Raw genomic sequence first — 53,098 nt, forward strand, 5'->3', positions numbered from 1 at the left:
TTCAAGCCGGGGAAGGCGTAGTCGGGGCGCGGCGTGGAAAGGTCGTTGCCCTGCGCCTTGGAGAAGGCCAGGAAATCCTCGGTCATCACCGCGCAGACAGTGTGCAGGCCCAGGTCGTGCGGCCCGGTCTCGCAGCAGCCGTTGCGGTAGAAACCGGTGACCGGATCCAGCGAACAGGGCGCCAATTCGCCGCCCAGCACGTTCCGGGCGTTCTTGTCGTACCGTGTGGTGCTCATGCGGCGATCCTAGACCCTGGGTTTGCGCATGGGGAAGGCTTTTGCGGCGTCGCGGCGCTGCTAAGGTGAGCGCCATGACCGACGCCTTCGCAGATCGCCCGCGCCGCAGCGCCCTCTACATGCCGGCCTCCAACGCCAAGGCGGTGGAGAAGGCTCGCACCCTGGACGCCGACGTCATCATCCTGGACCTGGAGGACGCCGTTGCGCCGGAGATGAAGCCGGCCGCGCGCGAAGCGGCCGTGGCGGCGGTCAAGGCCGGCGGCTTCGGGGCGCGCGAGGTGGCGATCCGGGTCAACGGCATCGACACCCCCTGGGGCCTGGAGGATCTGGCCGCCGTGTCCGAAGCCGGTCCCGACGCGGTGCTGGTCCCCAAGGTCAATGACGCCGACGACGTGCGCCTCTACGACCAGCATCTGAAGTCGGCGCCCCCGGCCACGCGCCTGTGGACCATGATCGAGACCGCCAAGGCCGCCTTCCACCTGTGGGAGATCGCGCAGGCCCGCCACGGCACGCGGCTGTCGACCTGGGTGATGGGCGTCAATGACTTCGCCAAGGAAATGCGCGCCCGCCAGACTCCGGATCGCGCGCCGTTCCTGCCGCTGCTGACCCTGTCGGTCGCCGCCGCCCGCGCCCACGGCCTGACGATCCTGGACGGGGTCCACAACGACATCGAAGACCTCGAGGCGCTGGAGGCCGTCTGCGTCCAGGGCGTCGACTTCGGCTTCGATGGCAAGACCCTGATCCATCCCAAGCATCTCCCGATCTGCAACCGGGTCTTCTCGCCCTCGCCCGAGGACGTTGCCTGGAGCCAGGCGGTGATCGCCGCCTTCAACGCGCCCGAAAATGCGGGCAAAGGCGCCCTACGGGTCGACGGCAAGATGGCCGAACGCTTGCATCTGTCGCAGGCAGAGCGTCTTGTCGCCGTGGCGGCCGCGATCTCGGCGAGGGATGCGGCGACCTAAGGGGGCGCTGAGCAGGTTTCGTATGCGGGCTATCGTTGTTTCCGTCGTTTCGGCCATGCTGGCCGCGGGTCCGGTCTGGGCTCAGCAGTCTGCCGACGCGCCGGTCGTGACGGCTGCGCCGCAGGTCCAGGCGCCGCCCGCCGATACGGTCCCTCAAGCGCTCGATCCGCTGGCCGACCTGATCGCCCAGCAAACCGGTCTCGACGAAGAGCAGGCCGAGGCCGCTAGCGCGCCCGCGCCGCGCCACAGAGCCACCATCCTGCCCATACCCCCGCCCGAACCGACCGGCCCGGCCATCCCGCAGGGCGGCTACGTCCCGGCCGAGAAGGTCTATGAGATGCGGGTGAAGGGCTCGATCGCCGCCGCCCAGAACCTGCAAGGCCCGCTTGATGGCGGCTGGAAGATCGCCGGCGCCGACGGCGGCCAACTCTACGCCCTGCAGCTGGTCGACAAGGCCGGCGGCTATGGCGAGCTGGAAGGCGCCTGGCGCGATGTCCGGCGGCCCGGCAGCGTCGGCTCGACCGGCCTGATCGAGGATCTGCGCCGCGACGGCTCTGACGTCGTCGTCCGTTTCAGCCCCCGGGGCGGCCAGTCCAGCGTCCTGACCCTGCGGCCTGTCGGCCAGGAGCGTTGGGCCGGCCAGCTGTCGGAGAACGGCGAGGTCCTGGCGGTGGTCGCCGAGCAGCTGCGTCCTGAGGCTCCTCCCGGCTACGAGACCGAGCGTCGTGGTCCCTATGTCTGGCCTGGCCCCCAGCGCGTGGCGGCCAGCCGTCCCGCCCCGGCGGCGTCGGCTCCGGCCTGCTCGACCAAGGGCAAGACGGGCAAGGCCCTGAAGGCGGCCAAGGCCAAGTGCGCAGCCGCCGCCAAGCGCGGCAAGGGCGCGGCGGTCAAGAAGGGCGGCAAGGCGAAGGCCAAGGCGACGACCGCACGCAAGGGCAAGGCGACGGCCAAGAAGCCGGCCGCCAAGAAGAAGCGCTAGGCTTTCAGCGCTTCCCGCGCCGCTGCGATCGGTGCGGCGAGGTCCTCAGCCGCATAGGCGCTCGCCGGGCTGTGACCCCACACGGGGCCCGGCCAGGCCGGATCATCTGCGCGTCGCCCAACCACGTGCACATGCAGCTGCGCGGTGACATTGCCCAGGGCGCCGACGTTCAGCTTGTCGACCGCCAGGCCCAGCGCCGCGCCGACCGCACGGACGGCGGTTCCGGCCAGGACGATCTCTTCCATCAGCTCGATGCGGTGGGCGGTGTCGAGTTCCTCGATCTCGCGCAGACCGGGCTGGCGGGGGATCAGAACCAGCCACGGATAGCGGGCGTCGTCCTGCAGGCGCACCTCGCATAGCGGCAGGTCGGCGACCTTGTGCGAGGTAGCGACGAACGCCGGGTCGAGAATGAAATCAGCCACGTTTCGGCACCGCCGCCCAATAGTCGAAGTCGAGAATGACGGCCGGGTCATAGACCCCTTCGCCATCCTTGTCCGGGAACTCCGCGCAGGGCTGGTCCTTCGTCGCCACCAGCCGCAGGCGCAGGGCGCCGACCGAACCGAGATCCGCCTTGTCCAGCACCTGGCTCCAGGCGAACACCGTGCCGCCGGCGAAGAGCGGGGCCACGTGCCGGCCGCCGTTGATGGCCAGGATCAGGCCGGCGTTCTGCAGCCCGTTGAACGACAGCGCCTTGGCGGTCGAGATCACCACCCCGCCATAGACCAACCGCCGGCCCGACGGGTCCTTGCTCCGCTCGAACTGGTTGAAGTGGACCTTGGCGGTGTTCTGCCACAGCCGGGTGGCCATCTGGTGTTCGGCCTCTTCCACCGCCATGCCGTCCACGTGGTCGATGGTCTCGCCGATCTCGTAGTCCTCGAAGGCGTGCGGCGCGCCGGCCAGAGCCCAGTCATAGGCGGCGAAGTCCAGTCCCGCCGGTAAGACTAGATCGGCCGGCGCCACGGCGCCCGACAGGGTCGGCGCCGTCTGCTCGGCGATCTCCGCGTCCGGATCGCGCTTTCGCACCATCACCCAGCGCACGTAGCTCAGCACCGCCTCGCCGCGCTGGTTCACGCCGGTGGTGCGCACATAGACGACGCCGGTCTTGCGGTTGGAGTTCTCCTTCAGCCCGATCACGTCGGACACCGCGCTCAGGGTGTCGCCCGGAAATACTGGGGCCAGGAACCGGCCCTCGGCATAGCCCAGATTGGCCACCGCATTCAGGCTGATGTCGGGCACCGTCTTGCCGAACACCACATGGAAGGCGATCAGCGGGTCGACCGGCGCAGAGGCCAGGCCGCAGGCGCGGGCGAACTCGTCCGACGAAAAGAGCGAGAAGCGCGGCCCGTAAAGCGCCGTGTACAGCGCGACATCGCCGCTTGTGACGGTCCGGGGCGTGGCGTGGACCAGTCGCTGGCCCAGCTTGAAGTCCTCGAAGAAATGACCCGGATCGGTCTTGCTCATCCCCGCGGCTCCTTATCGTTGTTTAGGCATCTTTGCCGCAGCGCAGCGAAACGGGAAAGAGGACTTGAGGCCGGGACGCTACAGGTCTAGACCGCGCCCGACATTTCACTGTCCACAGCCTTGATGGAGACCCCATGGCTCGCGCGAAGATCGCCCTTATCGGCGCCGGCATGATCGGCGGCACCCTGGCCCACATCGCCGCTCGCGAAGAGCTGGGCGACGTGATCCTGTTCGACATCGCCGAAGGCACCCCGCAGGGTAAGGCCCTCGACATCGCCGAAGCCTCGGCCGTGTTCGGCAAGGACGTGGCCCTGAAGGGCGCCAACGACTACGCCGACATCGCCGGCGCCGACGTCTGCATCGTCACCGCCGGCGTGCCGCGCAAGCCGGGCATGAGCCGCGACGACCTGCTGGGCATCAACCTGAAGGTCATGAAGGCCGTCGGCGAAGGCATCAAGGCCCACGCCCCGAACGCTTTCGTCATCTGCATCACCAACCCGCTCGACGCGATGGTCTGGGCCCTGCAGCAGTTCTCGGGTCTGCCCAAGGAAAAGGTCATCGGCATGGCCGGCGTCCTGGACTCGGCCCGCTTCGCCTACTTCCTGGCTGAAGCCACCGGCGTGTCGGTCGAAGACATCCACGCCTGGACCCTGGGCGGTCACGGCGACGACATGGTTCCGATGGTCCGTCACTCGACGGTCGGCGGCCTGCCGCTGCCGGAACTGGTCAAGCAAGGCTGGCTGACGCAAGAGAAGCTGGACGCCATCGTCGAGCGCACCCGCAAGGGCGGCGGCGAGATCGTCGCCCTGCTGAAGACCGGCTCGGCCTTCTACGCCCCGGCGGAATCGGCGATCGCCATGGCGACGTCGTACCTGAAGGACAAGAAGCGCGTCCTGCCGTGCGCCACCTACCTGACCGGCCAGTACGGCCTGAACGGGCTGTACGTCGGCGTGCCGGTCGTCATCGGCGCCGGCGGCGCCGAGAAGATCGTCGAGTTCGAAACCAACGACGCCGAGAAGGCCATGTTCGCTGCCTCGGTTGCGTCGGTCCAGGGCCTGATGGAAGCCTGCAAGGCCATCGACAGCTCGCTGGTCTAAGCGAACTTCGATCCATAACGACGAAGGGCGGCCCTCGCGGGGCCGCCCTTTTTCTTGGTCACTACAGGCCCCCTCCGCGCTTCGCGCTCCTCCCCCGGAGGGGGAAGGCGGCTTAACGTCTGCCCCCTCCGGGGGCGGACGACCGCGAAGCGGTCAGGTGGGGGCAAGTGGCAGGCCTAGTGCGCCGCGTCGCCCGGCTCCTGGGAAATCTCTTCCAGGGTCTTGCCGACCTGCTTGGCGCCGTAGTCCTTGGCCACATCGCCCAGCGAAAGAATGCCGGTCAGGTTGCCGGACTCGTTGAGGACGATCAGACGGCGGACCTGGTTGTTGGCCATCTTGGCGGTGGCGTCGGCCAGGACGTCGTCTTCCTTCACGCTCAGCACTTCACCGTCGGACATGGCTTCCGAGATGGGGGCGTCGAAGCTGCGGCCTTCGGCGACCACGCGCAGGACGATGTCGCGGTCGGTGACCACGCCGACCACCTTGCCGTCCTCGACCACGGGCACGACCCCGCTTTCGACCTTGGCCATGGTCTCGGCGACCTTGCGGATACTGTCGGTGGGGCGTGCGATCGAGACCTGGCTGGTCATGGCGTCGCTGACTTTCATGGCGAACCTCTCAAGGTTGGGAATTCCGAGGCTCTAAAACCCGCGCACACCCCCTCCTGTTCCGCTTGCGTGTGCCCTATCTAGGCGCAGCCCCCATTGGAGGGGGTCTCCGCGGAGCTTCCCATGTCGATCTCGATCCACCAGGCCAGCGTGCCCGTCTTCATCCAGGGCCTGAAGGGTCTGAAGGGCGTCCTGACCAAGGCCGCCGCCCTCGTCGAGGCCAAGACATGGGACCCCGAGGCCCTGCTGAAGGCCCGCCTGTATCCCGACATGTTCCCGCTGATCCGCCAGGTGCAGATCGCCACCGACTTCGCCAAGGGCGGCGCCGCGCGCCTGGCCGCGCAGGAGGTTCCGGCCTGGGACGACACCGAAGCCAGCTTCGAAGACCTAGTCGCCCGCGTCGACCGCGCCATCGCCTATCTGGAAGGTCTGGACGTGGCGGCGTTCGAAGGCGGTCACGACCGTGACGTCCAGCTGGTTCGTCGCGGCGAGACCAAAACCTTTAAGGGCCTGGACTATCTGCAGGGCCAGGCGATGCCGAACTTCTTCTTCCACATCACCACCGCCTACGCGATCCTGCGCCACAACGGCGTCGAGGTCGGCAAGCGCGACTTCCTGGGCACGGCCTGATCTTCGGTTTCTTGGGGGGCGGGCCGAAAAGCCCGGTAGTGACGCAGTTTGAATCCGGGAGTTAGTAAGTCTGGATCAAATGGTGATCTTGATGCTCCGAATGGCCTCTCGGAACTTCCCTCGGACGTCCGGCGGGACTTGGTCTAGTAGGAACTGATGGACGGCCTGATTGTCGGCATCGCTCCGCAGTGGGTCCAGCTCAAAGCTCCAAGTTGACCATTTCTCGACTGATGTCGCCGTTATGACGCCGATCCCATGCCGCCCCGCCACTGACAGCACGTTATCGAAGTCTCCCTTTTCATCTTCTGACAACTCCGTTGGGAAGTTGACTATGAGAAGGTAGGCGTAGTGCGCTCGCAGGCGGTGCGATACCGCTTCGTAAACTCCCATGACATTCAGAGCTTCATACCGCTTGACTTCGATTGTCCTCACGTCTCCTTCCGGACGAGAAGAAAATAGCCAATCTGACACGGTGCAAAGAGTGATGTCTGGTCGTGTCCAAGTGCCGCCGGTCTGTCGTCGCCCTTGACCGGCCGTCACCGCCCCGAAAACATGCGTGAAGCCCGGCTGCTCAGTCCAATTCCGAAGGATTACGTTCAGGGCAGGGTCGTAAAAATGTCGCTCTGTCTGAGGGTCTAGCTCTGCCGCAGATGCGCTCGATGGAATCGTCTCGATCTCGACAAGGGCGGGCTCGTCATTCGTCTCCGGAACAAGGTAGATTCCGCCGTTGCGACCTCTGCGCCTCTCGATCTTGCGAGCATCGACCAGAGTTTGCTCAGCCTTCCAATAGTCATCTGTCGGCTTTTGACCAACATCAGGCAGTTTCTCCCACAACTTTTGCCTTATTAGTCGGCCTCCCGCTAACTTTAGTGCCTCGACAATCTTATCTTCCATCACGGATTCTCGATCTATGTGGGTGATTGGGGCGTACCCTCAGCGAACTCGTTGGGGCTTCGCGGGGCAGATAGCGTTGTCGGTCTGCCTACTGGAATTTCCGTCGCTTGAACGCAGCGATATCTTCTCGCGATAGCTTGAACCATTCGCCATTGGCGCGCCGGTCGGCAAAGCGCCGGTGCCAATACGCTTCGATGCCAGGCGGATCGTCGGTGGAGATGGAGTGGATGAGCATCACCTTCTCGGGCAGCGCGATCGTGATCTCCTTGACCCGACGCTCCACATCGTCGCTCCTCCCGACTTTGAAAAACGCGCCTGACTGAAGCAAGTACACGGAACCATCAACGCGGCTGCGGGGTGGCGACACAGGCTGGGCGCCGAGGATTGGCACCACGTCAGCGAACTCGGGCTTGTCTGCTGTCCAGGCGCCAATAAGGACACCAAGCTGGCTGAAGCCGCCGAACCGGCGCTCGATCGTTTTGAAGTTGGGGAAGTCAGGCCGCGACCGTCCAAACAGCTTCAGTTCGGCGACGGTCGGAACGCGACCATAGTGCCGGCACGCCATCGCCAGTTGCCGGAGTAGCTCATCGTCGGCGATGCGGCGCTCTTCGGGCAGAAGGTTAGGCGTTAGGCCGGCTTCCGCGATGGCTTCGCTCCAGCGAGCCCAATACACGCCCCGCCAAGCCGACTCACCAATGCCAGAGTGCGTTTGGAAATGCTTTGCACCGGGCGGTTTCCCGTCGGCCTCTTTCGCCAGCCGGCGAATTTCGTTGAGGATTCTGACCTTCATCGGTCAAGCTAAACGTATCGCCCTGCCTTCCTCAACTATACCTGAACTGGGAAGAGCTTTTTTCCTTCCAGGCACACCCGCTGAAATGTCTGCTCAAAGATGCCGTCCTGCGGCGTCAGCACCGTTGAGCCAACCGCCACGAAGGGCATGTACCCGACGTAGCCGCCGAACCCGTTTTTGGCGTTGACCGTGCCGCAAGTGAAGACGCCCTCGGGCGCGCCATCGATCTGGCCGCGCACGGCCCAGACATCCTTGAATAGTGCGCTGTCGGGATCGGCGAGGCTGTAGCGCACGGCTTGAACGGCCTCATTCGCTGACGCGAAAGCCTGGGCCTCTTCACGCTCAGCGGCGTCTTTCTCGGCCTGGGCCTTTTCTTCCTCGGCCTTGAGGGCATTTTCGACTGCCGCATCTCGATCCCGTTGCGCCTTTATCTGGGCCTGCGCAGCGGCGTGCTCCTTCGGGAAAGCGGCGGCCTTGATGCGATCAACGGCGAACGCACCTGCGCAGATCAGCAGCGCGACGAGAAGGAAGCTCCCGACCGTCACCGAGACCCAATCCGTTTTGCCGTTGCTCGCCATGATCGCCCCGCTCAAGTTGAATGGGGTCTATTCTGCCTATCATAGGTAAACGAAATAGGCAGAATGGCTCCTGGAGCCAAAGTGCCTCTGGCCGCCACATCCCCTCATGGATTGGGCTGCGATCGTTGGCGGGAACATACGCCGACTGCGGAAGGCGAAAGGCCTGACGCAAGAGCAGCTTGCTCACGAGTCTGAGGTCGCCATGCGCTACGTCGCCGGCGTCGAGCGTGGTGAGGAAAATCCGTCGCTCAAGTTCTTGGTGAAGATGGCTGATGCGTTGGGCGTCGAGCCGTCGGCCCTGCTGGCGCGGAACTAAGCTCTAAGAATAGCGACGAATTGCACGCAAATCTTGACGTCAGCCCCGTTTTCGGTTAACGCTGATTGCGTCGCGTTCAGCGGCTTGAATTTCGGCCCGAGGCCGATCGGCGCGAGTTGCGCGCCCCCTCACTCCGAGAGCATTTCAATGAACTTCAAATGGACGCCTCGCCGGCGCTTTTTCCACATGCTCGGTAAATTGCTGGGCGTTCAAATTTCGCCTGAGCGCGGAGTTTTCGTGGGAGTCAGCTTTCCCGATCTCAACGTCTATGCCGCCGACGGCATGACGGTTATCGGTCGGATTTCCCGGTAGGAGGTCCAAACCACTTTCGCAATAGGTCGTCAGTGCGCAGGCGAAGGCCTGCCCAAGGGCCTTCAATGCTCAATACAAGAAAGCGGTCGTTATTCTCAGCATCAGCGCCGCTCAGCATGGCGACGATTTGGTCTGGCGAGTAGGCCGTCTCAACCAACCAGGTCGACTCTAGAATACGAGCGGCACCTGCATCGATCGTCCGCATTTGGCGATCTACCGCGCTATAGTCGCGCTCGATTTTGGTGAGGTCGTAGCCGACGAGATATCGCTTCATATCGGTTGTGTACGGAATCTTTGCTACTCAAAGATTACCTTCTCTCTCCAAGCTTCCGGTATTCTCCGAGGCACATCGAACAGATCGAAGAGCCATCCGGCTCCAGTTCCTCGGCCTTCGCGGTAGCATCCTCCAGCCGGTAAAACGGCAACCACTCCCCGGCTTTTGTCCCACCGGTCCCGCCTTTTCCGGCACCGTCGCGACAGTTTGAACAGCCCGCCGAGTGGACCTTGGTCGTGTGGTGGACGAAGCTCCGATAGACCCAATGGCTCGGGGCAAGCTCGACGTCATCAGGGTCAACCTGAACGATCTCACCATTGTCGTTGTCGGCCTGATCCTCATTGGCCTCAGCACTACGCTCGGCGATGAAGGCGTCAGTCATCGCCAGCACGTCCTCGATCTCCCAGAGCCCGTCGGCGAGGCCTGCTTGCATTGCCGCCGTCGGGAGTTTGATCCAGTCGCCGGAGCCGCCTCGCGGCCTCCTCGGACGGGGAATCCAGCAGTAATTATGGTACATGATCCAGAGCGCCAGATGGCGCTCGTGGTTGAGGAAGCGCTTCGAGAAGGCGTTGGTCTTGCGACCGTAGCGCCGATTTCCCATCCGCACGTTGAGATTCTGGCGCTCGATGTAGCTGGTGTGGATGTCGTGCTCAGCGACATCGCCGATCACCGCCGTCCGCGTCGCCCCTTCGTATCGGCTACCGGTTAGGCGGCTACCTTTCGCATCGACCTTCGAGTAATTCTTGTTCAGAACCCCAAAGTTTAAATCGCTCCCGAAGGCTCGATCCATCGCCTGGGGGTAGGCTCCGAGGCCGTCTGTGATGATGGTCGGGCGTTTCACGAACTCACCACTCTCTCGGCGCTTCAGTTTGCTGGCGAGGCGACGGGCGAACTTCGTGGCGTCGTCGATGCCCTGGTTCCCGAGGTGGTAGGTGAGAATGAACTTGGTCTCGGCGCAAACCGCCAGGTAGGTCCACACCGTGCCGGCGCCGGGCGTCGGCGCGGCCATGTCCTTCACGTTGAAACTGCGCGCGCCGACGAAGGCGTAGAGTTCGTCAGCCTGAATTTTCTCAATGGTCAGGTCGCGTAGCGAGTCGAGATAGGCGATCGCCATATCGCCAGCCTCTTCGAACAGCTTGGCGACCGTGTTTTGACTGACGCGAAAGATGCGCTCGCATGAGCGCTGCGACATGCCCTCGCAGAGGGAGTGGAGAATGTAGGCGCGTAGTCGCGCGTTAAGTCTATTCGCCAAACGCCATTGCTGGCCGGCGCCGGTCAGTCCCGAAATAGTTGAAAGTAACCATGGGCGTTCTCCAAGTTCGCAAAACCCAGTTTGGGTGCGCGAGCGAGGTCGCTCATGGGTAGTTGAGTTTCAACCTATTTCGTCGCTTTCGGCCTAAACTCATGCACGAGATGAGGTTAACGTTGCGAATTCGCAACGAAACGCCCCTTATATTCCTGTAATAATGAACATTAATAGATATTCTCGGGGCTATCTTTTCTTTGATAGTCGCTTTGCTGCCTCGATCAATTCTGACCTGTCTGCGCGAGGTAGAGCATCTCGGACCTCCTCAATGACACGAGCTTCCTCGGCGCTTGCCGGCTCATCATCACCCACCAGCGCTTTGGCGGCTTTCAGCATCGCCAGACGTTCAGTTTCGGGATCAGTGTGGGAGGGTTTCGTCATGCGAGGGTCCGGCCTGCAAGCAGCAGGCCGGAGAGGGTACCACAGGCTTAAAGAATATCGCCGGTGTGAACGGCGCAGGACACCACATGACGGAGGAGTGCCGAGACGGCCCCCTCCCGCGTCATAGAGGTCACGCAAGCGGCGCCATCGACGCTCCCGACGTAGCGCTTGCAAGTCTGGGTGAACTCGCAGCCGATCGAGAGTTGGTGGGCTCCGCGACGCAGGTTGATGGTTTCGGTGCGGTAGAACATGGGCGATCTCCTTGGTTTCGCCACCCGACCGAGCCGCCACCGCTGAGGCTTAGCAACCGGCTATCTCAAACTGCGTCACCGCCAAAAGCCCGCCCCTATAGACTCTTCCGCCTTTTCTGTGCATAAGCCCCGGCTTCCGGCGCTTTATCAGCAGCGCCTCCACCGTCACGACCCCGGCCTGTTAGCGCAGGATCCATCCGGACGAGGACGGCGAGGACCCCCGTCGACGTGATCGTCCACGGGGGCTGATCGCGTTTGGTCTGTAGTTTTAACCAGGGTTCGACATGTTCGACGGCCTTACAGAGCGACTTTCAGGCGTCTTCGACCGCCTCGGCGGCCGCGGCGTGTTGTCCGAGAAGGACATCGACGAGGCGCTGCGCGAGGTCCGAGTCGCCCTGCTCGAGGCCGACGTCGCCCTGCCGGTCGTCAAGGATTTCATCAGCAAGGCCAAGGAGCTGGCGTCTGGCGAGTCCGTCATCCGTTCGGTCAAGCCGGCCGACCAGGTGGTCAAGATCGTCTATGACGGCCTGGTCGAGATGCTGGGCGGCGAAGCGCCGACCGGCCTGAACCTGGCCTTGAACCCGCCGTCGGTCATCCTGATGGCCGGCCTGCAGGGCTCGGGCAAGACGACGACCACCGGCAAGCTGGCCCTGCGTCTGTCCAAGACCGAGCGCAAGAAGGTGCTGGTCGCCTCGCTCGACACCCGCCGTCCCGCCGCCATGGAGCAGCTGGCAACCCTGGCCAAGCAGGTCGAGGTCGAGAGCCTGCCGATCGTTCCGGGCCAGAGCGCTCCGGACATCGCCAAGCGCGCCATGACCGTGGCCAAGCTGGGCGGCTACGACGTTCTGATCCTCGACACCGCCGGCCGCACCACGCTGGACGAGGCGATGATGAGCGAAGCGGCGGAAATCGCCCGCATCGCCACGCCGTCCGAGACCATCCTGGTCGCCGACAGCCTGACCGGTCAGGACGCCGTGCGCACGGCCAAGGCGTTCCACGAGCGCCTGCCGTTGACCGGTCTGATCCTGACTCGCGCCGACGGCGACGGCCGTGGCGGCGCGGCGCTGTCGATGCGTCACGTCACCGGCCTGCCGATCAAGTTCCTCGGCGCCGGCGAAAAGATCGACCAGCTGGACGTGTTCGACGCCCGCCGCGTCGCCGGCCGCATCCTGGGCCAGGGCGACGTCGTGGCGCTGGTCGAGAAGGCCGCGGCCGATCTCGACCATGCCGAAGCCGAGCGCATGGCCAAGAAGCTGGCCAAGGGCAAGTTCGACCTGGACGACTTGGCCGCCCAGCTGCGCCAGATGCAGAAGATGGGCGGCATGGAAGGCATCATGGGCCTCCTGCCGGGCGTCCAGAAGGTCAAGAAGCAGATCGCCGAGAGCGGCGTCGACGACAGCATTTTCCGTCGCCAGCAGGCGATCATCAGCTCGATGACCAAGGAAGAGCGCAAGAAGCCCGACATCCTGGCCGCCTCGCGCAAGCGTCGCATCGCGGCGGGCTCGGGCGTCGACGTCGCCGAGATCAATCGCCTGCTGAAACAGCACCGCCAGATGGCCGACATGTTCAAGGCCATGTCCAAGGACGGCGGCAGGGGCATGGCCCGCATGGCCCAGATGATGGGCGGCGGCGACATGGCCCGTCTCAAGACCATGGGTGGGGGGAAAATGCCCCAGCCCGATCCCAATGCAGCGGGAGGCCAAGGCCTCTCGGGGCTGCCCGGTCTGCCGGGCCTCGGGGGCGGCGGCGACGCCAAGCCCAACCCTCTCTCCGGCCTGGGCCTGCCCGGCTTCAACCCGTTCAAGAAATAGAACTTTAGACCCTAAGGACTACCTCAAATGCTGAAGATCCGTCTCGCCCGTGGCGGCGCCAAGAAGCGTCCGTACTACTCGATCGTCATCGCCGACAGCCACTCGCCGCGCGATGGCCGCTTCATCGAGAAGGTCGGCACCTACAACCCGCTCCTCAAGAAGGACGACCCGGCTCGCGTGACCCTGAAGGTCGAGTCGATCCAGGAGTGGCTGAAGAAGGGCGCTCAGCCGAGCGACCGCGTCGCCCGCTTCCTGGCCGCTCAAGGCCTGGTCGCCTGGACCCACGGCAACAACCCGCAAAAGGGCGCCCCGGGCAAGAAGGCTCAAGAGCGCACCGCCGAGCGCGCTCAGCGTGAAGAAGAGCGCAAGCAAGCCGAGATCGACGCCAAGGCCGCCGCCGAAGCCGAGAAGGCCGCTGCTGCTGAAGCCGCCGCCGCTGCTGCTGCTGAAGCCGCTGCTGCCCCGGCCGCCGAAGAAGCCCCCGCTGAAGAGGCCCCGGCCGCTGAAGCGCCGGCTGAAGAAGCCTCGGAAGGCTAATCAGGGTATCCGCGCCGCCGATCCTTTCCGGGTCGGCGGCGCGACTCTGTCTGCACGATGGCCGCTGCTTCTCCCGATGACCCGATGATCCTGGTCGGCCGCGTGGCCGGCGGCTTCGGCGTGCGCGGCGAGGTGCGGATCTCGACCTATACCGAAGACCCGATGAGTATCGCGGGCTTCAAGACGCTGAAGCGCCAGGACGGCTCGGTCGCCCTGACCATCGCTTCCGCCCGCAAGACCAAGGACGGCGTCGTCTGCCGCTGCCCCGGCGTCGAGAGCAAGGAAGCCGCCGACGCCCTGCGCGGCCTGCGCCTGTACGTTCCCCGCTCGGCCCTGCCCGAGCCGGACGAAGACGAGTTCTACCTGACCGATCTGGTCGGCCTGACCGTCCGCCACATCACCACCGACGTCCTGCTGGGTCGCGTGAAGAGCGTCCAGAATTTCGGCGCCGGCGATATTCTCGAGATCACTCCGGACCTGGGCGGCCCGACCTGGTTCCTGCCGTTCACGCGGGCGGCTGTGCCCGAGGTCAAGATCGGCGAAGGTCTGATCCTGGCCGACCCGCCCGAACTGGTCGGCGAGCACGAAGGCCCCCAGGAAGACGAAGAGCTGGGCGACCGCGACTGAGTTTCCGCGCAGGAGCGTACGATTGACCTCGCCAAAATCGACCTCGCCAAAATCGACATTGGGCGGAAAGTGGCGGGTCACCGCCTCGCGCATTGTTCACCAGGATCCCTGGATCCGCCTGCGGGCCGACGACTGCGTCACCGACGAGGGCGCGGTGGTCGCGCCCTACTACGTCCTGGAATATCGCGACTGGGTCGAGGTGGTGGCGCTGGACGCGCAGAACAACGTCCTGCTGATCCGGCAGTATCGCCACGGTCTTGGCGATGTCTCCACCGAGCTGCCGGCCGGCGGCATGGACGAGGGCGAGACCGATCCGGTGGCCGCCGCCATCCGCGAGCTGCTGGAAGAGGCGGGCTGCGCCGGGACCTTGTCCCTGATCGGTGAGACCCGGCCCAACGCCGGCACCCACACCAACCGCGTCCATATCGTGCTGGCCCGCGACGTCGTCCGGGTGGCCGAGCCCAAGGACGATCCGGGCGAGCGCATCGAGAGCTTCTGGGTCAGCCCCGCCGAGGCCCTGCGCATGGCGCTGGCCGGCGAGCTCACCGTCGGCATGCAGGCCGCCTCGCTGCTGCGGGGTCTGGTCGAGGCCGGCGTGGCGGCGTTCTCGGTCGATGACAAGAAGGTCATGACAGAGGCTTAACTGGCCTTCGAGACGGCGCGATGCGACCCCTCGCCCCGCTGTTCAACCGGGGCTTTCGCCATGCGCCTTCTCGTCCTTTCGGCTCTGGCCGCGCTCGCGGTCGCCTCGCCCGTCCTGGCGGCCGAGGAACTGACGACCCAGCAGGCCGGCCAAGTTGTCGATAAGCTCGTCTCGAACCTCAACGGCTATTTCGACCCGGCCAAGGCGCGTCAGGTCCAGGCGGTGCTGAAGACCGAGCGCAAACGCCTCGTCGCGATCCACGACCGCGAACAGCTGGCGCAGGCGCTCAGCGCCATCACCTTGAAGACCTCCGGCGACCAGCATCTGAAGGTGTCGGTGACCACCGCCAGCGCCCAGGCTCCGACGATGAGCGACGCCGACCAGGCTCTGCTGGATCAGCGCCTGGCCTATGGCCTTATGGCCGTCCGCCGCCTGCCAGGCAATATCGGCTATCTGAAGCTGCGCTACTTCGAGCAAACCGCGGCTGGGGCTCAGGTCATCGAAGACGCCATGGCTCTGTTGCAGCACACCGACGCCCTGATCATCGATCTGCGCGAGAACACCGGCGGCGGCGGGGCGTCCGACGAGCGTCTGCTGGGCCATCTGTCGCGCGCGCCGCTGACCATGGCGGCCCTGCACTGGCGAGAGCCGGACGGCCGCGAGACGGTGGAGCAGCGCAAGGCCGACGTGCCGGCCTCGGGCCCGCTCTATGCTGACAAGCCGGTCTATGTGCTGGTCGCCAACCGGACCTTCTCGGCGGCCGAGGAGTTCGCCTACGACATCCAGGCCAACAAGCGCGGCCTGCTGGTGGGGACGCGCACGCGCGGCGGCGGCAATCCGGCCAATCGCGATGCGCCCGCCCTGGGCTTTGGCCTGTCGGTGTTCGTGCCCAACGGCCAGGCGATCCATCCGCTGACTGGCAAGGGCTGGGAGGGCGTCGGCGTCCAGCCGGATGTCGAGACACGGCCCGAAAGCGCCCTGACCGAGGCCTATCGCCGGGCCCTTGGCGTCGCCAAGCCGCTTGTCGTGACCCCGCGCTCGGAAAAGGAACGCGCCGACGCCATCGCCGACCCGGCGGCGGCGCTGGCCGGCGATCAGCGGCTCTAGGCTATTTGCGCACGCGCATCAGGCATTCCTGGGCCACCGATGCCAGGAGCTTGCCGTCGCGGCTGAACATCTGGCCGCGCACCAAGCCCCGGCCCTGCGAGGCGCTGGGGCTGTCCTGGGCGAACAGGGTCCAGTCGTTGAAGTCGAACGGGTGGTGGAACCACATGGCATGATCCAGGCTGGCGCCCTGCAGGCCCGGCGTCGTCCAGATCAGGCCGTGCGGACGCAGGGCGCTTTCCATGAACGCCATGTCCGACGCATAGGCCAGGGCGGCCTGCTGCATCTTCACGTCATGGCCCAGCGGGGCCTTGGCCCGCATCCAGACTTCCTTGGTGCCCGACTTCTTCACCGGAGCGACCGGGTTCTGCATGTCGACCCAGCGGATATCGACCGGGCGCGGCTTTTCCAGGTGGGCCAGCATCCGCGGATGGATCTGGTCGCCCAGGCTGCGCAGGAACTCGGCCTCGGTCGGCAGGGTCTCCGGATCAGGCGCCGAGGGCATGTCTGACTGGTGCTCGAAGCCGGCTTCCGGCGTCTGGAACGAGCAGGCCAGGTTGAAGATCTGCTCGCCATGCTGGATCGCAGCCACGCGGCGCGTGGTGAAGGTGCCGCCGTCGCGAGCCCGCTCGACCTCGTACAGGACTGGGGCGTTCACATCGCCGGGGCGGATGAAATACGCATGCAGCGAGTGACAGACCCGGTCCGGCACGGTCTTGTAGGCCGCCAGCAGGGCCTGGGCGATCACGAGGCCGCCGAAGATGCGCGGGAAGCCGTCGTTAGGGCTGACCCCCCGGAACAGGTTCACCTCGATGGGTTCGAGGTCCAGGATGTCGGCGAGGTTCTCGGTCGTCTGCATGGAGCAGTGCGATAAGCGCGCTTGTGCGGCGCCGCAAGCCGTGACCTTGCGTCAGTCGGTCGCGGTCCCCATCGTGGGTCGATGTCTTCTGCTCCCCCGATCATCCATCACCCCGCCTTCCGCGCCGAAATGCCGGCCGGACATCGCTTCCCGATGGACAAGTTCTCGCGCCTGGCCACGATGCTGGAGGCCGAAGGCGTGGCGGGGCCGGTAGGCTTCGTGCGGCCCGAGTTCATCGACGTCGAGACCCTGCTTCTGGCCCATACCGAGGACTACGTGCGGGGCGTGATCGAGCTCATCCTGCCGCCCGACGTCGTCCGGCGGATCGGCATGCCCAATACTGACAGCGTCGCGACCCGCGCCCGGGCGGCGACCGGCGGCACCCTGCTGGCCGCGCGCCTGGCCCTGGAGCACGGCATAGCCTGCAACACCGCCGGCGGCAGCCATCACGCTTCGGCGGAAAGCGGCGCGGGCTTCTGCGTGTTCAATGATGTGGCGGTGGCGGCAAGGCGTCTTTTGGCCGAGGGCAAGATCGGCAAGGCCCTGGTCGTCGACCTGGACGTTCACCAGGGCGACGGCACGGCGCGGATCTTCGAGGACGATCCCAGCGTCTTCACCTTTTCGATGCACGCCGAGAAGAACTTCCCGCACCGCAAGGCGGTCAGCGATCTCGACATCGAGCTGGCCGACGGCACGGACGACGCAGTCTATCTGGAAAAGGTGGGAGAGATCCTGCCGGCGCTGCTTTCCAGCGTCCGGCCGGACATCGTCTTCTTCAATGCAGGGGTGGATCCCCACGCGGACGACAAGCTGGGCCGACTGTCGCTGACCGACGAAGGTCTGGGGCGACGGGAGGCCTATGTCCTGGGCGCTTGTCTGGAGAGCGAGATCCCCGTGGTCGGGGTCATCGGCGGCGGCTACGACGCGGATATCGACCGCCTGGCTGCCCGCCACGCCATCCTGCATCGGACGGCCAAGTCTCTGTATTCCTGAGGCCTTGGGCCTCTTATCCCTAATCAGTCTTGGGCGACCTGAGGTCGCCATCTCCGTCGGGGCGAAGGTTCGCCCGACGGAGGTTACGCGGCGATCACTTAGAAGCTCGAAGCGAGCGAGCCGGCGATGATGACGAGCGGCAGAACCGCCAGAACGAGCGAGGCGAGGCCGGCGACGGCGTTGGTCTTGATGGTCATGGTCTTGATCCCTGTTTTCATTGGCGAACGCCATGTCGGCGTCCGATGAGCAAGGATGTAGGCGCTGACTCGGGTTAATGCACGTTACTCATGCTTCATGACGGCGATTTAAGGGAATATGTCGCACCTGATCGCGCATTAACTGGGATTAATGTTTCTTCGAAATTTCGTTTCGTGGGAAACTTTATCCTCTGAGACGATCGTCCGAACCCGTCCTAAACTCAGTCCTCGCTGGGCGCGACGAGGAACAGGCCTCGCATCGTAGCGATCGGCGCCGAGCGGGTTTCCTGCCAGGCCTCGACATGGACGTTGGCGATGCGGCGCCCCAATTTCTTGATCGTGGCGCGGGCGTAGGTGGTCAGCGGACGGCCCGAGCGCAGATATTCGATCGAGACATCGATGGTCCGGGGCTGACGCTTCATCGGCGCGGCGACCGACAGCTGGGCCAGAGCGGTCATTTCCATGAAGGCCCCCAGCACGCCGCCATGGATGGCCGGCAGCATCGGATTGCCGACGATGTGATGGGCGAATGGCAGGACGGCGGTCATCTCGTCGCCGGCCAGTTCGGCCCGCACACCCAGGAAGCGGGCGTAGGGGATGGCGTCCAGCATCGAGACCAGGCGGGTGTCGGCGTCGCTCATCAGTCCACGCTTCCGGTCTTGGCGCGCGGCTCGCGCGAGGGCTTCAGGTTGGCGCCCGGCTTCTTGCCGGCGCTGCTATCGAGCATGAAGGTCGCCTGGGCGGTGGCGACGGGATCCTCGGGATCGCGGTCGTAGGCCACGGCGCGGACAAAGGCGACCGAGCGGGTCAGCTTGTAGCAATGGGCCCGGGCCATGACGTCCAGCCCCGGCTCCGCCGCGCGCATGTAGTCGATGCGCAGATCGAGCGTGGCGATCGAGGTGAAGTTTTCCATGGCCGCGTGCACGGCCTGGCCGCTGGCATGGTCCAGCAGGGTGGTGACCACACCGCCGGCGATGACGCCCGTTTCCGGATCGCCGACGATCTCAGGGCGGTAGGGCACCTTCAGGATCGCCACCGCGTCGCCGATTTCCAGGGTAGAGAAGCCCAGGGCCTTGGCCTGCGGACTGCCCTCGTTCATCGCTGCGGCGATGAGTTTCGTCTGCTCGTTGTCGCTCATGGGATAGGCTTAGCGTCTTCCGCGTTGTCATTGCCAGCCGTGATCAGACCCGAAGACCTTCTCTGTCCCCGGCCGGATGGCCTCTACTGCCCGCCGGGAGACTTTTACATCGACCCCGTCCGCCCCGTGGACCGGGCGGTGATCACCCATGGCCATGCCGACCACGCCCGCGCCGGGCATGGGGCGGTGGCGGCGACGCCCGAGACCCTGGCGATCATGGCGACGCGCTACGGCGAGGACTTCACCGAGCGCCGCCAGGCCGTGCCTTATGGCCAGACGATCAGCCACAACGGCGTCGAGGTCACTTTGGTCCCGGCCGGCCACGTGCTGGGCTCGGCCCAGGCGGTGGTGCGCTGGAAGGGCCTGACCATGGTGGTGTCCGGCGATTACAAGCGTCGCCGCGATCCGACCTGCGCCCGCTTCGAGCCCGTGCCGTGCGACGTCTTCATCACCGAGGCGACGTTCGGCCTGCCGGTCTTTCGACATCCCGACGACGCCGACGAGATCCGCAGTCTGCTGGCCTCGGTCGAGCAGTTCCCCGAGCGCTGCCATCTGGTCGGGGCCTATGCGCTTGGTAAGGCCCAGCGGGTGATCCGGCTGCTGCGCGAGGGCGGCTGGGACAAGACGATCTTCGTGCATGGGGCGCTGGAGAAGCTGAACGCGCTCTACGAGGCGCACGGCGTCGAGCTCGGCCCGCTGGCCCCGGCGACCGCATCCGGACCCAAGGACGCCTTCGCCGGCCAGATCGTCATCGCGCCGCCCAGCGCCACGGCCGACCGCTGGTCGCGCCGCTTCCCCGATCCGGTCGACTGCTTCGCTTCGGGCTGGATGCGGGTGCGGGCCAGAGCCCGCCAGCGTGGCGTGGAAGTGCCGCTGATCCTGTCCGACCACGCCGACTGGGACGAGCTGACCGCCACGTTGTCTGAGCTGCGTCCCGGCGAGGTGTGGATCACCCACGGTCGCGAAGAGGCGCTGGAGCGCTGGTGCGAACTGGAAGGCCTGCCAGCCCGGGCGCTGCGGCTGGTCGGCTATGACGAGGAAGAGGGCGAGTAGCCCGCCGGGGCCTCGCCGACATATCGCGCGCGCGGCCGGATCAAGCGGCCCGTCTGCAGCTGTTCGATGGCGTGAGCGGTCCAGCCGGCGCTGCGGGCCGTGGCGAACAGGATGAACGGCGCGTCCGGCGGCAGTTTCAGGGTGCGGGCTAGGCTCACCAGGGCGAAGTCGATATTGGGCGCGAGGCCCGTGGCGTCTTCTGTCGTCGTCCGTAGCGCGGCCAGGAGGTGAGGGGCCTCGAACGCTGCCAGCAGCGCCGCGGCGCGGGGATCGCCGTCGGGATAGAGCGGATGGTCGAAGCCGGGCATCGACGCGCCGCGCGCCAGGCGGGCGGACACCGCGTGGCCGGGATCGCGGCGCTCAGCCTCCTCGACGAAGGCCTCGACCCTTGCGGCCATACCGCCGTGCAGAGGCCCGGAAAGCGCCGACAATCCCGCCAGGCAAGCCGCCGACAACGACGCCCCGGTCGAAGCCGCCACCCGGGTGGCGAAGGTCGAGGCGTTCAGTTCGTGGTCGGCTAGCAGGACCAGCGTACGGCGGACAAGATCGGCGCCGGCGGCGTTCAGGCCCCAGGCGGCGGCGAAGCGGGCGTGGGCTGGGCCTTCGCCGGTCTGGCCGGTGGCGGCGTCGACCACGGCCTCCAGCAGGTCGGCGGCCTCCATGGCCAGGGCCAGCGGTGCGCGGCCTCGGGCCGGGGGCTCGCGACCGGCCCGGGCAGCCAGGGTCAGGAACAGTCGCGCGCGGGCGTCGGGAGCCAGGGGGGGGATCGGGCGCTGAACCGCTAGCAACGCCGCGCCGTGGCCGCCCCGCAGCAGCCTGGCGGCCTCCTCGAAACTTAGCCTTTCGGCGAGGTGTACGGCGTCCTGGCCGCGATACCACAGGCGGCCGCCGGCGATGGTGGTGATGGCCGAGGGCAGGACCGGTTCGCCCCAGGCGATGGCCTGGGCGGCGACGTCGGCGGCGCGGCGGCCGCGCGCCTTCTTCTGGGCCAGGGCCGCGACGTCCGAGGCGCGGTAGAGGCTGCGGCGCGGATCGTGCGGATGGGCGGCCGCTTCGATCCGGCCCCGGCTGACATAGGCGTAGAGCGTCTGCGGCCGGATCCCCAACCGCTCCAAAACCTGATCCGCGTCGAGCCAATCTGCCATATAGATTGATTATATTGATCAAGATTGACGATCAAGCGGGTAGGGCGCGTTCTGGCGGACGAAAGGAGACCACACATGTCCGATGGTCTTGAGGGCGCCATCGCCGCCCACACCGTTCTGTCCGATGTCGACGGCGCCAAGGGCCGCTTGGTGATCCGTGGCTATGCCGTCGAGGATCTGTCGGGCCGCACCCGCTATGAGGAGGCCGCGCACCTGCTGTTCGACGGCTTCTTCGAGGATATGCCCAGCGACCTGGCGCCGGCCCTGGGCGAGGCCCGGGTCCGCGCCTTCGCCGAGGTCGCCGCCCTGGACGAGGGCCTGGCCCGCCGCGATCCGGTCGAGGCCATGCGCGCCCTCTTGGCCCGCCTGCCCGACGGCGACGACCTGCCGACCGCCCTGCTGCTAATCGCCGCTCCGGCCGTGTTCACCCCCGCCGTCCTGCGCGTCGCTCAGGGCCAGAGCCCGGTCGCGCCCGATCCGGCCCTGTCGCACGCCGCCGACATCCTGCGGATGACGCGCGGAACGCCGGCGACCGACGCCGAGGCCGCGGCGCTGGACGCCTACCTGGTCACGGTCTGCGATCACGGCCTGAACGCCTCGACCTTCGCCGCCCGGGTGGTGGCCTCGACCCGCGCGGGCCTGACCTCGGCGGTGCTAGCCGGGCTGTCGGCCCTGAAGGGCCCGCTGCACGGCGGCGCGCCCGGCCCTGTGATCGAGATGCTGGACGCGATCGGGGCACCCGAGAACGCCCGCCCCTGGCTGGAAAAGGCCCTGGCGCGCGGCGATCGGCTGATGGGTTTCGGCCACCGCATCTATCGCGTCCGCGACCCGCGCGCCGACGCCCTGAAGGCGGCTGTGCGCAAGCTGGCGGCGGCCTCCGAATGCTTTCCTGGACGGCTTACCTTTGCCGAGGCCGTCGAGCAGGCGGCGCTGGAGATCCTGCGCGAGCACAAGCCCGACCGGCCGCTGGACACCAATGTCGAGTTCTACACGGCGCTGCTGCTGGAGGCCCTGGGCCTGCCGCCGTCCAGCTTCACCTGCGTCTTTGCCATGGGGCGTGTCGCCGGCTGGCTGGCCCACGCCCGCGAGCAGCTGTCCGGCGGACGGCTGATCCGGCCGCAGTCGGTCTATGTGGGTCCTCAAGTGCGCGTGGCGGCTTAGCCTTCGGCGCGGGGTGCGGTAGATAGGGACCATGTCCCTGTCCGCCGCCGACCCCAAGGCCACCCGCAACGTCGCTCTGCTGTCCGTCGCCACCGCGACGGTGCTGATCATCGTCAAGGCGATCGCCTGGTGGGCCAGCGGCTCGGTGGCGATCCTGGCCTCGCTGTCGGACTCGGCGCTGGACCTAGTCGCCTCGCTGATCACGCTCTACGCCGTCCGCTACGCCGCCGTGCCGCCGGACGCCGAGCACCGGTTCGGTCACGGCAAGGCCGAGGCGTTCTCGAGCCTGCTGCAGGGCGGGCTGGTGTTCGCCTCGGGCGCGCTGATCGGACGCGAGGCCTTCCACGCCTTCTTCAACCCCAGTCCGGTCGAGCACGGCCTGGCCGGAGTGGTCGTGATGGCGATCTCGATCGTCCTGACCCTCGCCTTGATCACCGCCCAGGGCCGGGTGCTGAAGGCCAGCGGCTCGATCGCCATCGCCGGCGACCGCGCCCACTACGCCGCCGACCTCGGCTCGAACGCCGTGGCCCTGGTCGGGGTCGCGGCGGCCAGCTGGCTGGGCCTGACCTGGGTCGACGCGGCGGCGGGCCTGATCGTGGCGCTGTGGCTGATCTGGGGCGCGATCGGCGTCTTCCGCGAGGCCTCGGACCAGCTGCTGGACCGCGAATTGCCCGAGGCGGAGCGCGAGCGGATCGTGGCCCTGGCCACCGCCGACCCGCGCGTCCTGGGCGTCCACCAGCTGCGCACGCGGGCCTCGGGCCCCTATATCCACATGCAGATGCACGCCGACCTGCCCGCCGAGATCTCGCTGGCCGAGGCCCACAGCGTCATCGTCGCCGCCGAGAACCGCCTGCTGGAGGCCTTTCCCTCGGCCGACATCATCATCCACCCCGACCCGAGGGGCCTGGCCGAGAAGCACGGCGGCGTCTTCGCCGAGGGCGTCGAGGGTTGAGTTTTCGGGGCGGCTAGGTACGAAAACTCCGCATGAACGACACGCTCGCCCACCTGCCCCGCGCCTTCGCCGACAAGACCGTTATGGTCCTCGGCGACGTGATGCTGGACCGCTTCATCTACGGCGCGGTCGACCGCATCTCGCCCGAGGCGCCGGTGCCGGTGATCGCGGTCGAGAAGGAAACGGCCATGCTGGGCGGAGCGGGCAACGTCGCCCGCAACGTCGCCGCCCTGGGCGCCAAGGCGGTGCTGATTGGCCTAGTGGGCCAGGACGAGGCCGGCGCGGCCCTGCGCGGCATGATCGACGTCGAGCACGGCCTGGACGCCGAGCTCGTCGCCGATCCCAAGCGCCGCACGACCGAGAAGGTCCGCTACATCTCGGGCGCGCACCAGATGCTGCGCGTCGACCGCGAGGATCGCGGCCCCGGCGACGGCGCGGCCCTGCTGGCGGCGTTCAAGGCGCGCCTCGCCTCGGCCGACGTCGTGGTGCTGTCCGACTACGCCAAGGGCGTGCTGACCGCCGAGGTCGTGCGCGGAGCGATCGACGCCGCCCGCGCTTTGGGCAAGCCGGTGATCGTCGACCCCAAGAGCCGCGACTTCGCGCGCTACGACGGCGCGACCCTGATCAAGCCGAACCGCAAGGAGGCCGCCGAGGCCACCGGCGTCGTCGACAATTCCGACGAGGCCTCGGAGGAAGCCGGCGCGGCGATCCTGGCCATGGCCCCGGGGCTGGAGGCGGCCCTGATCACCCGCGGCGGCGCGGGCATGACCCTGTCGGTGCGTGGCCAGCCGCACGTCCACCTGCCGGCGACGGCGGTCGAGGTGTTCGATGTCTCGGGGGCCGGCGACACCGTGGCCGCGACCCTGGCCCTGGCCGTGGCGGCCGGCGCCAGCCTGGCCGACGCCGCGCATCTGGCCAACCTGGCCGGCGGCCTGGTGGTCGCCAAGCTGGGCACCGACGTCGTCACCGCCGCCGAGCTGACCGCCCGCGCCGGCTCGGCCGAGGGTGAGCCCGGCGAGATCAAGATCGCCGACCGCGACCACGCCGTGGAGATCGTCGAGGGCTGGCGCGCGCGCGGCCTGAAGGTCGGCTTCACCAACGGCTGCTTTGATTTGCTGCATCCCGGCCACGTCTCGCTGCTCAGCCAGGCCAAGGCGGCCTGCGACCGGCTGATCGTCGGCCTCAACACCGACGCCTCGGTGTCGAAGCTGAAGGGCCCGACCCGCCCGGTGCAGAAGGAGCAGGGCCGCGCCACGGTGCTGGCCTCGCTGTCGTCGGTGGACCTGGTGGTGCTGTTCGACGAGGACACGCCGCTGAACCTGATCGAGGCCTTCCGTCCCGACGTGCTGGTCAAGGGCGCCGACTACACGGTCGAAACCGTGGTCGGTTCGGACATCGTGCTGGGCTATGGCGGCAAGGTGGTGCTGGCCGAGCTGAAGCAGGGCCAGAGCACCACGAACCTCATTGCTCGGATGAACAGCTGACCTTGAGTAAAAGCGCCGCGCAAAAGCCTGGATTTCCAGGCTAAACGCCGTTCGGCAATCTCTTGTTAAGCAAAGCGGCGCATCGCTCTTTCGATGCAGCCTGAGCGCACCTGGGCATGAGCGTCGAACGCACCCTCCACCATTTCCCGCTGGACCCCGCCTCGCGACAGGTGCGTCTGGCGCTGGGCGAGAAGCGGCTGCCGTTCGTCGAGATCCAGGTCCGCTATTGGGAGATGCCGCCCGAGTTCACGGCCCTGAACCCGTCGGGCCTGCCGCCGGTGCTGGTCGAGACCCGCAACCAGCGCAACCTGGTGGTCTGCGAGACGCGCGCCATCCTCGAGCACATCGAGGAGACCGAGAGCGAGCCGGCCCTGCTGGGCCGCGACGCCGGCGAACGCGCCGAGGCCCGCCGCCTGCTGCAGTGGTTCGACCGCAAGTTCGACAACGAGGTCAACGGCTTCCTGCTGCACGAGAAGATGGAGAAGCGGCTGCTGCGCATGGGCGCGCCGGACCTGGCCGCCCTGCGCCAGGGTCGCGAGGCGCTGCGCCACCACCTGGGCTATGTCGACGGCCTGCTGCAGACCCGCGACTGGCTGGCCGGACGCCGCATGAGCCTGGCCGATTTCGCCGCCGCCGCCCACCTGTCGGTGATCGACTATTTCGGCGACGTGCCTTGGAAGGACTTCCCGACGGCCAAGACCTGGTACATGAAGCTGAAGTCGAGGCCGGCCTTCCGCCCGATCCTGGCCGACCGCTGGCCCGGCCTCGCGCCGGCCGCGCACTATGACGACCTCGATTTCTGAGCTTTCTTCTCCTGACGCGATCAAGGACGAGATCCGCGCCGAGGCCCTCAAGCTAGGGTTCTCGACCTGCGGCTTCGCCGACGCCGCCGCTGCTTGGCCCAATGGCGAATGGCTGCGCGAATTCGTGGTGGCCGAGCGTCACGGCGACATGGGCTGGATGGAGGAGACGCTGGAGCGGCGTTCGCATCCGACCGCCATGTGGACGGAGGCGCGCTCGGCGGTGGTGCTGGGTGTCAACTACGGCCCCGACATCGATCCGCTGGAACAGCTGAAGGTGACCAGCGACGCGGCCATCTCGGTCTACGCCCAAGGCGACGACTACCACGACGTCATAAAGAAGCGCCTGAAGGTGCTGGCCGGCTGGATGCACCGCCGGTTCGGCAACGACGTGAAGGTGTTCGTCGACACCGCGCCCCTGATGGAAAAGCCCCTGGCCCAGCGCGCGGGCCTGGGCTGGCAAGGCAAGCACACCAACCTCGTGTCGCGCCAGTTCGGCTCGTGGCTGTTCCTGGGCAGCGTGCTGACCACCCTGGACCTGCCGCCGGACGCGCCCGAGGTCGACCACTGCGGCCGCTGCAGCGCCTGCCTCGACATCTGCCCGACCAACGCCTTCCCGGCCCCGCGCCAGCTGGATGCGCGGCGCTGCATCTCGTACCTGACCATCGAGCTGTCGGGGCCGATCCCGGCCGAATTCCGGCCGGCCCTGGGCAATCGGATCTATGGCTGCGACGACTGCCTGGCGATCTGTCCGTGGAACAAGTTCGCCAGCCTCTCCAGCGAGGCCAAGCTGCAGGCCCGCGCGGCGCTGAAGCAGCCGTCGCTGGCCGAGCTGGCGGGGCTGGACGACGCGGAATTCCGGGCGCTGTTCTCGAAGAACCCGATCAAGCGGATCGGGCGGGACCGCTTCGTGCGCAACGTGCTCTACGCGATCGGCAACAGTGGCGATACGAGGCTGATGGCGGTGGTCGAGCCGCTGCTGGCGGACCCCGCGCCCGTGGTGCGCGGCGCGGCGATATGGGCCGCGCGACGGCTCATCGGGGAGGCGGCGCTGGCGTTGAAGGGCGCGGAGCACGATCCCGAGGTCTTGGCGGAGTGGGTCTGACTTGCCCCCTCCGGGCCTAACGGCCCTCCTCCCCCAAAGGGGGAAGAAGGCCGTTTTTTCCTTCCGCCCGCCTTTGGGGGCGGACGACCTGCGAAGCAGGTCAGGTGGGGGGAGTTACGCCTTCAGCGCCGCTTCCACCGCCGCGCGGGCGGCGACGCCCAGGTCGGGGCGCTTCAGGGCCAGGGCGACATTGGCCTTCAGCAGGCCGATCTTGTCGCCGCAGTCGTGGGTGGCGCCTTCGTAAACATAGGCGTGGAACTTCTGCTGGGTCATCAGCTTGGCCATCGAGTCCGTCAGCTGGATCTCGTTGCCCGCGCCCTTCTCCTGGCTGGCCAGCAGCTCGAAGATCTCGGGCTGCAGGATGTAGCGGCCGGCGATCGACCAGTTCGAGGGGGCCGTGCCCTTGGCCGGCTTCTCGACCATGCCGGTCATGGTGGCCAGGCGGCCGTTCACCTCGCCCGGGGCGACGATGCCGTACTTGTGGGTCTCGCTTTCCGGCACTTCCTCGACGCCGATGACGTTGCCGCCGCCGACCTTGTCATAGACCTCGATCAGCTGGCCCAGGGCCGAGGGATCAGCATCGACGATGACGTCGGGCAGCATGACCGCGAACGGCTCGTCGCCGATGATGTCGCGGGCGCACCAGACGGCGTGGCCCAGGCCCAGCGGGGCCATCTGGCGCACGAAGCTCATCTCGCCCGGCTTGGGCAGCTCGTCGCGCAGTTGCTTCAAGATATCGGTCTTGCCCTTGGCCTCCAGCTGGGCCTCCAGCTCGACCTGGTGGTCGAAATAGTCCTCGATCGCGCCCTTGCTGCGGCCGGTGACGAAGACGAAGTGCTCGATGCCCGCCTTGCGGCCTTCCTCGACGATGTAGGACAGGATCGGTCGGTCGACGACGTTCAGCAGTTCCTTCGGCGTGGTCTTGGTGCCCGGCAGGACACGGGTGCCGAGACCGGCGACGGGAAGGACGGCTTTACGAACGGGTTTCATGGGCGTCTCGTCAGAGTATTGGGTGGTCGTTTCTAGAAAACGTTTCCAAACAAAGCCACCACTGTTCCGTGAAAATTGTTCGACCGCGCCGGCGTGTTCGTCCGGAGATGGAATCCCGGGCGGTCCGTGCTAGCTGAGCGGTCTGATTGTTCGAGGTTCTTTTCATGCATCGCCGCGCCCTGCTCTTAACCCTCGCCGCCGTCGGCCTGACCCTGGCCGCCTGCGGTCCCAGCAAGAAGGCGCAGGAGAACCTGACCATCGCCGACGCCTTCATGGCCAAGAACGCCAAGGAGCCCGGCGTCGTCACCCTGCCCGAGGGCCTGCAGTACAAGGTGGTGCGCGACGGGCCGAACGGCGGCATGCACCCGAGCAAGGCCGACGAGGTCAAGGTCCACTACGAGGGCAAGCTGCTGGACGGCACGGTGTTCGATAGCAGCTACGAGCGCGGCGTGCCGGCCGTGTTCCCGCTGGACGGCCTGGTGCCGGCCTGGGTCATCGCCCTGCAGCGCATGAAGGCCGGCGATGAATGGATCCTCTATGTGCCGCCGGCCCTGGGCTATGGCGCCCAGGACAAGGGCCCGATCCCGGCCAACAGCGTGATGATCTTCCGCATCGAGCTGCTGGACGTGAACCGGATCGGACCGGGCCAGCCGAAGGAATAGCGGTGTAGCGCCCCCTCCGTCTCGCCGCTGCGCGCCGATCCACCTCCCCCGTTGCACGGGGGAGGACGGGATCTCTCCTCCCCTGCGAAGCGGGGGAGGTGGCCCGAAGGGCCGGAGGGGGCGCTAAGGCCTCAGACCACCCGCGGCGGGTAGCCGCTCTCGCGCAGGGCGTCCATGACCTCCTGGGTGTGCTGGGCGTCGCGGGTTTCGATGGTGATGTCGAACTCCGCGCCCTTGGCCGGGACGTCCAGGGCCAGGCGGTTGTGGTTCACCTCGATGATGTTGGCGCCCATGGTCCCGATCACCGAGGCCACGGTCGACAGCAGGCCCGGACGATCGTCGCCGATGATCCGCAAGCTGGCCAGGCGCTGGGCGCGGACCAGTTCGCGGGTCAGGACCGAGGCCAGCAGGCGGGTGTCGATGTTGCCGCCGCACAGGATCAGACCGCACTTCTTGCCGCGGAAACGTTCCGGATAGGCCAGCAGCGCCGCCAGCGAGGCCGCGCCGGCGCCCTCGGCGATGGTCTTCTCGACATTGCAGTACAGCGAGACGGCCTGCTCCAGGTGGGGCTCTTCCAGCAGCAGCACGTCGTCGATCAGCGGGCGCACGACGCCGTAGGTCAGGTCGCCGACCTGCTTGACCGCGACCCCCTCGGCGATGGTCTGGCCGCCGCAGTGGGCCGCGACGCCGCGCATGCGGGCGGTGAAGGACGGGTACATGGCCGGCTCGCAGCCGACGATGCGGATGTCGGGGTTCAGGGCCTTGGCCGCCGTGGCCACGCCGCTGATCAGGCCGCCGCCGCCGATCGGCACGGGCAGGATCTCCAGGTCCGGCGCGTCCTCCAGCATCTCCAGGGCGATCGTGCCCTGGCCGGCCATGATGTCGTAGTCGTCGAACGGGTGGACGAAGGTCAGGCCCTGGTCGTCGCGCAGCTTGCGGGCGTGGGCGGCGGCGTCGTCATAGGTCTCGCCCTCGATGACCACGGTCGCGCCGAAGTCGCGGGTGTGCTGCACCTTCACGAACGGCGTGGTCTTAGGCATGACGATGGTGACCGGCACGCCCAGGCGGGCGCCGTGATAGGCCAGGCCCTGGGCGTGGTTGCCGGCGCTGGCGGCGATCACGCCCTGCTTCTTCTCGGCTTCCGAGAGCAGCATCAGCTTGTTCAGCGCGCCGCGCTCCTTGTAGGCGGCGGTGAACTGCAGGTTCTCGAACTTCACCCAGACCTCGGCCCCGGTAATCTTCGACAGGGTCTTGGAATAGCGGCACGGCGTGCGCTCGACTTGACCCTTCAGGCGGCCGGCGGCGGCTTGGATGGCGGCGAGGTCGAGGGTCATAGGCGCTCCGGACACGAGAACTTGCGGGGCCTCTACCACGGCCAAGCCATCCGGGCACACCCCTTTAGGGCGCGGTCTCCAGCAGGTTTTCTATGGCCGCCCACGCTTGCGGCTCGGTCAGCATCGGCGCGTGGCCGACGTTCGCGACCTCAGCATAGATCATGGAGGGGGCAGCGGCGTGCATGCGCTCGGCGATGGCGGGGTCGATAAGGTCCGAGATCCCGCCGCGCACCAGCAGCAGCGGACGTTCCTTCGCCAGCGCCCGGAACAGCGGATACATGTCCGGCGGGGCGAGAGCGGCGCCGCCTTCGGCCTGCGTCTTGGCGGCGGCTTCGGCGGCGGCCTTGATCGGGGCGGCGATGTCGGGGTCGTAGGCCAGGGCGAAGGCGCCGTCCTGCTCGTTGAACAGCCGGCGGGCGAAGGCGTCCCAGTCCTGCGCGCCATAGGCTGGGAAGGCGGCTTCATTGATCCTGCGGGCGTAGGCGACGGCCTCGTCCCAGGTCTCGAACCGGCTGGCCATACCGGTATAGCCGGCGATCCGGGCCAGACCGACGGGCGACAGCTCGGGGCCGACATCGTTCAGCACGACGGCGGCGATCGCCTCGGGGCGGATCGAGGTCAGTACCATGGTGATCAGCCCGCCCATGCTGGTGCCGACGAACACCGCCTTCTCGATCCCCGCCGCGTCCAGCAGCGCGACGATGTCGGCGGCGTAGGTCCCCGGATGGTAGTTCATCGGGTTCGGGTCGTGCGCCGACAGCCCCCGCCCGCGCACGTCGACCGCCAGCACCCGGCGGCCCGTGGCGGCGATCTTCGGCGCGAGGTCCTCGAAATCGCGGGCGTTGCGCGTCAGGCCGTGGATGCAAATCACCGGCAGCTTTTGGCTCTCACCGACAGGCGCATAGTCCCGCGCATGCAGCGGCAGGCCTTCGTACGAGGTCCAGAAGAAGTCGGTGAAGCTCACGGTCAGGCCTCGTAGACGAAGGGCGAGTCGATCTCGGCCAGCAGCGGCGCTGCGTTATCGCGGTCGTTGGCGGTGATCTCGGCGACCGGGATCGGCCAGTCGATGGCGATGGCCGGGTCGCTCCAGCGCACCGCGCCCTCGGCCTGCGGGGCGTAGTAGTCGGTGACCTTGTAGAGCACCTCGCAGGCGTCGGTCAGGGTGACGTAGCCGTGCGCGAAGCCCTTGGGGACCAGCAGTTGCTGGCGGTTCTCGGCCGACAGTTCGGCCCCGACCCATTGGCCGTAGGTCGGCGAGCCTTTGCGAATATCGACCGCCACGTCGAAGATCGATCCGACCACGCAGCGCAACAGCTTGTCCTGGGCATGCGGCGGCTTCTGGTAGTGCAGGCCCCGCTGGATGCCGCGCGTCGTGGAGCGGACATGGTTGTCCTGAACGAACGCGGCCTTAAATCCAGCCTCTTCCAGCGCCGATTGGCGGAAGGTCTCGGAAAACCAGCCGCGCTCATCGCCATGGCGCGCGGGCGTGATAAGCAGCACTTCGGGGATCGCCAGCGGCGTGATCTTCATGACGCGTACCTTGAGAAACGAACCCGCCACCGATGCCGGCTGAGACGATCGAACACAAGAGCCCGGCGGTGAGCGTGATCATCGTCTCTTACCAGAGCGGCCCGACCCTGGCGCCGTGCCTGGAGCGGCTGGCGGCCCAGACCTTCCGCGACTTCGAGACCATCCTGATCGACAACGCCTCGACCGACGGCGCGCCGCAGGCCGCCGCGAAGGCCCATCCGTGGGTCGATTTCGTCGAGGCCGGGGCCAATCTGGGGTTCGCGGCCGGCAACAACTTCGCCATCCGGCGCGCCAAGGGCCGATGGCTGGTGCTGCTGAACCCCGACGCCTATGCCGAGCCCGACTGGCTGGCGGAGCTGATGGCCGGCGTTGCGCGCCACCCCGAGGTCAAGAGCTTCGCCTCGCTGCAGCTGTCGGCCGACCAGCCGGGCCGACTGGACGGGGCCGGCGACAACGTCACCAGCGCGGGCATACCGTTCCGCGGTGGGTATGGCCGCAAGATCCCGGCCGATCTGCCCGAGGGCGAGGTGTTCTCGGCCTGCGGCGCGGCCATGCTGATCGACCGCGCGCTTTTCCTGGAAGCCGGTGGCTTCGACGAGCGCTACTTCTGCTACTGCGAGGACGTCGACCTGGGCTACCGCCTGCGCCTGTACGGCCAGCCGACCCTGCTGCTGCCGAAGGCGAAGGTCGCCCATGTCGGTTCGGCCAGCACCGGGGTGCGCTCGGACTTCTCGATCTTCCACGGCTCGCGCAACCGCGTCTGGACGTTCCTGAAGAACACGCCCGGTTGGCTGCTGCCCGTCACCCTGCCGCTGCACGTGGCGGTGACGGCGGGTCTGTTGCTGTTGCACTGGAGGCGCGGCGACGTCGCCCCGGCCATACGCGGCATCAGAGCGGCGCTGAAGCGCGAGGACCTCGACCATGTCATGGCCGACCGCCGCGCGATCCAGGCCAAGCGAAAGGTCTCGCCCGGCGCGATTCTGCGGGTGATGTCGATCGACCCGGCGGCCTTCGTCGGCCGTCGCTTCGTGATCAGGAAGTGGCGAGGTCCTCGATCAGCCGGCGCATAAACGCCGCGCCGCGCTGCATCTGGCTGATCTGGACATATTCGTCGGGCTGGTGGGCCTGGTCGATCGAGCCGGGGCCGCAGATCACGGTCGAGAAACCCGCGCCCTGGAATTGCCCGGCCTCGGCGGCATAGGGCACGACGCGGGCCGGACCGTTGTCGCCGGCCAGCTTGCGGGCGAAAGCCTCGGCGACGCCGTCCTCCTCGGGTGCGAGGGCCGGGGTCAGCGAGCGGCGCTCGACCCTGACCCCACCTTCGGGCGCCCTGGCCTTGATCTCCGCGTCCAGGGCGTCGGCCGCTGCAAAGAACTCGGCCAGGATCGCCATCGGATCCAGGCCGGCCGGGGTGCGCAGGTCGAACAGGAACTTGCACTCACGCGCCAGGATGTTGCCGGCCGTACCGCCATGGACCATGCCGACGGTCAGGGTTGCGCCCTTGGGCGTGAACGGCGAGCTGGGATCGGCCTGGCGCTCGAGCTTTTCCGCCAGCGCGACCAGCATAGCCATCAGCTTGATCGCCATGGTGTTGGCCGAGACGCCCAGGTGGGTGAGGCTGGAATGAGCTTCGCGGCCGGTGACGGTGACCGTGAAGGTGGCGATGCCCTTGTGGCCGCGCACGGCGACCATGTCGGTGGGCTCGCCAACCACCACGAGGGCCGGGCGCGGGACCTCGCTGGCGATCACCGCGATCATGTCCGGCGCGCCTAGGCAGCCGACCTCCTCGTCATAAGAGAAGGCCAGATGGACGGGCTTCTTCAGCGTCGCCTTCGCCAGGTCCGGCGCGGCGGCCAGGGCCAAGGCGAGAAAGCCCTTCATGTCGCAGGTCCCGCGGCCATACAGCCGGCCGTCGCGCTGCGTCAGCGTCCACGGATCGCTGGACCACGGCTGGCCGTCGACTGGTACGACGTCGGTATGGCCGGACAGCACGACCCCGCCCTCGACCGCCGGACCGATGGTGGCCATCAGGTTGCTCTTGGTCCCGTCGGCGTTCGGCACGCGGCGCGAGGGAATGTCGAGATGGGCGAGGTAGGCCTCGATCCACTGGATCAGCTCCAGGTTCGACCGGCGCGAGGTGGTGTCGAACGCCACCAGCTTGGCCAGGATGTCGATGGCGCGTTCGGACAGGACTTCGGAGGAGGAAATCATCCGTCGAGCCTAGACCCGTTCTTCGCGCCTCGCCCACCCCGCTTTAGGAAAACTCCCCGCCGGCGGTCAAAAACGGCGGCCGGCGGGACGTTCGAGCGCTTTTCTTCGGCGACGCTGTTCTCTAGAGGGAGCAGGCCATGATCCTGACCCTCTCCTGCCCCGACCAGCGCGGCATCGTCGCCAAGGTGTCCGCCTTCCTCTTCGAGCGCGGCTGCAACATCCTCGACGCCCAGCAGTTCGACGACCAGGAGACCGGTCACTTCTTCATGCGCGTGGTGTTCGACGCCGATGGCGCCGACCGCGCGGCCTTGCGCGAGCAGTTCACCGCCGTGGCGACCGAGCTGAAGATGAAGTGGACCCTGCGGGACCGCGCCGAGCGCTATCGCGTGCTTCTGCTGGCCAGCAAGTTCGACCACTGCCTGGCCGACCTCGTCTATCGCTGGCGGATCGGCGAGCTGCCGATGGACATCGCTGGCGTGGTCTCCAACCACCCGGCCGAAACCTACGCCAATGTCGATCTCTCGGGCCTGCCCTTCTATCACCTGCCGGTGACCAAGGAGACCAAGTTCGAGCAGGAAGCCGAGCTGTGGAAGCTGATCCAGGAGACCAAGACCGACATCGTCGTGCTCGCCCGCTACATGCAGGTGCTGTCCGACGGCCTGTCGGCCAAGCTGTCGGGCCGCTGCATCAACATCCACCACTCGTTCCTGCCGGGCTTCAAGGGCGCCAAGCCCTATCATCAGGCCCATACGCGCGGCGTGAAGCTGATCGGGGCAAGCGCCCACTATGTGACCGGTGACCTCGACGAGGGCCCGATCATCGAGCAGGACGTCGAGCGCATCAGCCACCGCGACACCCCTGACGATCTGATCCGCAAGGGCCGCGACATCGAGCGCAGAGTCCTGGCTCGCGCCCTGCGCTATCGCCTGGAAGACCGCGTGCTGCTGAACGGCCGCAAGACCGTGGTCTTCACCGACTAAGGTTGCGCGTACAGGAAAAACTGGATACGGGGCATCCTCTTCTAAAGGCAGAGCATTTCAGGGCATGTCTCAGCAGACTCTACGCGTGATGGTGACCGGCGGTTCGGGCTTTATCGGTTCGGCCGTGTGCCGCCACCTAGCCGGCCAGAACAATGTCGCGATCCTCAACTACGATAAGCTGACCTACGCCGCCTCGCCGGCCAGCCTGGCCATGCTGGCGGGCAAGGCCGACTACCAGTTCGTGCAGGGCGACGTCGCCGACGCGGCGACCGTCTCGGCCACGGTGAAGGCCTTCCGCCCCAACGTGATCATGCACCTGGCCGCCGAGAGCCATGTCGACCGCTCGATCACCGGCCCCGGCGACTTCGTCCAGACCAACATCGTCGGCACCTATGTCATGCTGCAGGCGGCCCTGGAGCACTGGCAGGGTCTTGAGGGCGAGGAAAAGGCCAGCTTCCGCTTCCATCACATCTCGACCGACGAGGTGTTCGGCAGCCTGGGCGCCGACGGCCTGTTCTCCGAGACCACGCCCTACGATCCGCGCTCGCCCTATTCGGCCTCGAAGGCCTCGTCCGACCACCTGGCCCGCGCCTGGCATCACACCTACGGCCTGCCGGTGGTCGTCTCGAACTGCTCGAACAACTACGGCCCCTATCACTTCCCCGAGAAGCTGATCCCGCTGGTCACGCTGAACGCCCTCGAGGGTAAGCCGCTGCCGATCTACGGCAAGGGCGACAATGTCCGCGACTGGCTGCACGTCGAGGACCACGCTCGCGCCCTGCACCTGATCGCCACCCAGGGCGTCCCGGGCGAGAGCTACAATGTCGGCGGCCGCAACGAGCGCACCAATCTCGAAGTGGTCGAGGCCATCTGCGACGTGCTCGACGAGCTGCGCCCGATCGCCGGCCAGCGCCGCCGTGACCTGATCACCTTCGTCGCCGACCGTCCGGGCCACGACGCCCGCTACGCCATCGACGCCACAAAGCTGGAGACCGAGCTGGGCTGGAAGGCGCAAGAAACCTTCGACACCGGCCTGCGCAAGACCATCCAGTGGTACCTGGACAACGAAGCCTGGTGGGCCCCGCTGCGCGAACGCTATGACGGCCAGCGCCTGGGGCTGAAGTCCGCCTGATGCGTATCGCCCTCTTCGGCGCCAACGGCCAGCTGGGGTCTGACATGGTGAGCCTGGCGGCTCAGCGTCGTCTCGACCTTATGGCCGTGACCCGCGCCCAGGTCGACGCCGCCGATCCCGAGGCCGGCTTCGACGGCCTGGACTTCGACGTCGCCATCAACTGCGTGGCCGTCACCCGGGTCGACGACTGCGAGAAGGACCCGGCCCCGGCCGTGGCGATCAACGCCCACTTCGCCGGTCGCCTGGCCAAGGCCTGCGCCGCCAAGGGCGCCAGGCTGGTCCAGGTCTCGACCGACTATGTCTATGGCGGCCAGGTCGAGCGCGAGCCGCTAACCGAAGCCATCGGCCGCGCGCCGGTCAATGTCTATGGCGCAACCAAGGCCCTGGGCGAGGATCTGGTCAAGCTGGAGCACGACGACGTCATCGTCGCCCGCGTCGCCTCGCTGTTCGGCGTGGCCGGGGCCAGCGGCAAGGGCGGCAACTTCGTCGAGACCATGATCCGCTTCGGCAAGGAACGCGGCCGCCTGACCGTCGTCGCCGACCAGATGATGTCGCCGACCGCCAGTTATGACGCCGGCGAGGCCATTCTCGACCTGATCGCGGCCAAGTCGCCGGCCGGCGACTATCACGTGGTCAATTCGGGCGTGGCCAGCTGGTGCGAGTTCGCGACCGCGATTATCGCCAAGGCCGGCGTCGCCGCCGAAGTCGTTCCGATCCCCACCAGCCAGTTCCCGACCCCCGCCCGCCGGCCGCCCTACAGCGCGCTGTCGAACGCCAAGCTGGAAGCCGCCATCGGCCGGCCAATGCCGCATTGGACCGACGCTCTGGACCGCTATCTCGCCGCCAAGGGTCACGTTTAGACCCCGATTTCGCCAAGACCTGCCCGAAATCATGGTGTCGAACCCGGAACCCCGAAACTATGGCTCACGCCGTCGCGAAAACCGCTCTAGGGTTTTGGCCACAGGACTGAAGAAGAAGACGTATGAAGGGCATCATCCTCGCGGGCGGTTCGGGCACGCGGCTCCATCCCGTGACCCTGGCGATCAGCAAGCAGCTGCTGCCGGTCTTCGACAAGCCGATGATCTACTATCCGCTGTCGGTGCTGATGATGGCCGGCGTGCGCGACGTGCTGATCATCTCGACCCCGCGCGACCTGCCGCTGTTCGAAGGGCTGCTGGGCGACGGCGCCCGCTGGGGCATCAACATCACCTATGCGCAGCAGGCCGACCCGAACGGCCTGGCCGAGGCCTATCGCATCGGCGCGGACTTCGTCGGCAACGAGCCGTCGATCCTGGTCCTGGGCGACAACCTGTTCTACGGCGCGGGCCTGGGCCGCATCCTGCAGGGCGCCCGCGAGCGCTCCAAGGACGGGGCCAGCGTCTTCGCCTATTTCGTCAATGATCCGCAGCGCTACGGCGTCGTCGAGTTCGACGCGACCGGCAAGGCGGTGTCGATCGAGGAGAAGCCGGAAAAGCCCCGTTCGAACTGGGCGGTGACCGGCCTCTACATGTACGACAACCGCGTCGTCGACTTCGCCCGCGATCTCAAGCCGTCGGCGCGCGGCGAGTTGGAGATCACCGACATCAACCGCCTCTATCTGGAAGCGGGCGCGCTGTCGGTCGAGCGCATGGGCCGGGGCTTTGCCTGGCTGGACACCGGCACCCACGACAGCCTGCTGGAGGCTTCGGAGTTCGTGCGCACGCTAGAGCACCGCCAGGGCCTGAAGATCGGCTGCGTCGAGGAAGTCGCCTACCAGAACGGCTGGATCTCGACCGAGCAGCTTCTGGGCCTGGCCCACGACCTGCAGAAGTCGCCCTACGGCGCGTATCTGAAGATGATCGCCGGCCAGGGCGAGCACGGGGCGCGGTAGACCAAAACTGCCGTCATCCCGCGCTTTATGCGCGGGACCCATGGTTCAGCTTTCACGAGCGTGTTCGTGCCTGCACTTCACTTGCGGCGGACAGATGGGTCCCGCGAACAAGTCGCGGGATGACGAAATGGTTTGGGTCTAAGGTTTCGGCTGCGCCGCCAAATCCTGGGTCTTGGACGCGCAGCCCTTCAGGGTTTCGCCGTCGATCCACACCTCGGCCATGTAGCCGTAGCGGCGGTCGGACATGCCGTCCGAGCATTCGCCGGGGGTCAGGCGCAGGACCAGGCGCTGGTCTTCGCCGATGGTGGCGTCCCAGACGCCCTGTTCGCCGTCGGCGCGCACACCGGGATTGGCCGGGGCGATGTCCGGGTGATCGGGACGCGAGAGGGTCACGCTGCCTTCGCGGACCTTCACGTTCCAGAACGGCTCGGTGCCCACCGCATCGAAATCGCCGGAATAGTCGGGGCCCACGGCCATCGGCGCGTCGGCTGGCGGCGGGGCTTCCTCGGCCGAGCCCATCGGGGTCTGCCCGCAGGCGGTCAGGAGAAGCGAGGCGGCAAGGAAGGCGTGGATGCGCATGTCTTTGTCTATCCACTCCGGCGATGACGAAGGCTAGAGTTCCCGACGATGAATCGGACCTCGCCCCCCACTTTCCTGGAATTCTTCGCCGGCGGCGGCATGGCCCGCCTCGGCCTGGGCGAGGGCTGGACCTGCGCCTTCGCCAACGACTTCGACGCGGTGAAGGCCGACACCTATCGCGCCAACTTCACCGATGACGCGGACGGCCATTTCCACACCGGCGACGTCTTCGCCCTGACCGCCGACGCCTTGCCGACCGCGGACCTGGCCTGGGCGTCCAGCCCCTGTCAGGACTTCAGCCTGGCCGGCGCGCGAGCGGGCCTGGCCGGCGGCAAGTCCTCGGCTTTCTTCGGCTTCTGGACGCTGATGAAGGCCCTCTCCGCTGAAGGCCGCGCCCCGCCGGTGATCGTCATCGAGAACGTCGTGGGCCTGCTGACCTCGCACGGCGGCGACGACTTCACCGCCCTGTGCGGCGTGCTCTCGGAGGAGGGCTACCGCTTCGGGGCGCTGGAGATCGACGCGGCCGCCTTTACCCCGCAATCCCGTCCCCGTGTGTTCGTGGTCGCCACCCGCCTGGAGCGCGGCGAGCTGGAGGGCGGCAGCGCTTTCCACACCCGCGCCGTGCGCGAGGCAGCCGCCCGTCTGCCCGACGACCTGAAGGCCCACTGGATCTGGTGGGGCGTGCCTTCGCCGCCGGCCCGCAACACAGACCTGGCGGTGGTGCTGGAAGACGACGCCGCCGTGACCTGGAATTCGGACGAGCGCACGCAGGCCCTGCTGGAGCTGATGGCCCCCGCCCACCGACAGGCGGTCGAGCTGCGGGTCCGCGAGGGCGGCCGTTCGGTCGGGGCGGTATTCCGCCGGATGCGCGGCGGCGAGCAGCGGGCCGAGGTGCGGTTCGATGGTGTCGCGGGTTGCCTGCGCACCCCGCGCGGCGGCTCCTCGCGCCAGACCCTGCTGGTCATCGACCAGGGCGTGGTCCGCTCGCGCCTGATCAGCCCGCGTGAGGGGGCGCGGTTGATGGGCCTGCCCGACAGCTACGTCCTGCCGCGCTCGCAGACCGCCGGCCTGCAGGTGATCGGCGACGGCGTGGCGGTCCCGGCCGTGCGCTGGCTGGCCCAAAGCCTGCTGGAGCCGCTGGTCGATAGCAAAACTGCAAGCCTCGCCGCCGAATGACCCCCTGACAGGTGGGGGATCGAGGACTAGGGTGCGCCGCTTCCCGCAACCTAGAGGCTCCGAGGCACCCGATGGACGACGCTTCCTCCCTGTATGACGCCGCGCGTTTCAAGCGCGCCGGTCGCGGCAAGGTCTATGATTCGATCATCGACACCATCGGCGACACACCCCTGGTCCGCCTGCCGCGCCTGTCGGCCGAGCTGAACCCCAAGGGCGAGGTGCTGGCCAAGCTGGAGTTCTTCAACCCGATAGCCTCGGTCAAGGACCGCATCGGCGCCTCGATGATCGAGTCTCTGGAGGCCCAGGGCATCCTCAAGCCCGGCGCCACCATCGTCGAGCCGACCTCGGGCAATACCGGCATCGCCCTGGCCTTCGTGGCCGCAGCCAAGGGCTACAAGCTGATCCTGGTCATGCCCGAGAGCATGTCGGTCGAGCGCCGCAAGATGCTGCTGCTGCTGGGCGCCAAGCTGGAGCTGACTCCGGCCGAGAAGGGCATGCGCGGCGCCGTCACCCGCGCCCAGGAACTGGTCGAGGCCACGCCCGGCGCGGTCATGCCCCAGCAGTTCGAGAACGGCGCCAACCCGCTGGTGCACCGCGTCTCGACCGCCGAGGAGATCTGGAACGACACCAATGGCGCCGTCGATGCGGTGGTGTCGGGCGTCGGCACCGGCGGCACGATCACCGGCGTCGGCCAGGTGCTGAAGGCCCGCAAACCCAGCCTGAAGATGGTTGCCGTCGAGCCCGAGGCCTCGCCGGTGCTGTCGGGCGGCGCGCCCGGCCCGCACAAGATCCAGGGCATCGGCGCCGGCTTCGTGCCGGGCGTGTTGGATCGTGGCGTGATCGACGACATCGTCCAGGTTGGCAATGACGACGCCTTCGCCATGGCCCGCCGCGCGGCGGCCGTCGAGGGCCTGCCGGTCGGCATCAGCTCGGGTGCGGCCCTGGTCGCCGCCTTCGATCTGGCCCTGCGCGACGAGTACAAGGGGAAGACCATCGTGGCGATCATCCCCAGCTTCGCCGAACGCTACCTGTCCACGGCCCTGTTCGAGGGCCTCTAATCTCTCCAAGAGGCCTCATACGCGTCGGCGTTGTCGGTTGTGGGGTCGGCGGCATGGCCGCCGCCCTCGCGCTCGCGCGCCGGGGCCATGAGGTCACGCTGCTGGAGGCCTTCGCCGCCCCGCGCCCGCTGGGTTCGGGCCTGCTGCTGCAGCCCACGGGCCTGGCGGCGCTGAAGGCTCTCGGCCTGGACGAGACGATCCGCGCCGCCGGGGCCCGCGTCGACCGGCTGGAAGGCCACGACACCCGCGGCCGGCAGGTCATGGACCTGGACTACGGCGACTGGCGGCCGGGCGCCCATGGCGTCGGCATCCACCGCGCTGTGCTCTTCGACACCCTGCACGACGCCCTGGCGCCGGCCGGGGTCACGGTCGTCACCGACGCCCGCATCCTTGGCATCGAGAACCCGGCCAAGCCGGTCCTGCACGACGACCGTGGCCGCGCGTTCGGGCCGTTCGATTTGGCGGTGGTCGCCGACGGCTCGGGCTCGGCCCTGCGGACCGCGATCCGGCCTGGCGCGCGGGCGCCGGTCTATACGTGGGGCGCGGTCTGGACCAACGCTACGGACACCGACGGCCGCTTCGCCGGCGCCTTGCGGCAGGTCTATCACCGGGCCGAGGTGATGACCGGCGTCCTGCCGGTCGGGCGCGGTCCCAAGGGCGAAACCAATCAGGTCAGCATCTTCTGGTCGTTGCCGGTGGCCGACATGGACGCCTTCCTGGCCGGCGATTTCGAGGCCTGGCGGCGCGAGCGCCTGGCGCCGCTGTGGCCGCAGGCGGCCGCCCTGCTGGAAGGCCGCGAGGACTGGGGAGGTTTCTCCCGCGCCCTCTATCGCGACGTCTCGGTGGGCCGCTGGAGCCGCGAGGCCTGCGTTCTGCTGGGCGATGCCGCCCACGGCACCAGCCCGCAGCTGGGCCAGGGCGCCAATCTGGCCCTCGTCGACGCCGTCGAGCTGGCCGCGCGGCTTGGGCAGGACAAACGCCCGACCACGGTGGCCGTGCGCGCCTGGCAGGGCCAGCGGCGACGGCATACGGGGATCTATCAGCTGGTCTCCAAGGGCCTGACGCCGCTCTTCCAGGCGCATGGCGCGTTTTGGCCCCTCATGCGCGATCTCTTCTTCACCCCAATGTCGCGCTGGCCAGGGCTGAAGCAGCTGGGCGTCCTGCTGCTGACCGGCACCCTGCGCCTGGGTCGCTTCCCGCCCGAGACTAGGCCGTGACCACCGACGTCTATGACGCCGCCAAGCGCTCGGCCGTCATGGCGCGGGTTAAGAGCAAGGACACGACGCCGGAGAAGGCCCTGCGCCGGATCCTGACCGGGCTGGGCGCGCGCTACCGGCTGCATCGCAAGGATCTGCCGGGCAATCCGGACCTGGTCATGCCGGGTCGCCGGCTGGCCTTCTTCGTCCACGGCTGCTTTTGGCATGGCCACGACTGCGCGCGAGGCTCTCGCGTGCCCAAGGCCAATCGCGACTACTGGCTGGCCAAGGTCGCCCGCAACAAGGCCCGCGACGAACGCTCGATGGCTGCGCTGGAGGCCTCCGGCTGGCGGGTCGAGACGATCTGGGAATGCGCCTTCAAGGACGAGCCGGCGCTGATCACCCGGCTCTCGGCGCTACTGGATCAGGCCGCGCCGGAAACCGGCTCTGCCGACGCCAGCGATGCGGACCGCGCCAGCACCTGAGCGAGCGCCCCGAACAGTTCGGCCGGGTCGATCGGCTTGGAGACATGGGCGTCCATGCCGGCCTCGGCGCATTCGTCCCAATCCTTGGGCGTGGCCGAGGCGGTGACGGCCACGACGGGCGCGGCGCGGTTCGGACCGGTTCCGGCCCGCAGGCGGCGGGTGGTCTCGCGTCCGTCGAGGCCGGGCATGTAAACGTCCATCAGAACCGCGTCGAACACTTCAGAACCCAGCAGTTCGAGGGCCTCTTCCCCGGACTCGGCCAGGGTGGTGTCGACGCCGAACGGCTGCAGGATCAACTCGATGGCCCGGCGATTGACCACGTGGTCGTCGACCACCAGCACCCGCAGGCCGGTGATCGAGGGGCCCTCGGTCGCGACGGCCGGCGCTTCGGCAGGATCGAAGGCGGCGGTCAGGGTGAAGTGGGCGCCATGACCCGGCGCGCTCGTGGCCGTGAGGTCGCCGCCCATCATCCGGGCCAGCTCGCGGCTGATGACCAGGCCCAGGCCCGAGCCGCCATGCTGTCGGACCACGGCGCTGCTCAGCTGGTCGAACGGTGTGAACAGGCGCGGCAGCACCGCCTCGGCGATGCCCGGACCGGTGTCGATGACGTCGATGGTCAACCGGACGCCGCCGGCCTCTTCGCGTGCATGCAGGGTGATGGTGACGCCGCCGTGCTCGGTGAACTTGATGGCGTTCGAGAGAAGGTTGTTCAGCACCTGACGCAGGCGCATGCCGTCGCCGGTGACCCAGCGCGGCAGGCCGGCGGCGCCGTCGATACGCAGGCGCAGGCCCTTGCGCGCCGCCTCGGGCCGCCACAGGCGCAGGGTGTCGGCCAGGGTCTGGCGCAGGTTGAAGGTGGTCTTCTCGACCGACATACGGCCGGCTTCCAGACGCGAGAAGTCCAGCAGGTCGTTCAGCAGGGTGCGCATCAGTCCGCCGGCGTCGGCGATCAGTTGGGCGTGAACTTTCGCACTCGCCTCCGGGACCTCGCTGTGCAGGCGCGCCGCGCCGGCCAGGATGGCGCTGATCGGGGTGCGCAGCTCGTGGCTGATCATGGCCACGAAGGCAGACTTGGCGGCCACGGCCTCCTCGGCCTCATAGCGGCGGCGCTCGGCCTCCAGCTTGGCGTCGGCTTCGGCCTTCATGGCCTGGCGCAGGGTGCGGGCGGCCACGACCACCGAAATGACCAGCAGCAGGGCCCCAAGCCACAAGGCGTTGGCCAGGGGAGAGCCCGGATTGGCGGCCCGGGCCACGAAGGGCACGATCAGCAGGTAGGCCACATGCGGCAAGGCCGCGGACACGATCGCGGTGCGGCTATGGACGTTCGCCATCACCACGTTCAGCAGCGCGCCAGCCAGCAACATGCCGCCCAGGGTCGGGGCGAAGCGGACGGGCGAGGCGAACAGCGGGATCGACAGCATCCCGAACACGGTTGAGGTCAGGAATGGGGTCAGCTTCAGCGCCATGCGTCGCCAGCCGCGATCGCGGCGCGATCCGCTCGCCAGGCTCCGCTCGGCCAGCACGATGGCGCCGTACAGCGCGGCCCAGGCCCAGACCCACCGCATGCCCACGTACTGGTGCAGGATCAGCGCGACGGCGACGGTGGCGGTCAGGCGCAGGCCGGTATTGGCGCGCTGCGAGGCGAGGGCGCGGACAGCAGCTCCGTTTTCGACATCCGCGCTCATAGGGCGCCCAGCCTCCAGGGAGATCGAAATGCGATCCCAGCCTCGGGCGAGACCTATCCGCGAAGGGCTAAGATGAGATGAAAGAACGCCGTCACGTCAATGGCTTGGCCCAAAATGGGGACGCTTTACGGGCGCGGACCGAAGGCCTTGGCCAGATCGTCGGGGCCGATCCCGTCCAGTTCCAGCCGCTTGAGGCGGGCGGTCTCGCCGGACGCCAGGCGCACGGCCGAGCGCGGGATCTTCAGGGTCTTGGCCAGGAAGGCGGTCAGGGCGGCGTTGGCCGCTCCATCCACCGGCGGGCTGGACACCCGCACCTTCAGATAGGGCCGGCCGTCCGCGTCCAGCGCCCAGCCGTCGACCGCATCGCGGCCGCCCCGGGGCGTCAGACGGACGGCCAGAACCTCCAAGACTAGCCCAGCAGGTTCAGCAGCGTGCCCTGGAGGGCCGGCAGGATGAACAGCTGGATGCCGCGCAGCAGCAACAGCACGATGATGGGGCTGATATCGATGCCGCCGATCGAGGGGATGATCCGGCGGAACGGCGCCAGGATAGGATCGGTGATCCGGTCGAGGAACGTGGCGACGTTGTAGACGAACTGGTTGCGGCGGTTGATCACGTCGAACGCGAACAGCCAGCTCAGGATCGCCGAGATGACGATCGCCCACCACAGCAGGTCCAGCAGGGCGTTCAGGATGAAGAAAACGAGATTGATGATCGGGGCCATGGGACTTCCGTGGTGACGCCGAAGCTTCTTGCCGCGCCCGGCCCCGACTGACAAGGCGGGGCTTGCGAGAACCCCGCTTGACGAGCGGCGAAAGGGGCCGTATTTCCGCCGCTCCTTGGGGCCGTAGCTCAGATGGTAGAGCGCCTCGTTCGCAATGAGGAGGTCAGGGGTTCGATTCCCCTCGGCTCCACCAAGGACTCCATTTAAGTAATTGTTTTTGTTTGATATTATTTGGAAAGCTCCTGGGCTTCCCCACGAGTTTCCCCTCATTTCTTCCGCGCTTCGATGGCACTGTCTGCGTCGAGATGGTGCGCGCTGGGATAAGCTATTTTCACGATAGTTGGGCCGCAGCAAGCCGACAGGGTGGAAGTGGCCAGATGTTAACGCCGACCCACTCTGAGCAATAATTTGCCGTGATGTGGCTCATAGTACTTCGTCGCGCGGCCTAACGCCGCATCCCGCTACAGCCAGTGATTCTGGACCGCAAACCGCTCTCCATGAGAGAACAACAGCGTGATGCCTCGCCTTACTTTTTAGGTGCTGGCGAACGCCGAACGCGCCAAGCTCGGAAGTGAAGGTCAGTGAGGGCGGCAATGACTTCATCGGAAATCGAGCGTTACTTTGACGCCTTGGTACGGCGCCCTAGGATACGCCTCCAGCCGCGCGCCGTGCTATTTCAAGACGGAACCTGCCCACGCCCGAACGAATGTCATCAGAACGTTGACCGCTGGGTAGCCGATAGAGTCGGCTATATCGCTGTGAGGGGATGGGCGATTAGCGCAGTCGGCGGTGACTATCCTGGCGCGCCGTTGTGTCTTGAAGCTCATTCGGTCGTACGATCGCGGGCGGGAAAACGACTCTTGGATATTACCCTGAAACAGGCGGTAGCCTTTCTCCGCCATGTAGGGACCGATAGCGAATTTGAGTTCATGCGTGCTGACCGGGCTCAGGTGTGGTGGCCGGTTGGCGATCCGCTCAGCGCACCAACGTTTATGACCGAATTGGACAGCGGGTCTGGATGCCATCATTTTTGATGTGCACCCCTTTTGCGCCGTCTTGTATCCGACCCATGTGCATCATGGTCGGTGCGTTTGTGATCGGGCACCAGTCGTGTGGAAGTGATGCGAGCGGTGCCTTGGAAACTCACAGCAGTGATGGGTCGAATAGCATTAGAAACGGCGTTAAGTGCAACTGAGAGCCACGACTTTCGTCACGGCGAAATAAGCCTTAAACCCAAACGCTAGCGAAGTTAGAGCGACGGCAAAAATCACGAACAGGCCGAAATAATGCCATCCAATTCTATGGTTTAGTGATGTAAAAATATCCGAAAAACTTTTACCCAAATTGTCGTATTCTTCTTCGAGTTTCTTTTTCTGGCGTGAAATCTCGTTGCTAATTGCGTGAAGTGTGATCCCCTGGTTAATGAGCGCGATAAGCAGGAAGAGAACAAACGCGCTAGCGCCCACAATCAGCCCAAAATTGGACCAGGACTGGTATCCGCACGATTCAGCAGATTTTAATTGTGTGGCTATAACGGCAGTAGATATTGGAATACCGAGCATTTGTCCCTGAATATCGACAAATGTTCTGTGTATTTTTCCGATGTAGTCGACCTTAGCGCTTTCTATTTCGCTACGAACTTTTGCGTACGAGAAGCTCGACGCAAATAGTTTATACCCATTTTCGAGCGCATCTTGAATATGATCAAGATTTTTCAAGATGTACTGAAATCTCTGATCCCTGGGCTGCCCAATTGTCATTTCAGAGATCGTGGCTGACAAAATCGTAAGTTTCTGGTCCTTATGAAAATCACCTGACAATGCGTCTCTAAGGGGCGCTGCGGAGAGACTACCTATCCGGACGGCGTCCGCTTTGGAAAACTCTATAGGTATTATAATCTTGCTGTGTTGAAAGAATACAAGTTCGCGTCGAGTTTGATCTACTAGTGCAGCAGCTTCTGAGAGCCGAGAAACTAGCTCAAGAATACGCCTATAGCCGACCAGCGCCTTGGTAAGTCCCGGTGTGACGGAGTTACTGCCATCCTCGATTACGTAGAAGTTCTTTGGTTCTTCAAAAACGCCGTTTGGTGAGTTTATGAGGCCGTCAAAGTCTCTTGCCAGGATGCCGATGCCAATTTTTGGCGAGCCAATTCTGATCGGAACCTTCTGGCCGAGCTTCAGCGAATCGGGTTCGACTTGCACTGCAATATTGGCATTTTCGGGCACCGGATCTTGTTCAATGCGCTGGATGACTTCCAGAACCTTGGCCGATGAGATTTCTAGCTCGCCGACATCGTCATCCAACTGGAACTTGGTGTTCCGATAGATCGTAACGAGATCGTCAAAGCCGATGCCCGACACGCTAGATGCTCCTGGCGGTGTCGGCGTCGGGGCCGGAAACCTGTTCGCTGAGCTCCTGCGTGAGAGCGTCTGGCAAATCCACGAGGGTCAGTGTTTTGCGGTCGGCATCAAAGCGGATCTTACCCATGGTGATCGCGTCTCGCTCGAACTCCAAGTTCCAAAGCGAAGTCTTGGCCTTGATCCGCACGAGAGTGCTCAGGGCGCGACGATCAGGGACAAACCCGTCATTGAGTGTAGCATCCGGGTCGGTTAGGATCGCTAGTAAGGTTTCTGGCTCATCCGGCATCAGCTCGTTGGCCAGGGCGCTGAAGCGAATTTCCTCCTTCTTGACCGCCGAGCGATCGCAAATGTCCTTCGCTTTGTGAAGGAACTCATCTTTTGCGGCCCCAACTAGTCCCCGGTCTTCCGCAAAGCGCTTGAGAACGCCAACAAGATCTGAGGTGTCCTTGCGCGACTGAATGGTCAGGTCACACCCTAGGAATTCTTTGAAGTACTCTGAAACGTCGCCACGCCCCTTAAGGAAGCCGATGTAGCGTTCCTCCGATTTCAACCAGCCGGTGAGATTGATACGGCCGGCGAAGCGGAAACCATCCATATCTAAATGCTCGATGTCGGTGACATCGAACGACCTGGTCAGTGCGGCGCCCAGCTTGTCGGTCATAATGGCGACTAGCAGGAACTGTTTTGCGTCGCGCTCAAAGTGGGCGAACAGGACGTGGCCACCGGTGGCGGCACCCCTGGCGCCCGCGCGGTATTTAAGGTTCTCCATCAGCTTCGCGGTAAGCCCTGCGAAGTCTGCCTTGCTGTCTACGTACTCTCTCAGGTGGGTCTGAGTGGGAAAATTGGCGTCATCCAGGGAAAACTTGCCGTATGACTTCGACGCGCGCCGGCTGTAGAGGTCGTAGAGCTCGTTGATCACCCGCTGGGCGGTCTTCGATGGCGGAAGATCGCTATTGCCTAGGGTGACCTGGAAGCCGCCCGTGCCCTTTTTCAGGTCATGAATAGCGGCCTTGATAATCTTATTGTCGCTCAACACGTCCCCTTTCGGAGGCTGCGTTTGCGCCTCCATAGCCCCCAATGAACCTCAGAGTGCATATCCGGATCCACTCTCGCAATAGCTCGGGCACGTTGATGGCCGGAGGGTCTTCGCGGCTGCTCTAGTTGGGGAGATATTTCGATGCGTAACCCATTCTGAATGCGCGGACGTTTATGGCGCCCTTGGCTAAGGCAAGAAACTTTAACGTCCATTAACCCAGTTGCCCGCGTTAGCGGTATGGTCGCCGCCAGCTTTGGGTGAACCGGTGAACGACAATCCTGCCTACGACGCCCGATCGGTGGCTAATGGACTTTTAGATGTTGCGGATGGCTATGGCCTTCCGGTGACCAATATCGGCCTTCAGAAGCTCCTTTATTTCACCCATGGCGCTTATCTGACCTCAGCCGGACAGCCGCTCGTAGGCGGCTATTTCGAGGCCTGGAAATACGGCCCGGTCCATCCTCAAGTGTATTCCTGCTTCAAGGTGTGTGGTGCCGAGCCCATACGGCATCGAGCGATGAGGCGCGATTTTGCCGCCGGTGCTGCTGTGGCGTTGCCTTTTGTTGCGGATCCACGCGTAAGTGATCTGCTAAGCCGGGTCGTCGGCACGTTGGGGCGCCTGCCTGCCGCGCGATTGGTGGCGCTGTCACATGCGCCCGGGGGGCCTTGGTATGCAGTTGCGAACGAAGCTAGAACTCGCGGGTGCGGGGTTCGTATTCATGATACAGTGATCGTTGAGCGATTCTTCCGGCACAAGCTGGACTTGAACGCCCGCAGCGACGGAGTTTCCCCTGTCGAAGAAGCGCTTCTTACCGCGTGAGGATCTAGCGAGAATTTCTGTGATGGCGACTGCCGCCGATAAGCGGCGGGCGCTGAGAGGCATGCTGGGCGACCCGCGTTTTTCTTATGGCCCCGCGCGAGAGGTCGAGAGCGCGGTTTTCGGCGTGCCGCCTACGCTGCCGCTAGACGTACCTAAACCATCCCTTGATGCGATCCTGGCTCGCGTGAGCAGGCGAGCGAAAGCAGGTAAAGAAAGGGAATCCTGCCTGCAGGTCGTTAAGCTACTTCATGGCGAGGCGGTGGAGCTAAATCTCTGCGCTACCGAAGAACCTTTCTTGCCTCTCCAACTCGGCCTGGGGATTTCGACCTCTTTCTGTGCCGGTTTAATTCTATCTGATCAGCATCGTGTCTGGGTTCCGGCTACTAACTATCGGCGAACGCCATTGGGACGGGAGGCGCTACGATTCGCGTTCTCCGTGATGCACGAGCAAAGCCGGGCGTTGAACGACGACCTCCGCGCAGCTGAGTTATCCTTCGTCCAGTTCCCCCATCCGAAGCGATCGGCACGGCGGTGCACAATCACTGTCGCCGGCGAGATGCGCCTCTTCTCGTACGATCAGCTCTCAGAAATGGTCAGAGAGACGTATCTCATATGGGACGATGTGCGGCAGGAACACGAAGAACGTCGTAGAGCGACGGGCACCGACGGCGCCGATTGGTGGGGCTGAAAGCTTTCGTCGCAGCCCGCGTTGCCTCCCAGTTTGCGTCCGACTAAACGCCTGCGGCTTAACGTTTGTACCCCTTAGGCGAAGCCCAGACCTCTCAGCCAGGCTGAATCTGCTGCTGTCTTGCAAGCGTCGCGGGGCGCTCGTCGACTAGCGGAACCGAAAGTTGCTTGGGGGGATGCCGTACATCGAACAACCTGTCGCGATCAGCTCGTAGGCCTTGCCAGCAACCCGGGTCAGCAGAAAAGCTGCCGAAGCATCAAGTTTTTGGCGGGCTTGCTAGCCTGACGGTGATCAGGCAACGGGTCTCCATCTTTGCCTTGTCCGCGCCCCTGATGCATTTGGCCAATGCCTCGCTGTTGCGAGCAACGATTGCCCGCGTCTTCTCAAACTCCCGCCAACGCTGCGGGTCAGCAATAGCCAGCAGCCGCTCTCCAGCTGACCACATGTCGCGGCGAAGCACGTGTGCCGCCCTTTTCTCCGGCCACGCCCAGGCGGCTGGCGCGGCATTGACGATCACGGTCGAGACGCTTGCGTAGAGAATTATGCCAGCGACGACACCAACCGCCGCCGCTTGAACCAAGCGCCAGTTCTGCAAGCTCGCCAGCCGTGCACGATCAATCCATCCATCGAGATCGCGAGTGGAGCGTTGAAGCGCCTCCTGAGCCTGGTGGACCGTCGCGCGGTCCTGCCGTCGGGCCTCTTCCCCCGCCGCCGCGATCTGCCGCGCCAGGTCTGCCGGGCCCAGGGCGAAGGATGGACTGGTCATCACCTTGCCGAGCCGTCCGACCGCCACCGACACGCCCTTGGCGATCTCGCCCAGCGTCTCGCTGTAGTCCGGCGCTGGCGCCCGTTCGGCCGCAAGCCCAGCCACAGCGACATTCAGCAACGCCACCTCCCGGCGCAGCGCCTCGAAGGCCACCGCCGCATCGGCTGGCTCTCCGGCTCCAACATCCTGCTCCATCACCTTGCCTCCTAGATGCCAAGCCCGCGCCCACGACCAATGCCGAGGTATTCCGAAAGTCCCTGCCCCACGCTGCGTCCCGTGTTCGAAGGCAAACCAAGTTCGGCCCGCCGCCCGCGCAGCAACGACTCCATCTGCGGGTCGCGCTCCAGGCTCTTGGCCATTGCGCCCATGCGGTCCTTCACCTGGCCGGCGCCGGTCATGTCGCCCGCGCGATGCAGGTCTGAACGCTGCCGCTCCAGGCCCTGCCAGCGCTCGACGAAGCGGTCGGCCCGCAGACGCGGATCGGCTCGAACCTCTGCTTCAAGCTGAAGGACCCGGATCGCCCGCTGGGTCCGACCCGAGGCGGTCTCGCTGGCCAGCCCCGGCTCTCGCGCGTAGGCCCGTTCAAGATCCTTGGCCGCATGCGGGCCGATCTTTCCCAACGCCCCGCGCGTCTCTTCAAGCGCCCGCAGCTGGTGGGCGAGCACAGGCAGGCCGCGGTCGTTCATCCGCAGGACGTCGGCCGCGGCGCGGGCGTGGCGCTCGATCGCGCGGTGCTGGTCGAACTGGCCGACCTCCCGCGTCGGTGCCACCGGCTGCCGCGTCGGGCTGGCGGGCCTGAACCCGTCGAACATCCCGCGCTGGCGTTGCGGCGGATCGTTCGAGCGCATCGACGCCGGCACATGGATGTCGCGCCGTTCGGCGAAGTCCCTGGCCATGTCCTTGGCCCGCTCGCGCGAGAGGACGCGGGTCAGCTTGCCGAGATCCTCGAACTCGTCGCGACCGTAGTGGATCTGGACGCTGTCGCGATGGCGTGAGAGGGCGACGTAGGCGCCGTGGCGATCCATCCCCGGTGTCGCCAGAACGTGGGCGCGATCGACCGTGACGCCCTGGCTCTTGTGGATGGTGGCCGCGTAACCGTGATCGACCTCGGCGTAGTCCTTCAGGTCGAAGACGACCGATCGCCCCGCGTCGAGCCGCACCGCCATCTGCGTGGGTGAAACCTGCTCGATCTCGCCCAGCATGCCGTTCTTCACGCCCAGCCCGCGATCGTTCTTCAGGAACATCAGCCGATCACCGGTCGCGAACGACCGCTCGCCGCGCTCGGCCTTCAACGTGACGTCCTCGCCCAAGGCGCCAGCCTGGCGCAGCCGCTCGCGGGCGCTCAGGTTCAGCTCGCGCACCTCATCGTTGGTGTGGGTGAGAATGATCCGGCTCTTGCCCGGCTCGGCCACGCGATCGCGATCCCAGCGCTCGACCAATCCCTCGCGCGCTTGGTCGCGGGTCTCGGCGGCATGGACCATGCCGCGCGCCTCGTAAGCGGCCAGCGCCTCGCCCGTCCGACCGGTCGCCAAATTCCGCGTGGCGTCGCGCTGCCAGTCCTCATGCTGCCGACGGACCTGAGTGATCTCGACGTGGCTATGGCGCTCGGCGATCGACCGGAACGCCGCGCCGGCCTCGATGGCCTGGAGCTGCTCAGGATCACCGACCAGCACCACCTTGGCCCCGGCCTTCTCAGCGGCCGACAGCATGCGCTCCATCTGCCGCGAGCCGATCATGCCCGCCTCGTCGATGACCAGCACGTCACGCGCGTCGAGCAATTCGCGGTCTTTCGCCCACTGATGTTCGAGGCTGGCGATGGTGCGCGAGGCGATGCCCGATCCACCCTCCAGGTTCTCGGCGGCAATCCCCGAGAGCGCGAGGCCTTGAACGCGATAGCCGGCGTCCTCCCAGGCCTCGCGCGCCACGCCCAGCAGCGCCGACTTGCCGGTGCCGGCGTAGCCGACGACGACGCCGAGGTCCCGGCCCTCGGTGACGTGCGCGAACGCGGCTTTCTGCTCGCCGGACAGAACGAGACCACGCTGCTCGGCGCGCGCCAGGGCGCGCCGTTGTTGCAGCTCACTGACGCCATGCCCCCGATGCTCCGCCATCACTTCACTGGCGCGATGCAGCCGATCCTCGACAGCAATCATATCGCGGCTGGTGAAACGGTCCTGGCCGCGCCCGTCCTGACCCAGCGCCACCAACTCGGGGGATGTCCGCACCGCGCTCATGGCCCGGTCGAACTGATCCTTGCCGTCCGAGTGGCGGTGAATGAACTTCGCCAGATCCTGCTGCGTGAACGTCGCCTGCTGGTGGGTGATGGCGTCCAGGGCAATGCGCGGATCGGCGATGATCCTGTCGCCGTTCTCACGGGCGATGCGGTGATGATCTTCGAGCCGCTCGGTTTCGACGCCTTCGTCGGCCATACGCCCAGCCGCTGGGCCGATCTTGTTCTGTGGCTCAAGGTCGATGCCTTGGTCTTCCAGGCTGCGATGATCGATCCGCGCGTCGATATCGAGTTGCGCCAGCCGCTCGTTGACGTGGTCGGCCCAGGCCTCGCGCCAATGCTCGACCAGTTCGGTGCGGTTCCAATCCCGCACCTTTGCGCCGAAGCCCTCCTCGCCGACCTCGCGCATGGTGAGCATGACATGGGCGTGGGGCTTGGCCAGTCCGTCCGACCCGATGTCCCAATGCACATTGAGGTCGGCGACCATCCCGCGATCGACCATCTCGCGTTGTACGAAGTCACGGGCCAGCGCGACGCCCTGCGCCTGATCCATCTCGCAGGGAATGGCGAACTCGACCTCGCGCGAGAGCTGGGCGTCCTTGCGCTTTTCGCCGGCCTCGACGGCGTTCCACAGCGTGGCGCGGTCGGAGAACTGCTCGGGCGCGCTGTCCGGCAGCATGATCTCGGAATGGACGACGCCGCTCTTGTTGGTGAAGTCGTGGTCGCGATCCAGCCGCTCGTCATGCAGCCGCGAGGCCGAGCGATAGGCGGCCGAGGCCACAGCGCTGGCCCCGGTGGCGCGGCTGATGACTTTGACGGAGAAGTGGTAGATCGCCATGGCGACAGACCACCTACGCCCTCAAGCGCACGTCGGCACGACGTATAAGCGCGCCCTCCCAAGAAAG

Annotated in this window: 58 protein-coding genes and 1 tRNA gene (2 of these 59 running past the window's edge); 32 read left to right on the forward strand and 27 right to left on the reverse strand. The window is 66.4% G+C overall.

Annotated elements, in window-relative coordinates; translation table 11 throughout:
* Positions 1-236, reverse strand: partial view of a DUF2237 domain-containing protein gene (locus tag ABDW31_RS05115; RefSeq protein ID WP_184715148.1) — the 5' portion only. 148 nt of this gene lie to the left of the window's left edge; only the first 236 of its 384 coding nucleotides appear in the window; it begins with the start codon at positions 234-236; the stop codon falls past the left edge of the window.
* A 74-nt stretch (positions 237-310) separates the two neighbouring features.
* On the opposite strand from ABDW31_RS05115, the gene ABDW31_RS05120 reads away from it, so the two are divergent.
* A complete protein-coding gene (locus tag ABDW31_RS05120; RefSeq protein ID WP_184715150.1) occupies positions 311-1,198 on the forward strand; it encodes a CoA ester lyase in 888 nt (295 codons plus the stop codon).
* A gap of 22 nt (positions 1,199-1,220) precedes the next feature.
* Positions 1,221-2,177 carry a hypothetical protein gene (locus tag ABDW31_RS05125; protein ID WP_184715152.1) on the forward strand — a complete coding sequence of 319 codons (957 nt, stop codon included), beginning with the start codon at positions 1,221-1,223 and terminating at the stop codon, positions 2,175-2,177.
* On the opposite strand, the gene ABDW31_RS05130 is transcribed toward ABDW31_RS05125, so the two are convergent.
* Together ABDW31_RS05130 and ABDW31_RS05135 are read right to left on the reverse strand one after the other, a co-directional pair.
* Positions 2,174-2,599: an HIT domain-containing protein gene (locus tag ABDW31_RS05130; protein WP_184715154.1), complete on the reverse strand. Its 426-nt coding sequence runs from the start codon at positions 2,597-2,599 to the stop codon at positions 2,174-2,176. The genes ABDW31_RS05125 and ABDW31_RS05130 overlap by 4 nt on opposite strands.
* On the reverse strand, positions 2,592-3,638 hold the full coding sequence (locus ABDW31_RS05135) for a MaoC family dehydratase (protein ID WP_184715156.1): 1,047 nt from the start codon (positions 3,636-3,638) through the stop codon (positions 2,592-2,594). The genes ABDW31_RS05130 and ABDW31_RS05135 overlap by 8 nt, the downstream gene beginning before the upstream one ends.
* A 134-nt stretch (positions 3,639-3,772) precedes the next feature.
* On the opposite strand from ABDW31_RS05135, the gene mdh reads away from it, so the two are divergent.
* Positions 3,773-4,735: a malate dehydrogenase gene (mdh, locus tag ABDW31_RS05140; protein ID WP_184715158.1), complete on the forward strand. Its 963-nt coding sequence runs from the start codon at positions 3,773-3,775 to the stop codon at positions 4,733-4,735.
* A gap of 176 nt (positions 4,736-4,911) precedes the next feature.
* Here the strand turns inward: mdh and ABDW31_RS05145 are convergent, their stop codons facing one another.
* Positions 4,912-5,343 carry a CBS domain-containing protein gene (locus ABDW31_RS05145; protein ID WP_184715160.1) on the reverse strand — a complete coding sequence of 144 codons (432 nt, stop codon included), beginning with the start codon at positions 5,341-5,343 and terminating at the stop codon, positions 4,912-4,914.
* Positions 5,344-5,466: 123 nt separating this feature from the next.
* Between ABDW31_RS05145 and ABDW31_RS05150 the strand changes: the two genes are divergently transcribed.
* A complete protein-coding gene (locus ABDW31_RS05150; RefSeq protein WP_184715162.1) occupies positions 5,467-5,973 on the forward strand; it encodes a DUF1993 family protein in 507 nt (168 codons plus the stop codon).
* A gap of 75 nt (positions 5,974-6,048) precedes the next feature.
* Here ABDW31_RS05150 and ABDW31_RS05155 read toward each other — a convergent pair whose 3' ends face one another.
* From ABDW31_RS05155 to ABDW31_RS05165, 3 genes are all read right to left on the reverse strand, one after another.
* Complete coding sequence (locus tag ABDW31_RS05155) at positions 6,049-6,867, reverse strand: hypothetical protein (protein WP_343698410.1); 819 nt, start codon at positions 6,865-6,867, stop codon at positions 6,049-6,051.
* An 88-nt stretch (positions 6,868-6,955) separates the two neighbouring features.
* Positions 6,956-7,657, reverse strand: coding sequence for a GIY-YIG nuclease family protein (locus ABDW31_RS05160; RefSeq protein WP_343698411.1), 702 nt, complete (start codon positions 7,655-7,657; stop codon positions 6,956-6,958).
* Between the two features lie 35 nt (positions 7,658-7,692).
* Positions 7,693-8,235: a hypothetical protein gene (locus ABDW31_RS05165; protein WP_343698412.1), complete on the reverse strand. Its 543-nt coding sequence runs from the start codon at positions 8,233-8,235 to the stop codon at positions 7,693-7,695.
* A 106-nt stretch (positions 8,236-8,341) separates the two neighbouring features.
* Here ABDW31_RS05165 and ABDW31_RS05170 point away from each other — a divergent pair, with 106 nt between their 5' ends.
* Positions 8,342-8,551, forward strand: a complete 210-nt coding sequence (locus ABDW31_RS05170) for a helix-turn-helix transcriptional regulator (protein ID WP_343698413.1) — start codon at positions 8,342-8,344, stop codon at positions 8,549-8,551.
* 147 nt (positions 8,552-8,698) lie between these two features.
* On the forward strand, positions 8,699-8,863 hold the full coding sequence (locus ABDW31_RS05175; protein WP_343698414.1) for a hypothetical protein: 165 nt from the start codon (positions 8,699-8,701) through the stop codon (positions 8,861-8,863).
* 308 nt (positions 8,864-9,171) lie between these two features.
* On the opposite strand, the gene ABDW31_RS05180 is transcribed toward ABDW31_RS05175, so the two are convergent.
* Positions 9,172-10,329, reverse strand: a complete 1,158-nt coding sequence (locus tag ABDW31_RS05180) for a hypothetical protein (protein ID WP_343698415.1) — start codon at positions 10,327-10,329, stop codon at positions 9,172-9,174.
* A gap of 542 nt (positions 10,330-10,871) precedes the next feature.
* A complete protein-coding gene (locus ABDW31_RS05185; protein ID WP_343698416.1) occupies positions 10,872-11,075 on the reverse strand; it encodes a hypothetical protein in 204 nt (67 codons plus the stop codon).
* A 284-nt stretch (positions 11,076-11,359) separates the two neighbouring features.
* Here ABDW31_RS05185 and ffh point away from each other — a divergent pair, with 284 nt between their 5' ends.
* From ffh to ABDW31_RS05210, 5 genes are read left to right on the forward strand one after another with little or no spacing between them, the layout of a single operon-like run.
* The gene (gene ffh, locus ABDW31_RS05190) at positions 11,360-12,886 is read left to right on the forward strand and encodes a signal recognition particle protein (RefSeq protein WP_184715164.1); all 1,527 of its coding nucleotides are present in this window, start codon (positions 11,360-11,362) and stop codon (positions 12,884-12,886) included.
* 27 nt (positions 12,887-12,913) lie between these two features.
* The gene (gene rpsP / locus ABDW31_RS05195; protein WP_184715166.1) at positions 12,914-13,423 is read left to right on the forward strand and encodes a 30S ribosomal protein S16; all 510 of its coding nucleotides are present in this window, start codon (positions 12,914-12,916) and stop codon (positions 13,421-13,423) included.
* 57 nt (positions 13,424-13,480) lie between these two features.
* Positions 13,481-14,050 carry a ribosome maturation factor RimM gene (rimM, locus tag ABDW31_RS05200; RefSeq protein WP_184715168.1) on the forward strand — a complete coding sequence of 190 codons (570 nt, stop codon included), beginning with the start codon at positions 13,481-13,483 and terminating at the stop codon, positions 14,048-14,050.
* Positions 14,051-14,108: 58 nt separating this feature from the next.
* Complete coding sequence (locus ABDW31_RS05205; protein WP_184723525.1) at positions 14,109-14,693, forward strand: NUDIX hydrolase; 585 nt, start codon at positions 14,109-14,111, stop codon at positions 14,691-14,693.
* 60 nt (positions 14,694-14,753) lie between these two features.
* A complete protein-coding gene (locus ABDW31_RS05210) occupies positions 14,754-15,800 on the forward strand; it encodes a S41 family peptidase (RefSeq protein WP_184715170.1) in 1,047 nt (348 codons plus the stop codon).
* Position 15,801: 1 nt separating this feature from the next.
* On the opposite strand, the gene ABDW31_RS05215 is transcribed toward ABDW31_RS05210, so the two are convergent.
* Complete coding sequence (locus tag ABDW31_RS05215; protein WP_184715172.1) at positions 15,802-16,656, reverse strand: acyl-CoA thioesterase II; 855 nt, start codon at positions 16,654-16,656, stop codon at positions 15,802-15,804.
* An 81-nt stretch (positions 16,657-16,737) separates the two neighbouring features.
* Here ABDW31_RS05215 and ABDW31_RS05220 point away from each other — a divergent pair, with 81 nt between their 5' ends.
* A complete protein-coding gene (locus ABDW31_RS05220; RefSeq protein ID WP_184715174.1) occupies positions 16,738-17,649 on the forward strand; it encodes a histone deacetylase in 912 nt (303 codons plus the stop codon).
* Between the two features lie 98 nt (positions 17,650-17,747).
* Here the strand turns inward: ABDW31_RS05220 and ABDW31_RS05225 are convergent, their stop codons facing one another.
* From ABDW31_RS05225 to ABDW31_RS05235, 3 genes are all read right to left on the reverse strand, one after another.
* Positions 17,748-17,846: a hypothetical protein gene (locus ABDW31_RS05225; RefSeq protein ID WP_184715176.1), complete on the reverse strand. Its 99-nt coding sequence runs from the start codon at positions 17,844-17,846 to the stop codon at positions 17,748-17,750.
* 221 nt (positions 17,847-18,067) lie between these two features.
* A complete protein-coding gene (locus tag ABDW31_RS05230; protein WP_172267130.1) occupies positions 18,068-18,487 on the reverse strand; it encodes a PaaI family thioesterase in 420 nt (139 codons plus the stop codon).
* On the reverse strand, positions 18,487-18,984 hold the full coding sequence (locus ABDW31_RS05235; RefSeq protein ID WP_184715178.1) for a PaaI family thioesterase: 498 nt from the start codon (positions 18,982-18,984) through the stop codon (positions 18,487-18,489). The genes ABDW31_RS05230 and ABDW31_RS05235 overlap by 1 nt, the downstream gene beginning before the upstream one ends.
* 24 nt (positions 18,985-19,008) lie before the next feature.
* Between ABDW31_RS05235 and ABDW31_RS05240 the strand changes: the two genes are divergently transcribed.
* A complete protein-coding gene (locus ABDW31_RS05240; protein ID WP_184715180.1) occupies positions 19,009-20,037 on the forward strand; it encodes a ligase-associated DNA damage response exonuclease in 1,029 nt (342 codons plus the stop codon).
* Here ABDW31_RS05240 and ABDW31_RS05245 read toward each other — a convergent pair.
* Positions 20,013-21,182 carry a citrate synthase family protein gene (locus tag ABDW31_RS05245; RefSeq protein WP_184715182.1) on the reverse strand — a complete coding sequence of 390 codons (1,170 nt, stop codon included), beginning with the start codon at positions 21,180-21,182 and terminating at the stop codon, positions 20,013-20,015. The genes ABDW31_RS05240 and ABDW31_RS05245 overlap by 25 nt on opposite strands.
* Positions 21,183-21,257: 75 nt before the next feature.
* On the opposite strand from ABDW31_RS05245, the gene ABDW31_RS05250 reads away from it, so the two are divergent.
* From ABDW31_RS05250 to queG, 5 genes are all read left to right on the forward strand, one after another.
* The gene (locus ABDW31_RS05250) at positions 21,258-22,343 is read left to right on the forward strand and encodes a citrate synthase/methylcitrate synthase (protein ID WP_184715184.1); all 1,086 of its coding nucleotides are present in this window, start codon (positions 21,258-21,260) and stop codon (positions 22,341-22,343) included.
* A gap of 31 nt (positions 22,344-22,374) precedes the next feature.
* Entirely contained in the window at positions 22,375-23,295 is a 921-nt protein-coding gene (locus tag ABDW31_RS05255) for a cation diffusion facilitator family transporter (protein ID WP_184715186.1), read from the forward strand.
* Between the two features lie 32 nt (positions 23,296-23,327).
* Positions 23,328-24,779 (forward strand): D-glycero-beta-D-manno-heptose-7-phosphate kinase, encoded by a 1,452-nt coding sequence (gene rfaE1 / locus ABDW31_RS05260; protein ID WP_343698417.1) that lies wholly within the window; start codon positions 23,328-23,330, stop codon positions 24,777-24,779.
* A gap of 116 nt (positions 24,780-24,895) precedes the next feature.
* Positions 24,896-25,582, forward strand: a complete 687-nt coding sequence (locus ABDW31_RS05265; protein ID WP_184715190.1) for a glutathione S-transferase family protein — start codon at positions 24,896-24,898, stop codon at positions 25,580-25,582.
* The gene (gene queG / locus ABDW31_RS05270; protein ID WP_184715192.1) at positions 25,563-26,684 is read left to right on the forward strand and encodes a tRNA epoxyqueuosine(34) reductase QueG; all 1,122 of its coding nucleotides are present in this window, start codon (positions 25,563-25,565) and stop codon (positions 26,682-26,684) included. Before ABDW31_RS05265 ends, queG begins: the two co-directional genes overlap by 20 nt.
* 114 nt (positions 26,685-26,798) lie before the next feature.
* Here the strand turns inward: queG and galU are convergent, their stop codons facing one another.
* Positions 26,799-27,674, reverse strand: a complete 876-nt coding sequence (gene galU, locus ABDW31_RS05275; protein WP_184715194.1) for a UTP--glucose-1-phosphate uridylyltransferase GalU — start codon at positions 27,672-27,674, stop codon at positions 26,799-26,801.
* A gap of 146 nt (positions 27,675-27,820) precedes the next feature.
* On the opposite strand from galU, the gene ABDW31_RS05280 reads away from it, so the two are divergent.
* Entirely contained in the window at positions 27,821-28,336 is a 516-nt protein-coding gene (locus ABDW31_RS05280; RefSeq protein ID WP_184715196.1) for an FKBP-type peptidyl-prolyl cis-trans isomerase, read from the forward strand.
* A gap of 131 nt (positions 28,337-28,467) precedes the next feature.
* Here the strand turns inward: ABDW31_RS05280 and ABDW31_RS05285 are convergent, their stop codons facing one another.
* The 3 genes from ABDW31_RS05285 to rfbC form a co-directional block, all read right to left on the reverse strand.
* Positions 28,468-29,670 carry a threonine ammonia-lyase gene (locus ABDW31_RS05285; protein ID WP_184715198.1) on the reverse strand — a complete coding sequence of 401 codons (1,203 nt, stop codon included), beginning with the start codon at positions 29,668-29,670 and terminating at the stop codon, positions 28,468-28,470.
* A gap of 64 nt (positions 29,671-29,734) precedes the next feature.
* Positions 29,735-30,634 (reverse strand): alpha/beta hydrolase, encoded by a 900-nt coding sequence (locus ABDW31_RS05290; RefSeq protein WP_184715200.1) that lies wholly within the window; start codon positions 30,632-30,634, stop codon positions 29,735-29,737.
* A gap of 2 nt (positions 30,635-30,636) precedes the next feature.
* Positions 30,637-31,200, reverse strand: a complete 564-nt coding sequence (rfbC, locus tag ABDW31_RS05295) for a dTDP-4-dehydrorhamnose 3,5-epimerase (RefSeq protein ID WP_184715202.1) — start codon at positions 31,198-31,200, stop codon at positions 30,637-30,639.
* Positions 31,201-31,232: 32 nt separating this feature from the next.
* On the opposite strand from rfbC, the gene ABDW31_RS05300 reads away from it, so the two are divergent.
* Complete coding sequence (locus ABDW31_RS05300) at positions 31,233-32,270, forward strand: glycosyltransferase family 2 protein (protein ID WP_184715204.1); 1,038 nt, start codon at positions 31,233-31,235, stop codon at positions 32,268-32,270.
* Here ABDW31_RS05300 and argE read toward each other — a convergent pair.
* Positions 32,233-33,411, reverse strand: coding sequence for an acetylornithine deacetylase (gene argE / locus ABDW31_RS05305; RefSeq protein WP_184715206.1), 1,179 nt, complete (start codon positions 33,409-33,411; stop codon positions 32,233-32,235). The two genes, ABDW31_RS05300 and argE, sit on opposite strands and share 38 nt — an antisense overlap.
* 137 nt (positions 33,412-33,548) lie before the next feature.
* Between argE and purU the strand changes: the two genes are divergently transcribed.
* The 4 genes from purU to rfbA all read left to right on the forward strand — a co-directional run bounded on the left by purU (position 33,549) and on the right by rfbA (position 37,393).
* A complete protein-coding gene (purU, locus tag ABDW31_RS05310; protein WP_184715208.1) occupies positions 33,549-34,391 on the forward strand; it encodes a formyltetrahydrofolate deformylase in 843 nt (280 codons plus the stop codon).
* A 64-nt stretch (positions 34,392-34,455) separates the two neighbouring features.
* Positions 34,456-35,523, forward strand: a complete 1,068-nt coding sequence (rfbB, locus tag ABDW31_RS05315; protein ID WP_184715210.1) for a dTDP-glucose 4,6-dehydratase — start codon at positions 34,456-34,458, stop codon at positions 35,521-35,523.
* Complete coding sequence (gene rfbD, locus ABDW31_RS05320) at positions 35,523-36,383, forward strand: dTDP-4-dehydrorhamnose reductase (RefSeq protein ID WP_184715212.1); 861 nt, start codon at positions 35,523-35,525, stop codon at positions 36,381-36,383. The genes rfbB and rfbD overlap by 1 nt, the downstream gene beginning before the upstream one ends.
* Positions 36,384-36,505: 122 nt before the next feature.
* Positions 36,506-37,393 carry a glucose-1-phosphate thymidylyltransferase RfbA gene (gene rfbA / locus ABDW31_RS05325; RefSeq protein ID WP_184715214.1) on the forward strand — a complete coding sequence of 296 codons (888 nt, stop codon included), beginning with the start codon at positions 36,506-36,508 and terminating at the stop codon, positions 37,391-37,393.
* A gap of 138 nt (positions 37,394-37,531) precedes the next feature.
* On the opposite strand, the gene ABDW31_RS05330 is transcribed toward rfbA, so the two are convergent.
* Complete coding sequence (locus tag ABDW31_RS05330) at positions 37,532-37,972, reverse strand: hypothetical protein (protein WP_184715215.1); 441 nt, start codon at positions 37,970-37,972, stop codon at positions 37,532-37,534.
* 48 nt (positions 37,973-38,020) lie between these two features.
* On the opposite strand from ABDW31_RS05330, the gene ABDW31_RS05335 reads away from it, so the two are divergent.
* From ABDW31_RS05335 to vsr, 4 genes are all read left to right on the forward strand, one after another.
* Positions 38,021-39,148 carry a DNA cytosine methyltransferase gene (locus ABDW31_RS05335; protein ID WP_184715217.1) on the forward strand — a complete coding sequence of 376 codons (1,128 nt, stop codon included), beginning with the start codon at positions 38,021-38,023 and terminating at the stop codon, positions 39,146-39,148.
* 71 nt (positions 39,149-39,219) lie between these two features.
* Complete coding sequence (cysK, locus tag ABDW31_RS05340) at positions 39,220-40,206, forward strand: cysteine synthase A (RefSeq protein WP_184715219.1); 987 nt, start codon at positions 39,220-39,222, stop codon at positions 40,204-40,206.
* 17 nt (positions 40,207-40,223) lie between these two features.
* Positions 40,224-41,423 carry an NAD(P)/FAD-dependent oxidoreductase gene (locus ABDW31_RS05345; protein ID WP_343698442.1) on the forward strand — a complete coding sequence of 400 codons (1,200 nt, stop codon included), beginning with the start codon at positions 40,224-40,226 and terminating at the stop codon, positions 41,421-41,423.
* Complete coding sequence (gene vsr, locus ABDW31_RS05350; protein WP_184715223.1) at positions 41,420-41,887, forward strand: DNA mismatch endonuclease Vsr; 468 nt, start codon at positions 41,420-41,422, stop codon at positions 41,885-41,887. The genes ABDW31_RS05345 and vsr overlap by 4 nt, the downstream gene beginning before the upstream one ends.
* Here the strand turns inward: vsr and ABDW31_RS05355 are convergent.
* From ABDW31_RS05355 to ABDW31_RS05365, 3 genes are all read right to left on the reverse strand, one after another.
* Positions 41,827-43,572: an ATP-binding protein gene (locus ABDW31_RS05355; RefSeq protein ID WP_184715225.1), complete on the reverse strand. Its 1,746-nt coding sequence runs from the start codon at positions 43,570-43,572 to the stop codon at positions 41,827-41,829. The genes vsr and ABDW31_RS05355 overlap by 61 nt on opposite strands.
* Positions 43,573-43,697: 125 nt before the next feature.
* Positions 43,698-43,979, reverse strand: coding sequence for a DUF167 domain-containing protein (locus tag ABDW31_RS05360; protein ID WP_184715227.1), 282 nt, complete (start codon positions 43,977-43,979; stop codon positions 43,698-43,700).
* A 2-nt stretch (positions 43,980-43,981) separates the two neighbouring features.
* Positions 43,982-44,296: a YggT family protein gene (locus tag ABDW31_RS05365; RefSeq protein ID WP_184715229.1), complete on the reverse strand. Its 315-nt coding sequence runs from the start codon at positions 44,294-44,296 to the stop codon at positions 43,982-43,984.
* 117 nt (positions 44,297-44,413) lie between these two features.
* On the opposite strand from ABDW31_RS05365, the gene ABDW31_RS05370 reads away from it, so the two are divergent.
* A tRNA-Ala gene (locus tag ABDW31_RS05370) sits at positions 44,414-44,489 on the forward strand.
* Positions 44,490-45,477: 988 nt separating this feature from the next.
* Here the strand turns inward: ABDW31_RS05370 and ABDW31_RS05375 are convergent.
* Together ABDW31_RS05375 and ABDW31_RS05380 are read right to left on the reverse strand one after the other, a co-directional pair.
* A complete protein-coding gene (locus ABDW31_RS05375) occupies positions 45,478-46,656 on the reverse strand; it encodes a hypothetical protein (RefSeq protein WP_184715231.1) in 1,179 nt (392 codons plus the stop codon).
* A 1-nt stretch (position 46,657) separates the two neighbouring features.
* Positions 46,658-47,689 carry a nucleoid-associated protein gene (locus ABDW31_RS05380; RefSeq protein WP_184715233.1) on the reverse strand — a complete coding sequence of 344 codons (1,032 nt, stop codon included), beginning with the start codon at positions 47,687-47,689 and terminating at the stop codon, positions 46,658-46,660.
* A 268-nt stretch (positions 47,690-47,957) separates the two neighbouring features.
* On the opposite strand from ABDW31_RS05380, the gene ABDW31_RS05385 reads away from it, so the two are divergent.
* Together ABDW31_RS05385 and ABDW31_RS05390 are read left to right on the forward strand one after the other, a co-directional pair.
* Positions 47,958-48,512 carry a type II toxin-antitoxin system antitoxin SocA domain-containing protein gene (locus tag ABDW31_RS05385; protein WP_184715235.1) on the forward strand — a complete coding sequence of 185 codons (555 nt, stop codon included), beginning with the start codon at positions 47,958-47,960 and terminating at the stop codon, positions 48,510-48,512.
* A gap of 22 nt (positions 48,513-48,534) precedes the next feature.
* Positions 48,535-49,200 carry a hypothetical protein gene (locus ABDW31_RS05390; RefSeq protein ID WP_184715237.1) on the forward strand — a complete coding sequence of 222 codons (666 nt, stop codon included), beginning with the start codon at positions 48,535-48,537 and terminating at the stop codon, positions 49,198-49,200.
* A gap of 256 nt (positions 49,201-49,456) precedes the next feature.
* Here the strand turns inward: ABDW31_RS05390 and ABDW31_RS05395 are convergent, their stop codons facing one another.
* Together ABDW31_RS05395 and traA are read right to left on the reverse strand one after the other, a co-directional pair.
* Positions 49,457-50,161, reverse strand: coding sequence for a DUF6118 family protein (locus tag ABDW31_RS05395; RefSeq protein WP_343698418.1), 705 nt, complete (start codon positions 50,159-50,161; stop codon positions 49,457-49,459).
* Positions 50,162-50,172: 11 nt separating this feature from the next.
* Positions 50,173-53,031, reverse strand: a complete 2,859-nt coding sequence (gene traA / locus ABDW31_RS05400) for a Ti-type conjugative transfer relaxase TraA (RefSeq protein WP_184715241.1) — start codon at positions 53,029-53,031, stop codon at positions 50,173-50,175.
* On the opposite strand from traA, the gene ABDW31_RS05405 reads away from it, so the two are divergent.
* Positions 53,030-53,098 carry the beginning of a conjugal transfer protein TraD gene (locus ABDW31_RS05405; RefSeq protein ID WP_343698419.1) on the forward strand. It continues 372 nt past the right edge of the window, so only the first 69 of its 441 coding nucleotides appear in the window; the start codon lies at positions 53,030-53,032; its stop codon lies beyond the right edge, outside the window. The genes traA and ABDW31_RS05405 overlap by 2 nt on opposite strands.

The sequence above is a fragment of the Caulobacter sp. genome (assembly GCF_039596335.1).
Taxonomy (GTDB): domain Bacteria; phylum Pseudomonadota; class Alphaproteobacteria; order Caulobacterales; family Caulobacteraceae; genus Caulobacter.

Excerpts from the sequence above, each read along its gene's own strand:
- ABDW31_RS05120 (WP_184715150.1), top strand. The coding sequence starts at position 311 with ATGACCGACGCCTTCGCAGATCGCCCGCGCCGCAGCGCCCTCTACATG.
- ABDW31_RS05125 (WP_184715152.1), top strand. The coding sequence starts at position 1,221 with ATGCGGGCTATCGTTGTTTCCGTCGTTTCGGCCATGCTGGCCGCGGGT.
- ABDW31_RS05135 (WP_184715156.1), bottom strand. The coding sequence starts at position 3,638 with ATGAGCAAGACCGATCCGGGTCATTTCTTCGAGGACTTCAAGCTGGGC.
- mdh (WP_184715158.1), top strand. The coding sequence starts at position 3,773 with ATGGCTCGCGCGAAGATCGCCCTTATCGGCGCCGGCATGATCGGCGGC.
- ABDW31_RS05145 (WP_184715160.1), bottom strand. The coding sequence starts at position 5,343 with ATGAAAGTCAGCGACGCCATGACCAGCCAGGTCTCGATCGCACGCCCC.
- ABDW31_RS05150 (WP_184715162.1), top strand. The coding sequence starts at position 5,467 with ATGTCGATCTCGATCCACCAGGCCAGCGTGCCCGTCTTCATCCAGGGC.
- ABDW31_RS05155 (WP_343698410.1), bottom strand. The coding sequence starts at position 6,867 with ATGGAAGATAAGATTGTCGAGGCACTAAAGTTAGCGGGAGGCCGACTA.
- ABDW31_RS05160 (WP_343698411.1), bottom strand. The coding sequence starts at position 7,657 with ATGAAGGTCAGAATCCTCAACGAAATTCGCCGGCTGGCGAAAGAGGCC.
- ABDW31_RS05165 (WP_343698412.1), bottom strand. The coding sequence starts at position 8,235 with ATGGCGAGCAACGGCAAAACGGATTGGGTCTCGGTGACGGTCGGGAGC.
- ABDW31_RS05170 (WP_343698413.1), top strand. The coding sequence starts at position 8,342 with ATGGATTGGGCTGCGATCGTTGGCGGGAACATACGCCGACTGCGGAAG.
- ABDW31_RS05175 (WP_343698414.1), top strand. The coding sequence starts at position 8,699 with ATGAACTTCAAATGGACGCCTCGCCGGCGCTTTTTCCACATGCTCGGT.
- ABDW31_RS05180 (WP_343698415.1), bottom strand. The coding sequence starts at position 10,329 with ATGTCGCAGCGCTCATGCGAGCGCATCTTTCGCGTCAGTCAAAACACG.
- ABDW31_RS05185 (WP_343698416.1), bottom strand. The coding sequence starts at position 11,075 with ATGTTCTACCGCACCGAAACCATCAACCTGCGTCGCGGAGCCCACCAA.
- ffh (WP_184715164.1), top strand. The coding sequence starts at position 11,360 with ATGTTCGACGGCCTTACAGAGCGACTTTCAGGCGTCTTCGACCGCCTC.
- rpsP (WP_184715166.1), top strand. The coding sequence starts at position 12,914 with ATGCTGAAGATCCGTCTCGCCCGTGGCGGCGCCAAGAAGCGTCCGTAC.
- rimM (WP_184715168.1), top strand. The coding sequence starts at position 13,481 with ATGGCCGCTGCTTCTCCCGATGACCCGATGATCCTGGTCGGCCGCGTG.
- ABDW31_RS05210 (WP_184715170.1), top strand. The coding sequence starts at position 14,754 with ATGCGCCTTCTCGTCCTTTCGGCTCTGGCCGCGCTCGCGGTCGCCTCG.
- ABDW31_RS05215 (WP_184715172.1), bottom strand. The coding sequence starts at position 16,656 with ATGCAGACGACCGAGAACCTCGCCGACATCCTGGACCTCGAACCCATC.
- ABDW31_RS05220 (WP_184715174.1), top strand. The coding sequence starts at position 16,738 with ATGTCTTCTGCTCCCCCGATCATCCATCACCCCGCCTTCCGCGCCGAA.
- ABDW31_RS05225 (WP_184715176.1), bottom strand. The coding sequence starts at position 17,846 with ATGACCATCAAGACCAACGCCGTCGCCGGCCTCGCCTCGCTCGTTCTG.
- ABDW31_RS05230 (WP_172267130.1), bottom strand. The coding sequence starts at position 18,487 with ATGAGCGACGCCGACACCCGCCTGGTCTCGATGCTGGACGCCATCCCC.
- ABDW31_RS05235 (WP_184715178.1), bottom strand. The coding sequence starts at position 18,984 with ATGAGCGACAACGAGCAGACGAAACTCATCGCCGCAGCGATGAACGAG.
- ABDW31_RS05245 (WP_184715182.1), bottom strand. The coding sequence starts at position 21,182 with ATGGCAGATTGGCTCGACGCGGATCAGGTTTTGGAGCGGTTGGGGATC.
- ABDW31_RS05250 (WP_184715184.1), top strand. The coding sequence starts at position 21,258 with ATGTCCGATGGTCTTGAGGGCGCCATCGCCGCCCACACCGTTCTGTCC.
- ABDW31_RS05255 (WP_184715186.1), top strand. The coding sequence starts at position 22,375 with ATGTCCCTGTCCGCCGCCGACCCCAAGGCCACCCGCAACGTCGCTCTG.
- rfaE1 (WP_343698417.1), top strand. The coding sequence starts at position 23,328 with ATGAACGACACGCTCGCCCACCTGCCCCGCGCCTTCGCCGACAAGACC.
- ABDW31_RS05265 (WP_184715190.1), top strand. The coding sequence starts at position 24,896 with ATGAGCGTCGAACGCACCCTCCACCATTTCCCGCTGGACCCCGCCTCG.
- queG (WP_184715192.1), top strand. The coding sequence starts at position 25,563 with ATGACGACCTCGATTTCTGAGCTTTCTTCTCCTGACGCGATCAAGGAC.
- galU (WP_184715194.1), bottom strand. The coding sequence starts at position 27,674 with ATGAAACCCGTTCGTAAAGCCGTCCTTCCCGTCGCCGGTCTCGGCACC.
- ABDW31_RS05285 (WP_184715198.1), bottom strand. The coding sequence starts at position 29,670 with ATGACCCTCGACCTCGCCGCCATCCAAGCCGCCGCCGGCCGCCTGAAG.
- rfbC (WP_184715202.1), bottom strand. The coding sequence starts at position 31,200 with ATGAAGATCACGCCGCTGGCGATCCCCGAAGTGCTGCTTATCACGCCC.
- ABDW31_RS05300 (WP_184715204.1), top strand. The coding sequence starts at position 31,233 with ATGCCGGCTGAGACGATCGAACACAAGAGCCCGGCGGTGAGCGTGATC.
- argE (WP_184715206.1), bottom strand. The coding sequence starts at position 33,411 with ATGATTTCCTCCTCCGAAGTCCTGTCCGAACGCGCCATCGACATCCTG.
- purU (WP_184715208.1), top strand. The coding sequence starts at position 33,549 with ATGATCCTGACCCTCTCCTGCCCCGACCAGCGCGGCATCGTCGCCAAG.
- rfbB (WP_184715210.1), top strand. The coding sequence starts at position 34,456 with ATGTCTCAGCAGACTCTACGCGTGATGGTGACCGGCGGTTCGGGCTTT.
- rfbD (WP_184715212.1), top strand. The coding sequence starts at position 35,523 with ATGCGTATCGCCCTCTTCGGCGCCAACGGCCAGCTGGGGTCTGACATG.
- rfbA (WP_184715214.1), top strand. The coding sequence starts at position 36,506 with ATGAAGGGCATCATCCTCGCGGGCGGTTCGGGCACGCGGCTCCATCCC.
- ABDW31_RS05330 (WP_184715215.1), bottom strand. The coding sequence starts at position 37,972 with ATGCGCATCCACGCCTTCCTTGCCGCCTCGCTTCTCCTGACCGCCTGC.
- ABDW31_RS05335 (WP_184715217.1), top strand. The coding sequence starts at position 38,021 with ATGAATCGGACCTCGCCCCCCACTTTCCTGGAATTCTTCGCCGGCGGC.
- cysK (WP_184715219.1), top strand. The coding sequence starts at position 39,220 with ATGGACGACGCTTCCTCCCTGTATGACGCCGCGCGTTTCAAGCGCGCC.
- ABDW31_RS05355 (WP_184715225.1), bottom strand. The coding sequence starts at position 43,572 with ATGAGCGCGGATGTCGAAAACGGAGCTGCTGTCCGCGCCCTCGCCTCG.
- ABDW31_RS05365 (WP_184715229.1), bottom strand. The coding sequence starts at position 44,296 with ATGGCCCCGATCATCAATCTCGTTTTCTTCATCCTGAACGCCCTGCTG.
- ABDW31_RS05390 (WP_184715237.1), top strand. The coding sequence starts at position 48,535 with ATGGCGACTGCCGCCGATAAGCGGCGGGCGCTGAGAGGCATGCTGGGC.
- ABDW31_RS05395 (WP_343698418.1), bottom strand. The coding sequence starts at position 50,161 with ATGGAGCAGGATGTTGGAGCCGGAGAGCCAGCCGATGCGGCGGTGGCC.
- traA (WP_184715241.1), bottom strand. The coding sequence starts at position 53,031 with ATGGCGATCTACCACTTCTCCGTCAAAGTCATCAGCCGCGCCACCGGG.